At 57.9% G+C, this 56399-nt stretch carries 56 protein-coding genes, 1 other RNA gene and 2 pseudogenes (1 of these 59 running past the window's edge); 28 read left to right on the top strand and 31 right to left on the bottom strand.

Annotation, left to right across the window (positions count from 1 at the left end):
• Positions 1 to 330, bottom strand: the start of a protein-coding gene (locus tag GSQ94_RS04105) for a glycoside hydrolase family 1 protein (RefSeq protein WP_158942051.1). Its footprint begins 1209 nt before the window's first position; the window shows 330 of its 1539 coding nt (coding positions 1–330); its start codon is at positions 328 to 330; its stop codon lies off the left edge, out of view.
• A gap of 758 nt (positions 331 to 1088) precedes the next feature.
• Between GSQ94_RS04105 and glyA the strand changes: the two genes are divergently transcribed.
• The 4 genes from glyA to GSQ94_RS04085 all read left to right on the top strand — a co-directional run bounded on the left by glyA (position 1089) and on the right by GSQ94_RS04085 (position 3745).
• The gene (glyA, locus tag GSQ94_RS04100; protein ID WP_158942050.1) at positions 1089 to 2354 is read left to right on the top strand and encodes a serine hydroxymethyltransferase; all 1266 of its coding nucleotides are present in this window, start codon (positions 1089 to 1091) and stop codon (positions 2352 to 2354) included.
• Between the two features lie 174 nt (positions 2355 to 2528).
• Positions 2529 to 3017 (top strand): DUF4126 family protein, encoded by a 489-nt coding sequence (locus GSQ94_RS04095; RefSeq protein WP_158942049.1) that lies wholly within the window; start codon positions 2529 to 2531, stop codon positions 3015 to 3017.
• A 169-nt stretch (positions 3018 to 3186) separates the two neighbouring features.
• Positions 3187 to 3396, top strand: a complete 210-nt coding sequence (locus GSQ94_RS04090) for a hypothetical protein (protein WP_158942048.1) — start codon at positions 3187 to 3189, stop codon at positions 3394 to 3396.
• Between the two features lie 154 nt (positions 3397 to 3550).
• Positions 3551 to 3745 (top strand): Thivi_2564 family membrane protein, encoded by a 195-nt coding sequence (locus GSQ94_RS04085; RefSeq protein WP_174240881.1) that lies wholly within the window; start codon positions 3551 to 3553, stop codon positions 3743 to 3745.
• A gap of 20 nt (positions 3746 to 3765) precedes the next feature.
• Here the strand turns inward: GSQ94_RS04085 and trxA are convergent, their stop codons facing one another.
• From trxA to GSQ94_RS04070, 4 genes and pseudogenes are all read right to left on the bottom strand, one after another.
• The gene (gene trxA / locus GSQ94_RS04080) at positions 3766 to 4113 is read right to left on the bottom strand and encodes a thioredoxin (protein WP_254063642.1); all 348 of its coding nucleotides are present in this window, start codon (positions 4111 to 4113) and stop codon (positions 3766 to 3768) included.
• A gap of 15 nt (positions 4114 to 4128) precedes the next feature.
• Positions 4129 to 4212, bottom strand: a pseudogene (locus GSQ94_RS21770) (thiol reductase thioredoxin); the annotation flags it as partial.
• 119 nt (positions 4213 to 4331) lie between these two features.
• Entirely contained in the window at positions 4332 to 6416 is a 2085-nt protein-coding gene (locus GSQ94_RS04075; protein ID WP_158942047.1) for a hypothetical protein, read from the bottom strand.
• 64 nt (positions 6417 to 6480) lie between these two features.
• The gene (locus GSQ94_RS04070; protein ID WP_158942046.1) at positions 6481 to 7251 is read right to left on the bottom strand and encodes a hypothetical protein; all 771 of its coding nucleotides are present in this window, start codon (positions 7249 to 7251) and stop codon (positions 6481 to 6483) included.
• A gap of 19 nt (positions 7252 to 7270) precedes the next feature.
• Here GSQ94_RS04070 and GSQ94_RS04065 point away from each other — a divergent pair, with 19 nt between their 5' ends.
• Together GSQ94_RS04065 and GSQ94_RS04060 are read left to right on the top strand one after the other, a co-directional pair.
• Entirely contained in the window at positions 7271 to 7588 is a 318-nt protein-coding gene (locus GSQ94_RS04065) for a hypothetical protein (RefSeq protein WP_158942045.1), read from the top strand.
• Between the two features lie 113 nt (positions 7589 to 7701).
• Complete coding sequence (locus GSQ94_RS04060) at positions 7702 to 9480, top strand: M20/M25/M40 family metallo-hydrolase (RefSeq protein WP_158942044.1); 1779 nt, start codon at positions 7702 to 7704, stop codon at positions 9478 to 9480.
• A 78-nt stretch (positions 9481 to 9558) separates the two neighbouring features.
• Here GSQ94_RS04060 and GSQ94_RS04055 read toward each other — a convergent pair whose 3' ends face one another.
• The 7 genes from GSQ94_RS04055 to GSQ94_RS04025 form a co-directional block, all read right to left on the bottom strand.
• Positions 9559 to 10128, bottom strand: coding sequence for a DNA-3-methyladenine glycosylase I (locus tag GSQ94_RS04055; RefSeq protein ID WP_158942043.1), 570 nt, complete (start codon positions 10126 to 10128; stop codon positions 9559 to 9561).
• A gap of 91 nt (positions 10129 to 10219) precedes the next feature.
• Positions 10220 to 11077 (bottom strand): class I SAM-dependent methyltransferase, encoded by an 858-nt coding sequence (locus GSQ94_RS04050; RefSeq protein WP_158942042.1) that lies wholly within the window; start codon positions 11075 to 11077, stop codon positions 10220 to 10222.
• 71 nt (positions 11078 to 11148) lie between these two features.
• Positions 11149 to 11988, bottom strand: a complete 840-nt coding sequence (gene accD, locus GSQ94_RS04045; RefSeq protein WP_158942041.1) for an acetyl-CoA carboxylase, carboxyltransferase subunit beta — start codon at positions 11986 to 11988, stop codon at positions 11149 to 11151.
• Between the two features lie 81 nt (positions 11989 to 12069).
• The gene (locus tag GSQ94_RS04040) at positions 12070 to 12456 is read right to left on the bottom strand and encodes a hypothetical protein (RefSeq protein WP_158942040.1); all 387 of its coding nucleotides are present in this window, start codon (positions 12454 to 12456) and stop codon (positions 12070 to 12072) included.
• Between the two features lie 149 nt (positions 12457 to 12605).
• The gene (locus GSQ94_RS04035) at positions 12606 to 13382 is read right to left on the bottom strand and encodes a hypothetical protein (protein WP_158942039.1); all 777 of its coding nucleotides are present in this window, start codon (positions 13380 to 13382) and stop codon (positions 12606 to 12608) included.
• Positions 13383 to 13412: 30 nt separating this feature from the next.
• Positions 13413 to 13580, bottom strand: a complete 168-nt coding sequence (locus GSQ94_RS04030) for a hypothetical protein (protein WP_158942038.1) — start codon at positions 13578 to 13580, stop codon at positions 13413 to 13415.
• Between the two features lie 356 nt (positions 13581 to 13936).
• Entirely contained in the window at positions 13937 to 14104 is a 168-nt protein-coding gene (locus GSQ94_RS04025; protein WP_158942037.1) for a hypothetical protein, read from the bottom strand.
• Positions 14105 to 14282: 178 nt separating this feature from the next.
• Between GSQ94_RS04025 and GSQ94_RS04020 the strand changes: the two genes are divergently transcribed.
• On the top strand, positions 14283 to 14525 hold the full coding sequence (locus GSQ94_RS04020; protein ID WP_158942036.1) for a hypothetical protein: 243 nt from the start codon (positions 14283 to 14285) through the stop codon (positions 14523 to 14525).
• Positions 14526 to 14548: 23 nt separating this feature from the next.
• Here GSQ94_RS04020 and GSQ94_RS04015 read toward each other — a convergent pair whose 3' ends face one another.
• The 6 genes from GSQ94_RS04015 to coaBC all read right to left on the bottom strand — a co-directional run bounded on the left by GSQ94_RS04015 (position 14549) and on the right by coaBC (position 19976).
• On the bottom strand, positions 14549 to 15004 hold the full coding sequence (locus GSQ94_RS04015; RefSeq protein WP_158942035.1) for a 23S rRNA (pseudouridine(1915)-N(3))-methyltransferase RlmH: 456 nt from the start codon (positions 15002 to 15004) through the stop codon (positions 14549 to 14551).
• Between the two features lie 25 nt (positions 15005 to 15029).
• The gene (rsfS, locus tag GSQ94_RS04010; RefSeq protein WP_158942034.1) at positions 15030 to 15587 is read right to left on the bottom strand and encodes a ribosome silencing factor; all 558 of its coding nucleotides are present in this window, start codon (positions 15585 to 15587) and stop codon (positions 15030 to 15032) included.
• A gap of 149 nt (positions 15588 to 15736) precedes the next feature.
• On the bottom strand, positions 15737 to 17131 hold the full coding sequence (locus tag GSQ94_RS04005) for a bifunctional 2-polyprenyl-6-hydroxyphenol methylase/3-demethylubiquinol 3-O-methyltransferase UbiG (protein WP_158942033.1): 1395 nt from the start codon (positions 17129 to 17131) through the stop codon (positions 15737 to 15739).
• 140 nt (positions 17132 to 17271) lie between these two features.
• Positions 17272 to 17895, bottom strand: coding sequence for a nicotinate-nucleotide adenylyltransferase (nadD, locus tag GSQ94_RS04000; protein ID WP_158942032.1), 624 nt, complete (start codon positions 17893 to 17895; stop codon positions 17272 to 17274).
• 57 nt (positions 17896 to 17952) lie between these two features.
• Positions 17953 to 18600: a hypothetical protein gene (locus GSQ94_RS03995; RefSeq protein ID WP_158942031.1), complete on the bottom strand. Its 648-nt coding sequence runs from the start codon at positions 18598 to 18600 to the stop codon at positions 17953 to 17955.
• A 104-nt stretch (positions 18601 to 18704) separates the two neighbouring features.
• Entirely contained in the window at positions 18705 to 19976 is a 1272-nt protein-coding gene (gene coaBC, locus GSQ94_RS03990; RefSeq protein WP_158942030.1) for a bifunctional phosphopantothenoylcysteine decarboxylase/phosphopantothenate--cysteine ligase CoaBC, read from the bottom strand.
• A 160-nt stretch (positions 19977 to 20136) separates the two neighbouring features.
• On the opposite strand from coaBC, the gene GSQ94_RS03985 reads away from it, so the two are divergent.
• On the top strand, positions 20137 to 21159 hold the full coding sequence (locus GSQ94_RS03985) for a proline iminopeptidase-family hydrolase (RefSeq protein WP_158942029.1): 1023 nt from the start codon (positions 20137 to 20139) through the stop codon (positions 21157 to 21159).
• A gap of 145 nt (positions 21160 to 21304) precedes the next feature.
• Here GSQ94_RS03985 and GSQ94_RS03980 read toward each other — a convergent pair whose 3' ends face one another.
• Complete coding sequence (locus GSQ94_RS03980) at positions 21305 to 21886, bottom strand: ribonuclease T (protein ID WP_254063641.1); 582 nt, start codon at positions 21884 to 21886, stop codon at positions 21305 to 21307.
• A gap of 135 nt (positions 21887 to 22021) precedes the next feature.
• Here GSQ94_RS03980 and ruvA point away from each other — a divergent pair, with 135 nt between their 5' ends.
• Positions 22022 to 22621, top strand: a complete 600-nt coding sequence (ruvA, locus tag GSQ94_RS03975; RefSeq protein ID WP_158942027.1) for a Holliday junction branch migration protein RuvA — start codon at positions 22022 to 22024, stop codon at positions 22619 to 22621.
• A 221-nt stretch (positions 22622 to 22842) separates the two neighbouring features.
• Here ruvA and rnpB read toward each other — a convergent pair.
• An RNA gene (gene rnpB, locus GSQ94_RS03970) (RNase P RNA component class A) lies at positions 22843 to 23318 on the bottom strand.
• A 460-nt stretch (positions 23319 to 23778) separates the two neighbouring features.
• Between rnpB and GSQ94_RS03965 the strand changes: the two genes are divergently transcribed.
• The 4 genes from GSQ94_RS03965 (at position 23779) to hpnI (ending at position 29386) form a co-directional block, all read left to right on the top strand.
• Positions 23779 to 25185 (top strand): serine hydrolase, encoded by a 1407-nt coding sequence (locus GSQ94_RS03965; RefSeq protein WP_158942026.1) that lies wholly within the window; start codon positions 23779 to 23781, stop codon positions 25183 to 25185.
• Between the two features lie 418 nt (positions 25186 to 25603).
• Positions 25604 to 26830: an ABC transporter permease gene (locus GSQ94_RS03960; protein WP_158942025.1), complete on the top strand. Its 1227-nt coding sequence runs from the start codon at positions 25604 to 25606 to the stop codon at positions 26828 to 26830.
• 34 nt (positions 26831 to 26864) lie between these two features.
• A complete protein-coding gene (locus GSQ94_RS03955; RefSeq protein ID WP_158942024.1) occupies positions 26865 to 28112 on the top strand; it encodes an ABC transporter permease in 1248 nt (415 codons plus the stop codon).
• Between the two features lie 92 nt (positions 28113 to 28204).
• On the top strand, positions 28205 to 29386 hold the full coding sequence (gene hpnI / locus GSQ94_RS03950) for a bacteriohopanetetrol glucosamine biosynthesis glycosyltransferase HpnI (protein WP_158942023.1): 1182 nt from the start codon (positions 28205 to 28207) through the stop codon (positions 29384 to 29386).
• 52 nt (positions 29387 to 29438) lie between these two features.
• Here the strand turns inward: hpnI and GSQ94_RS03945 are convergent, their stop codons facing one another.
• Positions 29439 to 30497 (bottom strand): VWA domain-containing protein, encoded by a 1059-nt coding sequence (locus GSQ94_RS03945; protein WP_158942022.1) that lies wholly within the window; start codon positions 30495 to 30497, stop codon positions 29439 to 29441.
• Between the two features lie 88 nt (positions 30498 to 30585).
• A complete protein-coding gene (locus GSQ94_RS03940) occupies positions 30586 to 31929 on the bottom strand; it encodes an SGNH/GDSL hydrolase family protein (protein WP_158942021.1) in 1344 nt (447 codons plus the stop codon).
• A gap of 168 nt (positions 31930 to 32097) precedes the next feature.
• Between GSQ94_RS03940 and alr the strand changes: the two genes are divergently transcribed.
• Complete coding sequence (alr, locus tag GSQ94_RS03935; protein WP_158942020.1) at positions 32098 to 33297, top strand: alanine racemase; 1200 nt, start codon at positions 32098 to 32100, stop codon at positions 33295 to 33297.
• Here alr and GSQ94_RS03930 read toward each other — a convergent pair.
• Positions 33294 to 34109, bottom strand: coding sequence for an alpha/beta fold hydrolase (locus tag GSQ94_RS03930; RefSeq protein ID WP_158942019.1), 816 nt, complete (start codon positions 34107 to 34109; stop codon positions 33294 to 33296). The two genes, alr and GSQ94_RS03930, sit on opposite strands and share 4 nt — an antisense overlap.
• Before the next feature lie 44 nt (positions 34110 to 34153).
• Between GSQ94_RS03930 and GSQ94_RS03925 the strand changes: the two genes are divergently transcribed.
• From GSQ94_RS03925 to GSQ94_RS03915, 3 genes are read left to right on the top strand one after another with little or no spacing between them, the layout of a single operon-like run.
• A complete protein-coding gene (locus tag GSQ94_RS03925) occupies positions 34154 to 34321 on the top strand; it encodes a hypothetical protein (protein WP_158942018.1) in 168 nt (55 codons plus the stop codon).
• Between the two features lie 33 nt (positions 34322 to 34354).
• Entirely contained in the window at positions 34355 to 34567 is a 213-nt protein-coding gene (locus GSQ94_RS03920; protein ID WP_158942017.1) for a hypothetical protein, read from the top strand.
• Entirely contained in the window at positions 34567 to 35616 is a 1050-nt protein-coding gene (locus GSQ94_RS03915; protein WP_254063640.1) for a Gfo/Idh/MocA family protein, read from the top strand. Before GSQ94_RS03920 ends, GSQ94_RS03915 begins: the two co-directional genes overlap by 1 nt.
• A gap of 187 nt (positions 35617 to 35803) precedes the next feature.
• Here GSQ94_RS03915 and GSQ94_RS03910 read toward each other — a convergent pair whose 3' ends face one another.
• Positions 35804 to 36688, bottom strand: a complete 885-nt coding sequence (locus GSQ94_RS03910) for an outer membrane lipoprotein-sorting protein (RefSeq protein WP_254063639.1) — start codon at positions 36686 to 36688, stop codon at positions 35804 to 35806.
• A gap of 144 nt (positions 36689 to 36832) precedes the next feature.
• Entirely contained in the window at positions 36833 to 37840 is a 1008-nt protein-coding gene (gene mltG, locus GSQ94_RS03905; RefSeq protein WP_158942016.1) for an endolytic transglycosylase MltG, read from the bottom strand.
• A gap of 288 nt (positions 37841 to 38128) precedes the next feature.
• Here mltG and greA point away from each other — a divergent pair, with 288 nt between their 5' ends.
• Both greA and GSQ94_RS03895 read left to right on the top strand, forming a co-directional pair.
• Positions 38129 to 38608 carry a transcription elongation factor GreA gene (gene greA / locus GSQ94_RS03900; protein ID WP_158942015.1) on the top strand — a complete coding sequence of 160 codons (480 nt, stop codon included), beginning with the start codon at positions 38129 to 38131 and terminating at the stop codon, positions 38606 to 38608.
• A 107-nt stretch (positions 38609 to 38715) separates the two neighbouring features.
• On the top strand, positions 38716 to 39351 hold the full coding sequence (locus GSQ94_RS03895) for a CDP-alcohol phosphatidyltransferase family protein (RefSeq protein ID WP_158942014.1): 636 nt from the start codon (positions 38716 to 38718) through the stop codon (positions 39349 to 39351).
• A 23-nt stretch (positions 39352 to 39374) separates the two neighbouring features.
• Here the strand turns inward: GSQ94_RS03895 and poxB are convergent, their stop codons facing one another.
• Positions 39375 to 41111: a ubiquinone-dependent pyruvate dehydrogenase gene (gene poxB, locus GSQ94_RS03890; protein WP_158942013.1), complete on the bottom strand. Its 1737-nt coding sequence runs from the start codon at positions 41109 to 41111 to the stop codon at positions 39375 to 39377.
• 174 nt (positions 41112 to 41285) lie between these two features.
• On the opposite strand from poxB, the gene GSQ94_RS03885 reads away from it, so the two are divergent.
• The 4 genes from GSQ94_RS03885 to GSQ94_RS03870 all read left to right on the top strand — a co-directional run bounded on the left by GSQ94_RS03885 (position 41286) and on the right by GSQ94_RS03870 (position 48034).
• Positions 41286 to 42212, top strand: coding sequence for an isoaspartyl peptidase/L-asparaginase (locus GSQ94_RS03885; protein ID WP_158942012.1), 927 nt, complete (start codon positions 41286 to 41288; stop codon positions 42210 to 42212).
• Between the two features lie 35 nt (positions 42213 to 42247).
• On the top strand, positions 42248 to 43003 hold the full coding sequence (nth, locus tag GSQ94_RS03880; protein WP_254063638.1) for an endonuclease III: 756 nt from the start codon (positions 42248 to 42250) through the stop codon (positions 43001 to 43003).
• A 168-nt stretch (positions 43004 to 43171) separates the two neighbouring features.
• Positions 43172 to 46867, top strand: coding sequence for a TonB-dependent receptor (locus tag GSQ94_RS03875; RefSeq protein WP_158942011.1), 3696 nt, complete (start codon positions 43172 to 43174; stop codon positions 46865 to 46867).
• Positions 46868 to 47002: 135 nt separating this feature from the next.
• Positions 47003 to 48034 (top strand): hypothetical protein, encoded by a 1032-nt coding sequence (locus GSQ94_RS03870; protein WP_158942010.1) that lies wholly within the window; start codon positions 47003 to 47005, stop codon positions 48032 to 48034.
• Positions 48035 to 48046: 12 nt separating this feature from the next.
• Here GSQ94_RS03870 and GSQ94_RS03865 read toward each other — a convergent pair whose 3' ends face one another.
• A complete protein-coding gene (locus tag GSQ94_RS03865; protein WP_158942009.1) occupies positions 48047 to 48646 on the bottom strand; it encodes a hypothetical protein in 600 nt (199 codons plus the stop codon).
• An 87-nt stretch (positions 48647 to 48733) separates the two neighbouring features.
• Between GSQ94_RS03865 and GSQ94_RS03860 the strand changes: the two genes are divergently transcribed.
• The gene (locus GSQ94_RS03860; protein ID WP_254063637.1) at positions 48734 to 49834 is read left to right on the top strand and encodes a nucleoside hydrolase; all 1101 of its coding nucleotides are present in this window, start codon (positions 48734 to 48736) and stop codon (positions 49832 to 49834) included.
• Positions 49835 to 49965: 131 nt separating this feature from the next.
• Positions 49966 to 50730 carry an NIPSNAP family protein gene (locus GSQ94_RS03855; protein WP_254063636.1) on the top strand — a complete coding sequence of 255 codons (765 nt, stop codon included), beginning with the start codon at positions 49966 to 49968 and terminating at the stop codon, positions 50728 to 50730.
• A gap of 22 nt (positions 50731 to 50752) precedes the next feature.
• Here GSQ94_RS03855 and GSQ94_RS03850 read toward each other — a convergent pair whose 3' ends face one another.
• The 3 genes from GSQ94_RS03850 to GSQ94_RS03840 form a co-directional block, all read right to left on the bottom strand.
• Entirely contained in the window at positions 50753 to 51562 is an 810-nt protein-coding gene (locus GSQ94_RS03850) for a hypothetical protein (RefSeq protein ID WP_158942007.1), read from the bottom strand.
• A 47-nt stretch (positions 51563 to 51609) separates the two neighbouring features.
• Positions 51610 to 52461 (bottom strand): VOC family protein, encoded by an 852-nt coding sequence (locus GSQ94_RS03845; RefSeq protein ID WP_254063635.1) that lies wholly within the window; start codon positions 52459 to 52461, stop codon positions 51610 to 51612.
• A gap of 211 nt (positions 52462 to 52672) precedes the next feature.
• Positions 52673 to 53146, bottom strand: coding sequence for a hypothetical protein (locus GSQ94_RS03840; protein WP_158942006.1), 474 nt, complete (start codon positions 53144 to 53146; stop codon positions 52673 to 52675).
• 99 nt (positions 53147 to 53245) lie between these two features.
• Here GSQ94_RS03840 and GSQ94_RS03835 point away from each other — a divergent pair, with 99 nt between their 5' ends.
• The gene (locus GSQ94_RS03835) at positions 53246 to 53413 is read left to right on the top strand and encodes a hypothetical protein (RefSeq protein WP_158942005.1); all 168 of its coding nucleotides are present in this window, start codon (positions 53246 to 53248) and stop codon (positions 53411 to 53413) included.
• A gap of 21 nt (positions 53414 to 53434) precedes the next feature.
• Here GSQ94_RS03835 and prfA read toward each other — a convergent pair whose 3' ends face one another.
• Positions 53435 to 54511, bottom strand: coding sequence for a peptide chain release factor 1 (gene prfA / locus GSQ94_RS03830; RefSeq protein WP_158942004.1), 1077 nt, complete (start codon positions 54509 to 54511; stop codon positions 53435 to 53437).
• A 255-nt stretch (positions 54512 to 54766) separates the two neighbouring features.
• On the opposite strand from prfA, the gene GSQ94_RS03825 reads away from it, so the two are divergent.
• Both GSQ94_RS03825 and GSQ94_RS03820 read left to right on the top strand, forming a co-directional pair.
• Positions 54767 to 55663 carry an alpha/beta fold hydrolase gene (locus GSQ94_RS03825; RefSeq protein ID WP_158942003.1) on the top strand — a complete coding sequence of 299 codons (897 nt, stop codon included), beginning with the start codon at positions 54767 to 54769 and terminating at the stop codon, positions 55661 to 55663.
• 24 nt (positions 55664 to 55687) lie between these two features.
• Positions 55688 to 56399: pseudogene (locus GSQ94_RS03820) on the top strand (ATP-dependent DNA ligase); the annotation flags it as partial.

Here is a 56399-nt window from a genome sequence, read left to right as displayed (position 1 = left end):
CATTGCGATGTCTTGCGCATACAGGTGGTACTGATCGCAGGCAACGTCGCCCGTCACGCCGCCTCTTACCTTTCCAGGCGTATGGGTAAATCTGTCCCATATCGATTCGCCTTTGCCGTCCTCGTTCCATGCGCCTTCAACTTGGTAGGAAGCTGTGGCAGTGCCCCAGAGAAAGCCTTCGGGAAAACGGGCTTCGTTGACGAGCGAGTCTGGCACGCTGCCGGGAATCTGGGCGGTGGAAAAGGTATCAGCGGCGTAGCCAGAACGGGGAGAGAGAGCGACGCCCGCTGCGGCGGCTATAGAACAGGTTGCGAACTCTCGACGGTTCAAGTCTCTCTCCTTTATGCCGACTTGTATGCATGTTCTCTTCGCGGCGGTCGTTTGGATGTTCGATGTCCGATGTCCGGATGATTGTCGCACTAACCGGGCGAATCGCATTCAGTTCGTTGGCGCAGATCCCAACTCCTGAAAAACACACGCACAGAGAAAAGCCACGAACTGGAGACTCTCATCGTCTCCCATCCGTGGCTCTTCTAAAATCTAGATCCCGCTGAGCTCTCTACCGATCCTTGCTCGCGAAAGAGCTGAAATCATCTCGCTGCGTACCGCTCCACTTGGCGACAAGAAGCGGGAGAATCACCATCATCGAGAACGCAATTCCTACATAGAAGGTCTGCATGGGTGATCCTTTCCGTTGCTGCTTGTTCTGTGCTTGCTGATAGTAAGAACGCTAACGGCAAACGAATGGATGCCCGCCCGGAAACCTTATTTGTTCGAATTAGAAATCAAAGCCAGAATGCATCAAATATGGCATTTTATGGGGCAACCTTATCGTTCTAGGCCATCGTCGCTAACTGGCGATTCCCAAAATAAAGTGGAAAACTGTGGCGTACTTTTAGCCCCCAAAAGTACGTTGTTTCGCAACCACCTCAGCCACACACACCACCACAAACACACCATCAAAACACCATGCCGAAAACCCTCTTTTTCCCAAAGTACCCCTCAAAAACCCGGCAAATCCACAAAACCGTCACCGAACCACCATCCCGGAAAAAAACTGCAAAACCCGTGACATAAAATAGCGCCATATGCCCATCGACCTGAATGCCACGCTGGCCGCCTCCGACCCCGAAATAGCCGCCCAGATTGAAAACGAAGTAAAGCGCCAGCACGAAGGCCTCGAGATGATCGCCTCCGAAAACTTCGTTAGCCGCGCCGTCTTGGAGGCCGCAGGCACCGTATTCACCAACAAATACGCAGAGGGATACCCCGGCAAGCGCTACTACGGCGGCTGCGAGTACGCCGACGTCGTCGAAAACATAGCCCGCGACCGCGCCAAACAGCTCTTCGGCGCTGACCACGTCAATGTCCAGCCCCACTCTGGCTCGCAAGCCAACGCCGCCGCCTACATGTCCATCCTCAGCCCCGGCGACTGCATTCTCGGCCTCGATCTAGCCCACGGCGGTCACCTCACCCACGGCCACAAACTCAATTTTTCAGGAAAACTCTACAGAATCGTCGGCTACCAAGTCCGCAAAGATACTGAAGTCGTTGACTACGACGAACTCGAAGCCACCGCAATCCGCGAAAAACCCAAGGTAATCGTAGGTGGAGGCAGCGCCTACCCGCGCCAGTTCGACTTTCCCCGCATGCGCGCCATCGCCGACAAAGTAGGCGCCTACTTCATGGTCGATATGGCTCACTTCGCTGGCCTCGTCGCCGGTGGAGCCCATCCCTCGCCCGTCCCCCACGCCCACATCGTCACCACCACCACCCACAAAACCCTGCGTGGCCCGCGCGCCGGTATGATCCTTTGCAATCAGGAGTTTGCCGCAGGTGTCGATCGCAGCGTCTTCCCCGGCCAGCAGGGCGGCCCACTCATTCACATCGTCGCAGCCAAAGCAGTGGCCTTCAAAGAGGCTCTGGCACCGGAGTTTGCGACCTACGCAAAACAGGTAGTCACCAACGCAAAGGTCCTTGCGGAAGCGATAGCTGCAGAGGGTTATCGCATCATCTCCGGCGGTACCGACACCCACGTTATGCTCATCGATGTCTTCCAGAAAGGAATACTCGGCTCCGAAGCAGAACATGCGCTGGGAGAGGCAGGAATCACCGTCAACAAAAACGCCATCCCCTACGACACTAACCCTCCCATGAAGCCCAGCGGCATCCGCATCGGAACTCCCGCACTGACTACGCGAGGCATGAAAGAGCCCGAGATGCGCCTCATTGCAGGCTGGATCGCTCAATCCCTGGAGCATCGCGGAGATCCCATAAAGTTGAGCAACATTCGCTCGCAGGTACTCGAGATGGCGGAGAAGTTCCCTCTGTACAGTTGGCTGCGACTCGAATAAGCTTCCTTTCATCAACCGGCTAACGACATGGCCACTGTTCGCGGGGCCAGCAATTCGCAGTATAGTTTTTAAGGGGAAAGACAAACCCAAAGCCTTGCGACAGGGCGTCCAGACGAATCTATAAGCGCATGTCTCTGCGGACGTCTCCTGACCTTCGAAGGAAAGGGAAGTATCATGGCGATGCAAATGATGACTTGGCTGATCGCCATCCCCCTGCTGGGCCTCGTAACCGGCCTTCGGACGATGACTGCGATGGCAGTCCTCAGTTGGTTCGCCTACACGGGCCATCTTTCGGTCGACGATAGCTGGGCAGCCTGGAGCGGTAAACTCGTGACCGCAATCGTCTTCACCATCCTTGCGCTAGGTGAATACATTGGCGATAAGTTGCCGAACACACCCAGCCGAACTGCACCCTTTCCCTTGATTGCAAGGCTGATCTTCGCTGGTTTAGTTGGTGCAATTGTGGCTGCCGGCCTTGATGGATCAGGAGTAGAAGCCGTCATTCTTTGCGTTCTGGGAGCCTTGGTAGGTGCCTTCGCAGGCTTTCTTATTCGGCGGGAGATCGTTGTGTGGCTGGGTGGCAAAGACTGGCCAGTGGCGCTTGCCGAAGACTTGAGCGCGATCATCTGCGCTGTTCTGGCCTTGGGCATTATTACGGGATAGTGCCGTCGACTCGTTTCGTCAATACAGTTGCAGAGATTTGCGATCTCTCCAAAGAGCAAAAGATCTGGCGAAAGCTAATTTTGTCAGAGTAGGATATCGAGTACCGTCGCGTACGGGGGCTCAAACCTGCCGGTCATTCTATCTCTGACTAGCATCCCGAGGTAAAGGCATGAATAAGAACATCACACGAATTGTGCTGACGATTCTGATGTATGCAGGAGTTGCTGTCTTCCTCTTTCCCTACTTCACAGGAAGAATTACTACCGGAATCCTCTTCATGATCATAGGGGCCGGAGCTACGGTGCTCTTTGGAATTCTTCGCTGCTACCTTACGGAAGGTGACTGCGGACGGATTCCACATCACAGTCGCGACTGGTAATCATCCGAACGGCCATTGTCTTCCTGCGAACCGCCAGAGAAGACTCGGAGAGATTATCCGAAAGTAAATCTACTTTTCTCAGTGATCACCTCTTCAAAACAGGGCACTTCCGCATCACACTATTCAGCTCTGTTAGGGAAGAGGAAGAAGCTCTATGCTCACGCCTGTGCTTATCAGCGTCATCGTCACTTTGATCGTTGTTGGCCTACTGCTTTATTTGATCGGCCTCATTCCGATGGACGGAACCATAAAGCAGATCATCCGTGTCGTGGTGATCATCGCCGTCATCATCTGGCTTCTACAGACCTTCGGTCTGTTAGGTCCGCTCGGCTTTCACCACCACACATAGCACCTGCCTTTATCATTCCCTCAGGCAGAGGCCGCAAGTGCGGCTGAGCGCAGCCATGTCTCCATCACATCATGCCCAACGACGCCAGCCTGCTGCTTCACAAGCTTCCCTGCGGAAAAGACTGCGAAGTTAGGGATGCCGCGAACCTGGTATCGCGCAGCCAGTTGCTGCTCCTTGTCAGTATCAACCTTCAGCACTATGGCACTCCCGGCCATCTCCCTCGCGGTACGTTCGACCTCGGGAGCCGCAGCACGGCAAGGACCGCACCATTCGGCCCAGAAATCCACCAGCACGGGGACACGAGAACTTTGAATAATCTCGTCGAAGAGCGTGGCGTCCACCTGTAGGGGGCTGTCAACAGCTGGCAACGAGCTCTTGCACGCGCCACAACGGCCAGTATCAGAGAGGTGATTAGCGGCAATACGATTTTTTTGGCCACATTGCTTGCAGCTTCGAATGACAGGCATCGGCATCTCCGGCGTTACATTCTTTAGATGAGTCATCCCCCAATTCGGTCTCATGACGGGCCATCCAGAGAATACAAAAGAGTCTTCGCAACCTTGCAACGTGACTCCTGAACAAGGAGCTATGGAGTAGTCGCAGCCTGAATCGAGATAGCTCGGGATACCTTCAATTCCCTGCGAATCCCCGGACCATGCATCACGACGTCCAAGGTGTACATCCCTGGATCCATTCCCGGTGTGTCCAAAGACATCTCCACGTAAGCCAGATAACCCGAGCCTGAGTCCACTCGGAAGGATGTTTCCTTTTCAGCCGTGATTGGACTGACATTGGATCGAAGAATAAACTTCGCAGTCCAGCTATCCGGCCCATGTTTATCCAGTTTTTCAGAAGGATAGATTCGTACAAAGGCATGAAGCCGGTCGGTGGAGGCAAACCTGTCTGACGCCTCAGGCTTGATACGGCAATCTATCGCACGCATAGGATCAACAGTGGGGTGAAGTTGTGTATCGTCAGAGGTATCGGTATGCCTCCTTCGCAAACCATCTACCGAAGCAGGTTGTTCGCGGCAAGATTTCCCTATGATCAGGCTGCTGTATTCAATGGCCGTCTGCCGGGGAATATCCACGGCGATCTTTTCCTCGGCGGAGGCGAAGACTCTTCCGTTCCCATCGTGCACAGAGATCCGCCATAGGTACTGTCCTGGATTGAGATGACCGTCCCTCTCCCAGGAGAGGCGGTGCCCATCCCATCTCGCCTGGACCGCCCGCTCCATAACGGGGGTTGAGAGTGTGAGATCATCCACGGACTCGACAGTAAACAGCTTATCGGGGCCACGTCCCGGGCCGGTCCATTCAATGAGAGAAGTCATTGGCAGCACGGGCTTCAGTCCCGAGCGCACGGGGAAGTAGTCGACGTGCTGAGTGATGCGAAAGTCCGGCGAGGTGATACGCCGCTCAGTAGCCTTTCGCACCTTATCCACCAGTGCCTTCGACAGAGTCTCCTGGTCTCCCTCTGACGCGATACCTACCGGAATCACGTCCATAATGGCCACGCGGAAACTCTGGCTCGCCGGTTTGATCACAACGGATGGGATGCCGAGATCGCGATCATGCGGCGTCATATCGAAATCTAATGACCACGCACCATCAAGATCACGATGAATCTTTGCCGCTAGATCATTCAACGAATTAGCGAAGCCGCCTTGTGTGTCCTGTGCAGCCAGCATCATCGCGGAGTTGCTGGCTGCAGCGCCATTCAAGGCATTATTGAACGCGGGATCCACTCGCATGTTGCCGGAGGGCACGCTGCCGAGCCTGGGGCCGTTGGTGCCGGGAAGATTGATCTGTGCCGGTCGGTCCTCTGCGGCATCCCCAGACGGGGCAAAAGCATCGGGTCCTCCAACATTAGCAATGTAGATGTGCGCGCCGACATGTCTGGCAATCTCTTTCAAAGCGTCGGGTCCGCCATAAGCAAGGATTTGATCGTTCATGCCGTACATTGACCCTCGAACTGGGTTCATTGCAAGGATGACTTTCGGCCCGTCAAACCGCTGCATCATGGCGATAGCCTCGCCAGCCTTAGTCATCCAACTGCCATCCCATCGTTGGTTGGATGGAAGGATTTGATCGCCTGCATACTCAAATGGCTCAACTGTATTCGCCACAAGGTTGAGATTAAGCAACAGCTGAGATCTACCGTCGGTGAAGGCAGTTAGCTTTGCATTTGAGTCGAAGATCCCAACTCGCCACGGTAAAAGCTCCTCGGGTTGCTGTGTGAAGTATTTGATAGCTTCACGCACACCGATCGAATGAACGATGGGCTGATTAGGCGGAAAGACTAGAAGAACGAGAGGAAGGAGAATCTTCGCATCCGAATCGCCAGGAGCGTGCAGACGGCCTTTACGTGGCGTACCGTTCACGAGCAGCTCATACTCGGTGCGCTGCAGGTCGGCAGGCGTACCGTCTTTATTGACGATTTTGAGAGAGATGCTGGCTTTCTCTGCGGTAGAGAACCCGTCGCGTCGAAGCATGTCGAGATCGCGATAAAGCGGAGCTGATGGCGAAACCGGTTCAGCGGGCCGCATCGCAGGCGGCGGAGTTGTTGGATTCAGCGAGCCTGACGGCATTGGCAACACCGGTGCCGATTGCCCCCAGACAGCACTAGTGAGAATTATCCAGGCTGCAATCGAAAAGCGCATTGCACGCATCGTGTCTCCGCCAGCATCGTTCGAGCTTCGCGGACAAAATTATATGCCTCGCTCCATAGAAGACTCAGGCTCGTCGACGATAGCGAATCGAAAACTCATAACTGGGATTAGGAGGAAACAGTCGGGCTACAAGGCGGAGCCGGTCAGCAAGCGCCAACGGAGCGAGCAGCGGGTACTCCCGCTCCCGAAGTTCAGAGTAGTCGAAGTCTACTGAGAGCGAGAGCTGGTAGATCGCGACCGCGTCAGAGAAGGCGGCCTCAAGAAAGGCAGTTTTAGCCTTTTCGTCGATCACCGGTTTGCCGTCGATTCTTTCCGTCTTGCCCCCCAGAGCCAGACCGCGGTTCTCCCAGGCGTCCTGGCTCGTCTCCCCTCGGACATCGGCGAGAGCTTGTCCCCAGACAAGTTGGTCAAAGGTCTGTGGAACACCGATCGCATCAACAAAAGCATGGCCAACGTTGATAAAGAACTCGAAAGCGAGCGCAAAGCGATCTCCCAGCAAGCGGGTCGAGATAAAGACCGCCTCTGTCCCATCATGCGTTACGTTGCGATGGCAGATCGCCTGGTCGCCAAGTTCGGGCGTATAAGCCGGGGCAACCATGGTGGCTTCGCTTCCTCTTGTCTCGCTCAATGCCAACGGGACAAAGTAGTAAGTTTTGCGCGAAATCGCACCCGCTATGCCGATCGGCACGGCCTGAACCATGCGCTCAAGGTCTTGATCGTCGAGATTGTTATCGCCGAACGCGGCGTAACGAATCCCATTCGGAGCCTGCCGCGTCACTGCTTCGCGGATCACCTGTGCGGCCTGGACTAACTCGCTTTGAACACCTTCTGCCATAAAGCAGTATTCTACTGGTATGGAGCAAGCATCGCAGAACGGAAGCACGGCCTCGCCTCGAACTTTTGGCGCCGGCTATCTCTTTGGTATTCCTCTGGGTGACCTTGGTTGGTTCACCAGCCTGTTGATGAGCTTTGCATTGGGATTTGCGGCCTTCTTCGCGGCGACCTTCTGCGCCATCGTGGGCATCCTCTTCTACAACACCACAACGCGGCATGCAGTCGACTTCTCGCTCACTTACACGCGGGTCGGACTTCCGGTTGGTCTGCTCGTCCTATTGGTGACATTGTTCTATCTGGGGACTCTGTGGGTGCGCAGGCAGCTTCGCAAGAGCTGAAGTCCCTCTTGAAAGTGTGTAGTGCAGGGATAGAACGTTCTTTAAAGCATTCGTCTCGTATGTAATATCTGCTATTCTTCGCTCTCAAAACAATTTCGGGAGGACCACCAAGTATGTCATTCGCTCGTGTCTTTGTGCGTTGGAGCTTCTACACGGCAGCCGCTGCCAGCCTGGCTGTTTCTTCTCTAGCTGCCGATAAGAAAGTCAAAGAGGCCGCGACTGAGACACCCTCCTACTACGGCCCTCAGCCAACCACTGAGAACATCGATCTGACAATGTATGCCCGCATCCGGGAGGAAGGTTTTAAGCACTCTCATGTCATGGAGTTTGGAGGTGCCCTGGCCGACGGAATCGGACCGCGTCTTACCGGCTCGCCGAATATGGCAAAGGCCAACGCCTGGACTCGCGACACTCTGACGAAGATCGGCCTCGAGAATGCGCACTTGGAAGACTGGGGCGAGTTCGGCATGGGCTGGCAGCAGATCAACACCTGGGTGCGGATGGTCTCGCCCGATCCCGAACCTCTGTGGGCACAGGCTGCGCCGTGGTCACCGGCAACAAATGGTCCAGTCACCGGCGAAGTGGTCTACATGAATGTGCAGGAGATGGGCGATCTCGAAAAGTATAAGGGAACGCTGAAGGGAAAGATCGTTCTGCTGGGTGCCTCGCGGCCAACTCCAGACATCACGGAGCCTCTCTTCCGGCGCTACACCGACGCAGAACTTAAAGAGATGGAAACCTATGAGTCGCGTGGTGGTCGCTTTACCCCCGGCTCTCCTGAATTCGCAAAGTTTCTCGCCGATCGTATGAAGATCGCTGAGATTCGCAAGGCCGCGTTGAAGATGATGGCCGAAGAAGGATCCTTGGCTGTCCTCACCCCAAGCCGCGACGGCGGCAGTGGCGGCGGCACTGGAATCATCTTCGACGATAACGGAGCGAACCTCGCCCGTGATGCGCAAAAGAAAGAAAACGCAGTCACCATCCCCAACGCCGTCATGATGATTGAACACTACAATCGCCTTGCTCGCTTGGTTGAAAATCACGTTCTCGTCTCGCTTGAGCTGAACATCGAAACCAAATTCACCGGCGACCACGAGCATGGCTTCGATACCGTTGCGGAGATTCCCGGCACCGATCCCAAGTTAAAGGATCAGGTCGTCATGGTCGGGGGGCATCTTGATAGCTGGATCTCCGGCACCGGTGCAACCGACAACGGAGCAGGGTCCATCGTTGCGATGGAGGCCGTTCGCATCCTGAAATCACTGGGCATCAAGCCGAAACGCACTATTCGCATCGCGCTCTGGTCTGGCGAAGAGCAAGGTCTATTCGGCTCGCAGGGATACGTCAAACAGCACTTCGGCACCTTTGCCGAACCAAAAGTTCCCGAACCTGCGAGTACACCGTCCTTTTTGCGCCAGCACGGTGCTTTGTCCACCACCAGGGAGTGGGAGACTTTGGACGCCTACTACAACCTCGACAACGGAACCGGTAAGGTACGCGGCATCTACACCCAGGAGAATTGGCCGATCGCTTCGATCTTCAAACAGTGGATCGCACCGCTCGCCGACCTCGGTGTGACGACAATCTCCTATCGAAACACCGGCGGCACCGATCACCTCTCCTTCGATGCAGTAGGTCTACCCGGCTTCCAGTACATCCAGGATCCCATGGACTACGAGACGCGAACCCATCACTCCGACATGGACACTTACGACCGTCTCCACGCGCTCGACCTCGAGCAGGCTGCGGTTGTTGAGGCAATCTTCCTTTACAACACCAGCGAACGCGAAGCCATGATGCCGCGTAAGCCGTTCCCGCATCCGGAGCTGGAGAAGCAGATGACCGTGCCCATTCCGGGAATCTACCCTAACGCGACTGCTGCTGCGAAGTAGCCCGCAAAGCCGCCACGGCAAAAGACAACCCCCTCCGCCAGGAGGGGGTTGTCGCTTAAGATGTCTTTCGTCGTCAACTTAGTGAACAGCTTTTCGTCGAAAGCAATCGGGGCTGTGGTCATTGACCATACCGACAGCCTGCATCCACGCGTACACAATTACGGGACCGACGAACTTGAAACCACGCCTCTTCAAATCAGCAGAGATCTCCTCGGAAAGGGGAGTCTTTGCCGGAACCGGTCCGTGATTCTGAATCGGCTTATTACCAGCTATATTCCAAACGTAAGCAGAGAAGTCCTCTCCAGCATCGTCCATAGCCTGGTAGATACGTGCACCGTTGATCGTCGCCTCAATCTTCGCACGTGAGCGAATGATGCCCTCATTCTGCAGTAACCGTTCGATGTCTACCTCTTTCATGCGCGCCACCTTCTTCGGATCGAAGTTGTGGAAGGCCTTTCGAAATGCCTCTCGCTTACGCAGTACGGTGATCCATGAGAGCCCAGCCTGAAAACCGTCTAGCATCAGCGCCTCCCACAGCGCACGGCTGTCGTGCTCTGGAACTCCCCACTCCTCATCGTGATAAGCGCGCATCAACGGGTCATGATCCGCCCACAAACAGCGAGTGATAATGCCATTCGTTTTAGCCATAAATTGCCTACTCCGGAGATTTCAAAGTTCGCGAATCACGATCCGCAAAGCAAAGGTAGCATTCGTTTGAAGCACTGTACTTGCGTTGAGCTTAAATCCAGGCACTCAACAGCCGGCCCGCGCTGCCCAGAACCCTCAGCGAATCGGCGCGGTCAGTAAAGTAGCGGGTATTGATCTCAGTAGAACCCAAATCTTCAATTGCGCGAAAGTTCCTGAGCTCACCCGCAATCTCAGCGGGTGTGAAGAAGAGCTGAAATGGCTCCCCAGCCTGTTGAACTCGCGAAGCAAGCGAGTCGTGGGCCAGTTGTTCAAAGAACGGCAGAACAGAGCGAGGTTGAGCGTAGTCCAGAACCACGGCACTCCCGGCGGCCTGGCGGGAGACAAAGGCAATCGTGCCACGAAACGCCTCGAGCGTAAGATACGGGACTACTCCCAACCATGCGAAGACCGTGGGCACCAGCGAATCGAATCCGGCAGCCTGTAGTTGGGTAGAGAGTGACTGCTCTTCGAAGTTCACCGGAACATAGGCCACCTTCTCCGGGGTAGCCAGGCTGGCACCTTCCATAAGCTCCTGCTTCCACTGCTGCGTTGCGGGATGATCCACCTCGAAGACGTGAAGCTGAGGATAGGGATTGCGATGGGCGAACGTGTCCAGGCCCGCGCCAAGCAAAACATACTGTCGAACACCAGCGGCCACAGCGCCAGCGAGAATGTCTTCGGCGTAGCGACTGCGTGCCACAAGAAAGGCGCGCAAGCCAATAGAAAACGGCCGCTCCTTTCCACCGAGACTGCGGCCCGGCGTACGGCTCAGATCCTCCGCGTAGTCCTTCCCTAGAATAGGAACAGCGATAGGGTCTTCAAAGACGAGAGGCTTAGCGTCATAGAGCTGGTGTGCCGCGCGTCGAAGGGCTACACGAAGTGCGGTACGTGATGGACTCGCTGATTGCACCCCTAAAGTTTAATGGCATCAACTGTCGCTGAGCGAACGATCTTGTTCGCATCTTCTTACGGGTGAAGCTTCTAAGCACCCATCCAGCTAAGCGCCTGAGAAAGGTACTGCTTCATCTCTTTGCGCGGGACGATAGCATCGAGAAACCCATGCTCCAGCAGAAACTCAGAGCGCTGAAAGCCCTCCGGAAGCTTCTGCCGTATCGTCTGTTCAATCACCCGAGGACCGGCAAAGCCAATCAGTGCACCGGGCTCCGCTATATTCAGGTCTCCCAGCATCGCAAAACTCGCGGTGACGCCACCCGTCGTGGGATCCGTCATCACGGAGATATAAGGAATTTTTGCGTCATCCATCCTCGCCAGGCCTGCCGAAACCTTCGCCAGCTGCATCAGCGAAGCGATGCCCTCCATCATGCGCGCTCCCCCGGAGGCCGCAACGATAATCAGCGGATGCCGCGTGGCCAGCGACCGATCCACCGCGCGTGCGATCGTCTCCCCCACAACCGCGCCCATACTTCCCCCGATAAACCCATACTCCATCACGCTCAACACGACGTTATGCGTCCCAAGCTGCCCCACAGCATTGATGATCGCGTCGTTCAGGCCAGTCTTTTTCTGGGCCTCGGCAAGTCGGCGTTTGTAGGGCTTCAGATCGGTAAAGTTCAGCGGATCGGTTGAGCGAAGCTCCAGGTCCACCAGTTCGTAGCCCGGTTCAAGAAGGTTATCGATTCGGGTGCGGGCGTCGATTCGAAAGTGGTGGCCACAATGCCAGCACACCCGCTGGTTAGCCTCAAGCTCAGCCTTGAATAGGATCTTGCCGCAGTCAGGGCAGCGTATCCACAGGCCTTCGGTTCGAACCGTCTTCTCCGAGTCGTTTACGATCTCGTTATCTTCGCGCTTGAACCAACTCATCCTTGCATACCCTTTCGGCCACGGCCCTATTCATTGTAACGACTGAACAGGATGCGTGGTGGGTTGGTGATTGAGTTCGACTCAGAGCGCTTCGGCGAGACGAGAGTAGAGGCCGGCATGATTGGTCTCATACAGAACCAACAGCCGCTGACGCATCAGGTAATACGACGAGGCCACTTCTTGCAGGTAGAACGGAACACGCATCCGCTGTCTGCCCAGGAAAGTCGCCAGCATAATGCGGGTCACGGCGCGGCGCAGTTGCATTCCATCGCGACGCATACGCTCGGCGATGATGATGCCTTCATCGAAGTTCCACCGTTCAACGTAGGAGGCAAGCGCGACAAGGATCCGGCCGTTCTCGCGCATCCGCTGCACGCCTTCAAGACCGCCCATCAGAATCCACATCTTCTGCGGTTCCAGGTTGAGAGCATCTCTCTCTGGAACAAGGTGGTTCAGTGCCACGGTCATCACGCCATTGGACTCAACAGGATGGAGCTTTGCTACCAGCTCATCCCAGGTGCATGCGGCCAGACGTTTCGCCGTTATATAGGAATGCAGAAGGGCACAACCTAACAGAATAGTAACCAGTGCGGTAATGACTATAGGTAACATAGGGGTTACGCTTGATCTCGGCTGCGAGTGACCTGCTGAAGATCGTACTGCACTCGGCTATGAAGCGCAACGAGATAATTCTTCATCTCATCGGAAAGTGGCGCACGAGCCCGTTCCGGCTTCCAAAACGCATAAATCCAATACAGCAACACCGCAACATACAGAAAAGACGGGAAAAGCTGAACGACTCGATACTGCTGTGTCCAGCCGAGGAAAATACTGGCTAAGTCGCTCACTGCTGAAACGAACGCCCAAACCGTCAATCCTTGCGCCAGCGCCATAACATGATTACGCCACTCCAAGCCTAACCTGTTCGAAGCAAAGAGCATCGCAAAAAAAAGCTCGCAATCCAATAGAGCCGTAAACAGATCTCCGCGAATCTCCCAGATCCCCGCAGTTGAACCCGGTGGGGCCTTGATTGCTAGACAGAGTCCTACAGCTACTGCTGTTCCTACTATCCCGGCAAGCACAAACGAACTGCGCGCATCGCGAACCCAAGTGCCAGTGGGTCGCAAGACATTTCGGGCAATCTCAAATATCAGGCCGAGTTGGAAAAGAACATCCCCGTAGTAGATGAACCAATATCCAAATCGATAAACTCTCGCTGAACTGTAATGCGTGATTAGAAACATTCCGATAGAAGTAAAGGTCATGAACGCCACAAAACAGGTGAAAATCGAGAAACCGATCCACCGTCGTCGCCATAGCAGCACGATCAGTAGGGCGACAAACCCGATAAAGTTTGCCGCCCATATGATTTTGTCTAACGTCGTGAAATTCATTCCTGCCTCGAAGGCGTATTCGGAACGATCTTACAGCCCTAAGACGGATAGCACGATACTTGCGTAATCACCCAAGGAAAGAGAAACGGAAAGTACCGTAGGATGTGGGAGACCGCCAGACATATTGGCGAACATGGGGGTAACGGTAGAGAAGAGGACAGCGGCGGTGAGCGCGAGATTACGGATCGACTTGTTCATGGGGAGGCTCCTATGGGCGCAAAGGTGCGCTCTCACAGCGTAGGCCTTTTGCTCCCTTTTCGAGTAAAAAACACGCACGAAAATGCCACAAAAGCTCTATCTATTGTGGGATGGACGACAATCGCATGTTCCCTTATATCGGCGTCCGGCAAGGTAAATTCAGTGTGCTCAAGAGTAGAACGGAAGATCCTCATCGAGAGGAGCATCAAGCACTCGCCTTATAAGAAAAGACCTGGGCGCTTTCGATGGAGACACCGGCCATCTGAAAAAGGCGGCGAAGCACAAAGGCTCGCCGCCACAAGTTTTCTAATACTGGAGTGCTTTTGTGTCTCTCTTCTCTTTGGCCGTAGTGATTTTTACAGGCCGAAGACGGACATAACGATGCCAGCATAATCGCCAAACGAAAGAGCAGCCGACGAAATCTGAGGATGTGGATTCCCGCCCGTCATGTTCGCAAACAATGGAGCGGTTGTAGAGAAGAGGACGGCGACTGAGAGCGCGAGGTTACGGATCGACCTGTTCAAAGTAAAACTCCTTATGCGCAAAGATGCGCTCTCGCAGGTTATGTCATCCTGTAGATTTTTCAAGACAAAACCTCTCCTTCATCCCATGTCAGGCACAACAGCCAGAGCGGCTGAACCTGCCCCCGCCGTGTCCTCTCCGCACCCATGTATCGTGAGACACAAGGCCGCGGAGGAAAATTTGCCGTATATCTACATCGACAGGATCTTCCACGAACTCAGGTCGGAGCTTCTCTCCGCCATGCACTCCGCGCTCGAGGCGCAGGGACGCAAAGGGCAAGTGGACGTGGATCGGCTCTACCGTGCGTTCACCCGCGCCGCGGCAGGCAAGTGCGCGAACCCGCAGCGCGTCAGCGACAAGTGCGTCGCCGAAACCATGACCTCCAAGCCGCGTAAAGCCAAAGACGCTCGAATCGACGACTGACCCGGCCGCAAATTCCTAATAGTTTAGTGGCCGGAGTGGTAGGGATGGCCCGCCAGGATAGTACAAGCTCGATAAACCTGCTCTGCCAGCACCACCCGTGCCAGTTGATGAGGCAGCGTCATACGCCCCAGGGAGAGAAGCAGATTCGCGCGCTTCCGTGCCCCGTCCGACCACCCATCCGCGGGACCGATGGCGAACACAATCCGCTGCGTCCCCTCGTCCCGAAGCCGTCCAATGCGTCCGGCAAACTCCTCCGAGTCCAGCTGTAGCCCACGGCTATCCAGCAGCACCACATAAGCCGGAGTCCGGCCCGTCTGCCGCTCCAGCCAGTCCAGAAAGCCGCGCTCTGAGTCGAAGAGCTCGGAATCGAAGGGATAGTAGTGAGAGATGCGGGAGGTGTAGTTCTCCAGAATCGAAGACCATCCATCCCGGATCGACTTTGATTGTCGCGCTGCAATCGAAGTAAGAGAGACTTTCATTTTGGCTACAGGTACTTTCTGTTGCCTATTTCTTCTTCGTTTTCGGAGCCGGTGTCTTTGCTGCTTTTTTCACCACACTCTTTTTCACGCTTGCCTTCTTGGGTGATGCTACTTTTGCTGCCACCTTCTTTGTCACAGCCTTCTTTGCCGCTGCCTTGGCAGGCGTTTTCTTCGGAGCCTTCTTTGCGCGGCTCTCCTTGATCCTTGCACTCACTTCTGCATTCAGGTCTGCCACGCTGATCGTCGTCGCAGACTTTCTCAGCCGCTCCAGTCCATAAAACGCCCGCTTCTCGGCAGAAAACACATGGACGATGAAGTCGACATAGTCCATCAAGATCCACTCTCCCTGCCGCCGTCCCTCGACGGAGTTGGGATAGACCCCAAACTCACGCTTCAGGCGGATCTCAACCTCATCGGTGATGGCGACATTCTGCCGGTCATTCGTTCCGTTGCAGATCAGGAAATAGTCTGTCAGCCCGCTCTCCGCGGGATCCAGTGCCAGGATGCGAATGTCCTCAGCTTTTTTGTCTTCGCAGGCTGCTGCTGCGGCAAGCAGTAGCTGGTTACTTTCAATTGAGGGCATGGGACTCCTTGGACTTCCATGGTAACGGGTTGCGGCCTTGGAAGCCAGCGTCTACAGAGCAAGTAGCCCACTTCTTGGCCTCTTGTTCCGCCGCACCCGATCCACGAAGAGACTCATCCTCGCGGGCTCCCTACATCTTGGATGCGCGGCTAGGCGTCTAGTCTTTTCTGCAGGTAGAACATTGTGCGCCCATTCTCCAGTGTCAGTTCGTCCGAGATGGTGAAGTAGGCGCCGAAGGCCTCGCGAAAGGCAGCCTCAGTGATGTGCTCGTAGAGCGCCTCGCGCCCTCGCAGCAGCTCCTGAAACTTCGGATCTGTCGACGGCACCCACTCCACGATCAGGTCGCGCGTCGTCAACCCGCTGCATAAGGCCGCAATCCGATCCATCGGGATTTGGTTGCGGAGCAGCAGGTGATGCAGCACTGCGAGCATCATGACCATATCGAAGTGGCTGGCGCACCGGCTCAGGAAGGAGGCACTCTCGCGATTCTCCCATCCCGTCGCGGGGCTGGGATACGCCAGATCCACAAAAAGGGGAAGGATATTCTTTTCCTTTCCTTTCAGATTCGTACTCAGGCGGTCGACGGCTTGCAGATCAGTATCGATCGAAACTACCTCTGCACCTGCGTCGGCGGCTAGGTTCGAGTACACCCCGGTATTGCACCCTACATCAAGTACCTTCGAAGGCCGCGCTTTACCTAGCGTCTCCATCACAAACTTCCGTTTGCGGGTGTGGTCTTCATCGCTGTAGTGAGTCGCGGTCTCAGCGTAGTCCGACCAGGTAGAGGCGCTATGAGCAGGTGTCACCTTACGCATCTGAGACAGCAAGGACTTCAGCGTCTTCAGCAAGATGTGTTTCGCAAGATCGGTATCTTTGATCGCTCGCGTTGTAACGCTGCGGGTCTTTGCCCTCTTGGACAGCAGCGAAGGAAGCGTCACAGAGGATAGAGCCGGCTGCTGCACTCGTGAGCTCCAGGAGAGCTTAGGGTAAATCTCCTCCGGCTCATATCCATCGCGGCGCGTCAGAGAGAGCTGCAGCGGCCATCCCAGCCGGGAGTAGGCCAGCATTGGCAACAGAAAGGTTCTGACGAACTGGCCGTAGGCAAGCCAGATGGGTTGGTGAAGGTCTCTACGCTCGATAGAGAGCACATCGACGAATACCGGCCGACCACCTTGGAAGAGTACGTTCAGCGGCGTTGCGTCCTTCAGCTGCCAACCCTGTTCCACCAGATCACTGCATAAGGTCAAGGTAAGCTCCGCCGCCGCGAGCCACATCGCGGGACTCCACTCCCAGGGGTAAGACTGAAACGAGACCCGAGGGTGGCGTAGCACGAGCGTCTCGCCTGACGCGGGCGAAACCACCTCGCTGGCCACGAGTCGTCCCTGTGAAACCAGCTCCGAGGCAAGCGGCGTCGCCAGGAACTCAAGAATCTCCGCATCGAAGGGAGCGCGAAGGCTCCGGTAAGCGCCGTCAGCGCGAACCTCGAGGCTTCCGGCGGGATCGCGGAAGGTCGGAAGTGCAGAGGGTGGTAAAAGTTCTGTCATAAAAATAAAGTCCCAGCTATTGCAGGGTTAAATGAGATTCGGTTCACCAAAGTAGGGAACCAGATAGACGCAATACCTGTACAGACAGCCTCGCAAATGGGAAAGTTTCGAATCGGACGAAAGTTTCGCGAGAGGCAAGATTAGGAAAACTGTGAAGGTCCGGCTTGCCTGTAGAGATGATGGTTCTGTATGTAGTCCAGCACTGGCAGCGCAATTAAGTCAGCACAAGGGTCACCCGCCTCTAAGCGCTCACGAAGTCCGGTAGCGGCGATATCTTCATGGACGTTATCAAGCAAGTGGATGCGGCTCTGCTGAGCGGCATTGAGTCCCAGCGAAGAGAGGCTCGCAATCGGTGATCCGGGCCGGCTAACAACAATCCACTCGGCGAGTTCCAGCAGACGCTCAGGCTCACGCCAATGCGGCAGGTTCAGGAAGCTGTCCGCTCCTGCGAGATTGAACAGCTCTGCCTGCGGCATCTTCAGCTTCAACTCGTTCAGCGTCTCGACGGTGTAGTTCGGCGTGCCGTCTGAGCGCGGCGCATCCACCTCCGAGGCAATAAACCTGGGGTCCTCCAGACATGCCAGCCTCACCATCGCGAGCCGGTCTTCAAACTTGGTGGACGTGTTCTTAAGCTTCAGAGGCTGGCGGCCAGCTGGCGCGAACAGGACTGTATCCATGCGAAATGCATCGGCAGCAGCCGCGGCAATGGCGAGATGACCGTGATGCGGCGGGTCGAAGCTACCACCGAAGAGTGCAACGCGCATGGTTATCCCTCACGAGCCATTGCTCTGGAATGGAGGTTCAGGAGCGGAGAGCTACTCCTAGAACGGAAGGTGAAAGACGAACCCCATGCTTACCTGTTTGATCGGGTAGTTATGACTGTTTGTGCCGAACGGATCCAGCCCGCCGTATCCCAGCTCAACCACCCGATAGTCAAGGATCGGCAGCAGTTTGATATCCAGCCCGGCAATCCCCTCGTACTCGAAATTATTCCGCAGGATCGGACTGTTTCCTACGATACCGTTATCCGTCACTCCAGCCTCGGTATACAGCAAGCCATAATCAGAGCGGCCAAGTCCAACCGACCCCTGAACGTAAGGCTTCAAAGGGGCAAAAGGAGTTTTAAACACCGCCCGGACTCCGCCCAGCGTTGAATAGATCCGCGCGCCCCCGCCGTTGAAGCTCTCGTAGCCTCCCCGCTTGGTTGTCAGGATGCTGCCTCGCAGGTCGGCTCCCAGCTTGATCGGTCCGAGCTTTAAAAAGTCGTAGTAAATACCGCCCGTACCTCCCAGCGGATCCACCGAGTTGGTGCGAGTGCTGGTCACATTCGGGTTCTGTTCCGGAGAAGAGGCAATGTTGCTAAGCCTGTTCACGGTGAACATGCCATAGACGCCAACCTGGGCGCGGGCGGAGACGGTAGTGGCTACGGCAAGGGTGGCTAGAAGGAGAACTGTTTTGCGGAAACTCATGTGCCGTTAGTTTACTAGTTCAGCCGTCTTGGTGCAGTCACAGCCGCGAATTGTGCCGCAAAGAGCGTCATGCCCTCCGAAAAACTCGCACCATCGCTTCATCCTTAGCGTAAAGCCCCAACCCGCAGCTTCAGCACCTCATCCAGAATTCGCTCAGACATCTTTGCCTTGCTCTGTACCGGAAGCTCGATCGCAGTATCCTTCGTCAAAAAACTCCCCGCATTCCGCTCCGAATCGAAGCCAATGCCATCCTTCGACACATCGTTCACCACCACCGCATCCACGCCCTTCCGCTGCAGCTTGGCGCGCCCGTTCGCGACAACATCTTCGGTCTCCGCCGCAAAACCCACCACTAGAGTTCCAGCCGCACGCCGCGCCACCACCTCGCGCAGAATATCTGCAGTAGACTCCAGCTCCAGCGACACAGCCGGTGAGCCCTCACGCTTCATCTTCTGTGTCGCGACGGTCTTGACGCGGTAGTCACTCACCGCCGCTGCCATCACCACCACGCTCGCCTCTCCGAGCCGAGCCAGCACAGCCGTGCGCATCTCCTCCGCGCTTACTACGTCCACCCTCTCAACCCCCGCAGGGCAGGCCAGCCCGGTAGGCGCACTAATCAGCACCACTCGTGCACCACGTCGCCTCGCTGCCTCGGCCACGGCATACCCCATCCGCCCGCTCGACCGGTTCCCGATATACCGCACCGGGTCGATGGCCTCCCGCGTCCCTCCGGCAGTCACCATCACGGTTTCGCCGCCAAAATCCCGGCCTTCTCCTTGCTCATCGCTCGAGGTTTCAGCCAGGATCTCGGTCACCGCAGCCACAATGGCGGTAGGCTCAGCCAGCCGGCCACCCCCCACCATCCCGCACGCCAGATATCCACTCCCTGGCTCAATCACCTTCACTCCACGCGCCCGCAGAGTGGCCACATTCGCCTGCATCGCCGGATGCTCCCACATCTTTACATTCATCGCCGGAGCCACAATCACCGGAGCCGTCGTCGCCAGGTACATCGTCGAAAGAAAGTCATCAGCCAGTCCATGAGCAAACTTCGCCAGCATATTTGCTGTCGCCGGAGCCACCACCAGCAGCCTCGTCGACTGCGCTGCCTGTATATGCTCCACGCTGCTGTGCTCCCCCGTTGGGTCTTCCTCTACCGAACCCGTCCCCGCCTCCTCGCTCCACAGCGAAGTGATCACCTTATGACCCGAGATCGCTGCAAACGTCAACGGCCTCACAAACTCCTCCGCCGCTGCCGTCATCACCACATGCGGGTCATACCCCGCATCCTGCAGCAGCCGCACCAGCTCCACAGACTTGTAAGCCGCAATCCCCCCGCAAACCCCAATCGTAACCTTGCTACGTTCTGCCTTCATATCTTCTTTTCTCTCACCATCTCGAGCACACAACTCTATCGTACCGAAACCACCTCCGAGAACAGAGCCCGTCTAACCCACTCTTACTTTCGATATCATCTCAAACAAGAACCGTTGAATCGCACCAAATCAACCCGCGACATCAACTCAAGGGGCGTTCGTGAATCGTCGTAGTTTCCTGGCTTCAACCGCTGCATCGGTACTCGCCACCGCGACTGGCAATAAAGCCCTTGCATCTGTCTCCAATCCGCAGTTGTCTCGCTACACCGCCCCGCCTAGAGATACTCTGAATCCGCAGGGCATTCGCACTGCAGGAATCCGTATGCTGCCTGTCGTCCAGGGCAAGTACAAGGTTTGGACCAAGCGGCTCGGCAGCGGCTCCACCAAGGTCTTGCTCCTCCACGGCGGCCCCGGCTTCAGTCACGAGTATCTCGAAGCGATGGAGTCCTTCCTGCCCGACGCGGGCATCGAGATCTACTACTACGACCAACTCGGCTGCAACAACTCCGACCAGCCCGACGACCCCTCCCTCTGGACACTCGCCCGCTACACCGAAGAGGTCGAAGAGGTGCGTCGCGGCCTCGGGCTCGATCAATTCGTCCTCTATGGCCACTCCTGGGGCGGCATCCTCGCCATCGAATACGCCCTCAACTATCAGCAGCACCTCAAAGGCCTCGTCATCTCAAACATGACCGCCGGCACGCAGTCTTATCTCAAACGCACCGCCAGACTGAAGCACCAGCTTCTCTCCCCCGCTTCTCTCAGGACCTTGGAAGCACTCGAAGCAAAGAACGCCTACGACTCCCCCGAATACGAAAAGATCATGATGACGGAGCTCTACCCCCAGATGATCTGCCGAACCAAGCCCTGGCCCGAGCCCGTCGACCGCGCCTTCCGCCACTCCAATCAAAAGATCTACAACCAGATGCAGGGTGTCAGCGAGTTCGTCGTCACCGGCAACCTCAAAGACTGGGAACGCTGGGACCGCCTGCACGAGATCAAGACCAAGGCCCTCACCATCGGCGCACGCTACGACGAGATGGACCCCAAGGACATGACGAAGATGGCCACCCTCATGCCCAACGCATCCTCCTTCATCTGCCCCGACGGCAGCCACCTCTGCATGTGGGACGACCAGGCCTTCTACTTCAAAAACCTCCTAAACTACCTGCAAACCCTATAGCCTCTCAAAACAACGGCAACCGCGGTCTTGCTGCACTGTTGTTTGTTCTTTTGTTGTCATCCCGTAGGGATCTGCGTTTGCAGTCATGTAGTGAGAAGAGAAAACATTTCGTCAACGAACTAGTCAGACTCCTACAGCCTGTTCACTATCTCGTCAGAGCTGGAGAAATTTGGATCGCCTCTGCATCACACCCCCGTAGACCCTGGCAAGAGATCGGCAACAGCCCATCCTTCGCTAGACAAACCTCAACCGCCGTCAACCGCTCCTTCTCACAGCTCACAACAATGCTCCCCTGCGGAAACGAAGGATTCGCCTTCGCAAACAAGTGGAGGATATCTTTCGGCCTTAACGGCTCCTCATGCTTCAGGTCACGCAGCTTCTTCGGAATCCTCACCGAATGAAATGCCTGATGCTCCAACCCGAAGAATTCCTCCGGCGACATCGTTGTGCAAGTCCCATGCTTCTTCCACTCATGATCCAGCAGCGGAAGGTCAGGAGTGATATCTAAATTCAGCTCGGGTCGCGCCGGCCCTGGTCTCTCACCACAGTTCACCGGATAAGAGCCGTCGTAGTTCTGCGGCCACAACCCATGCAGCACAAATCCTCGAGGCGCTTTACACTCTGCCCCCGCTCCCGGAACCGAACAAAACTCAGGCCCCCACGCAAGATTCATTAGATAGAAGTCGAACTTCCCCGGCTCCCCTTTCTCCTGAGCATCGCTACGCAAACGACAAACCACCAAAACCAACAATGGTAGACAGACCATCGCGAAACGCCGCACAGAGGAAGTCTTCATAAGCCAACATGCTAATGCAGCGCCAACAAACAACTCCAAAACCAACACGCTACAATCACCAACAGCATGATCGCCCACCTTCGCGGACGCCTCCTCTCAAAGTCTCCCAATCAAGCCATCCTCGAGTGCGCCGGCGTGGGCTACGACGTCACCATCAGCGTCGCCACGTTCTCCGCCCTGCCCAGCGAAGGCACTGAAGCCACGCTTCACATCCACACCCACGTCCGCGAAGACCAGATCGCCCTCTTCGGCTTCTCCGAAACCCAGGAGAAGCGCCTCTTCGAAAAGCTCCTCACCATCTCCGGCATCGGCCCCAAGCTCGCCATCACGGTCCTCAGCGGCATCGACGCCAGTCGCCTCATCACCGCCATCCGCTCCGGCGACCACGCCACCCTCACCCGCATCCCCGGCATCGGCAAAAAGACCGCCGAGCGCGTAGTCCTCGAACTGAAAGACAAACTCGACGACCTCGCCACGGCCATCCCCACAACCACCGGAGGCCCACACCACGGCCCAGCAGGCGACGACGCCCTCTCCGCCCTGGTCAACCTCGGCTACCCCCGCCCCATCGCCCAGAAAGCAATCGAAACCGCCATCACCAAGGACCCCAACGCCGCCCAGGACTTCGAAACTCTCTTCCGCGCCGCCATGGCCGCCATCCGCTAAAAAATAAACTTCAAAAGTTGGCGTATTTTTCGTCGCCCAAAAAGCGTGCTCTTCCAGCCACGCAAAACACCACAACGTCACCACGTTTCACCATCCAAAACACCACGTTACGCAACCATAATTCGCGAAAACCCCAGCAAAAACACCCCTTCACCACAGCCAAAAAATACACAAAAAAGTGAGACGGCCCCGAAACCGTTTGAGCGATTTCGAGGCCATAGGTTTGCAGACGGCCCGTAAGCCGAATTCTGTTTTAGACGATCATTCCTCTACGCGACGCATTACTGCGGCGCTTTAGCAACCTACCCGCAAGTTTCGGCTCCCTTGCTGGCAAACTCGCCAGATTCGGGTCTCTCCGCCTGGGCGCATCGGGCCGATACGCTCCTGCCGCCTGAAGAGAAGCGGCAAGATCCCTGCCTATTTGGTCTTGCTCCGTGTGGGGTTTACCCTGCCGCGTCCATTACTGGCCGCGCGGTGCGCTCTTACCGCACCTTTTCACCCTTACCTCAAACCGCTTGCGGACTCACCGAAGTGAGTCACCAGTTTGAGGCGGTTCGTTCTCTGTTGCACTTGCCGTCCAGAGGCCTTGAAGCCTCCGTCCCGGACGTTATCCGGCACACTGCCCTGCGGAGTTCGGACTTTCCTCCCCCGCTCAACGCCTTGCGGCCCGAGCGGCAGCGATCATCCAGCCGCCTGCAGTTTCAAGTGTATCGCAGCGGTTGTTTGGGTGTGGGTCAGCTTTTAGGTAACTTCCTCAGGCACTGGAGGGCTTAGGGGGAGGGCAAGTTGAGCTGCTTGGCGGACACAACGACCGTCCTGACTGGCCGCCGGTAAGCCGAAGCCGGGCAGATCAAATCTCGTTCCTCTTGGCAAATCAGGAACAACTCCCGACGGGCAGAATGTCGGGGTCAGCCTGAAGGAAAGAGTGCCTCGGGTTCCCGAAATCCGACGATGCGTCGAGCTTTGGCCATCCAATTCGTGATCGAAAGAGCGGCGAGGCATCCAATTGCCATGAATCCTCGTAATCGTAAAAGTGATATCGCCCTCTTGCTATTCGCGCGGACTGGTTACCAAATTGCAATAATGATAGGGTTCGCGAGCCGCGAAAAACGCTTACAATCGCACCACCATCTGTCAGGCACGCAACGATTGTTCAAGTGAATGTACAAGTTCCGACCGGCTGCCAGGAAACGAAGTTTTTCCTGCAGCATCCTTCGATCTGCATTAAAGATCATCAGCGGCAAAACCCGCAATTGGGGAGAGTTGACATGCGCCATAAGACAATGAGTATCGGTGTGCTCTTGATTGCCGGCAGCATTTGCTGCGCGCCGGCATGGGCATCAGATGAGCCGGTGACCACGCAGTTGCAACAGATCATCGACGATTACCTCGCACAGCAAGGCCAAACGGAAAAGATTACCGGAATTCAGATGCAGGTCAGCTTGGATAATGGTCGGCAGGTCATCTCAGTGTCCGCCGGGAACGATGGCTTGCCGCATCCACGGCCGATGACGCCCGACTCGCTGTTCCAGATCGGCAGCAACACCAAGAGTTTCACGGCTGCACTCATCCTCAAATTGGAAGCTGAGGGCAAGCTCAACATTGATCAAACGGTGGGCGATTGGCTTCCGGAATACACGGCATGGAAGTCCATCACTATCCGGCAGTTGCTGAATATGACGAGTCACATTCCGGATTACGACTCAACGGTGACAGTCGCGGAGAAGCTGCTCGATCTGCACTATCAGTTCACGCCCAGAGAACTGATCGCTTCCGTGAATCCGGACGATGGGGTGCAGCTGCCCAACTATGTGCCGATCACCGGCTGGTCTTACACCAACACGGGCTATTTTCTCGCCGACCTGATCATTGAGAAGGCGTCAGGGGTGCCGTATAAGGAGGCGCTGGAAAAGATGATACTGAAACCTCTGAACCTGACGAACACCTACTATTACTACGGGGAAACGCCGCGCTTCGTGCTTGAACGCATGCCGGCGGGATTTTTTAATGACCCAAGTTGTCTTACCTATCAAACAGGGTGTAGGCCGCCGGACTACACGCCGCCCCCAACTAGCCCGCTTGCCCCACATATTGGGAAAGATGTGCGCGCAGAAAACATGTCGTGGGCTGGCCCTGCGGGAGGCATCATCTCGAACATGGGCGATCTCGCACTATGGTATCGAGCATTGTTTGCGGGACGCGTGATGCCGCAGGCCCAGCTAGAGGAAATGCAGAGTTTGGTATCGACCGCGACCGGGCTTCCGATTCCGGTCACGAACGCCGCCTGTCCCCAGGGCTTTGGGCTCGGCCTGGACCAGAATTATTCATTGAGCCAGTTCAAGGGTTTGATTTGGTACTACGAAGGCGAGACGTACGCGGATCGGGTGGTGTTTACCTACTGGCCGCAATATGACGTTGTGCTCACGATGGTGGCCAACAGCAACGTTCACCAAAGCACTTTCCCGTTGACGGTGTTGCCGAAAACCATCGATGCCCTGGTGAGTACAGGCACGGTTACGCGTGCTTCTAGAGAAGCGCCGGGAGACTGCGGATCGTCCCGCTGAAGGATGGGCCGTAAAGTATCACGCGTTGACGGGTGTGAAAAGTCTGCGCCTTGGCTCACCATGCAGGTGCCGCGCGAGCATCAGGTAATTGCCTTGACTAGGTAAGCCTCTTTTAGGAGAGCCGCTTCATCGAATTCTTTCCATGTGCAACGTATGATCTGCCGAAGAATATAAGCAAGGGCTATCCCGTCCTTTCCTTCATTGGCGGTATTCTGGCGATTGATTCCCCACGCCAAAATGTCAGCGGCCTGAAGTCCGGGAGTTAATCTGCTAGAGCCTTCGACGGTTGCGATCTCGTCGGGTCGTGTGAACAAATCTTCTCTGGAATGCGTATCGAAGACTAGCCTGGACCAGCTTGAGTCTCGCTTTGCGGCCGTTCCGCTGGTACTCTCAAGCGTACCTAAGGTAGGCAAGGCCGATGGAGTTCAAGGAAGCGATCAAGATTGCGCTGCAGTCGTTATGGGCGAACAAGCTGCGTTCGATTCTGACGCTGCTCGGCGTGGTGATTGGCGTGGCCAGCGTGATTGCGGTGGTAACGCTGGTGAACGGCGCGAACGTGTATGTTGCGAGCAAAGTGAACAAGTACGGCGCCGATGTGTTCACCATCAGCAAGCAGCCTCAGATCATCACCAGCTACGACGAGTACCGCCAGTTTCAGAAGCGCAAGAACATCCTGCTGCCCGATTACGAGAATATCGCTGCCAATTGCAAGCACTGCTCCGATGTCGGGGCGCAACAGACCTCGACCGGCAAGATTGTCTATGGGACGCAGTCGAGTACGGATACGGTGATTCGGGGCAACACGTGGTCGATGCCCGAGATGCAGAACCTGAACATCGTGCAGGGGCGCGGCTTTACCCCTACCGACGATGACCACGCCTCGCATGTTGCGCTGATCGGCTCCGATATCCAGGAGAACCTGCTGGGCGGCGACGATCCGATTGGGAAAGAGATTCGGGTGGACGGTGTGCCGTACACGATCATCGGGCTGGGTGAAAAGCAGGGAAAGACGCTGGGGCAGAGCCAGGACAACTGGGTTGCGGTGCCGCTGTCGACGTTCCAGAAGACCTATGGCACGGCGAAGACGCTGACGATCTATGCGAAGGCGGGCGCCGGCGCGCAGGCTCTGGAGACGGCCAGCGACGAGGCGCGCCAGTTGATGCGTTCGGGCCGGCATGACAGGCCGGGTGAGGATGACAGCTTTACGCTGGAGACGAGCGATACGTTTGTCGGGTTGTGGAAGAGCATCAGCTCGGGGTTCGAGGCGGTGGCGGTTGCGATCGCGGGGATCTCGCTGGTGGTGGGCGGCATTGTGATTATGAACATCATGCTGGTGAGCGTGACGGAGCGGACGCGCGAGATTGGGGTGCGGAAGGCGCTGGGGGCAAAGCGCGGAGATATCCTGACACAGTTCCTGATCGAGTCCGCGTCGATGGCGCTGGTGGGCGGACTGATTGGTGTCATCGGGGGAATGGCCGTGGCGCAGGTGGTGACGCTGCTGCTTGGATTTCCCTCGTCGATTGCAATCTGGAGCATCTTTGCCGGGCTGCTGGTCGCGACCAGTACAGGGATTTTCTTTGGGGTGTATCCGGCGCGCAAGGCTGCGGAGCTGGATCCGATCGTCGCGCTGCGCGCAGATACATAGGTAGAAACTTCGGCCCGATGCTTAGGAGGCTTCGATGAACATCAGCGATCAGAAAGAAGCGGTAAGGATGGCGCTGGATACACTGCGCGCGAACAAGCTGCGCTCGGGCCTGACGATTCTCGGCATCGTGATCGGCGTGATGACGGTGATCACGATCTCTTCGGTGATTAACGGATTGAACAGCCAGGTCTCCGGCATGGTGGAGGCGATGGGCACCAATGTTCTGTGGGTGTTTCGCTTTCCCGTGATCGGGGTTCGTCCTACCACCGAGATGCTGACGCGGAAGCAGTTGACGATGGAGGACGCGGATGCGCTGGCGCAGCTACCGCACGTGCTGGGCGTTTCGCCTTCGCTGCGGTATCAGAACTTTCAGTTCAACGCCGGAAGTGTGACCGCGAAGTGGGGGACGCACAAGGTGGAGAGCGTCTCGCTGGAGGGGGACACGGCTTCGTCGAAGGATGTGTATGACTGGGACATTCACCAGGGGCGCTACTTCAACCAGGGAGACCAGGATCGTACCGCAGACGTGACGGTGCTGGGGCATGACACGGCGGAGGATCTCTTTGGCGAACAGGATCCGATCGGCAAAGAGGTTCAGATCGAGGGCCTGACCTTCACGGTGGTGGGGACGCTCGAGAAGCAGAAGGCTGCGTTCGGCGGGGGGAAGAACCCCCAGGATAACTTCGCCTACTTTCCGATCACGACGTTTCATAAGCTGCATCCCGAGGTGCTGGACTACTGGGTGAGTGTGAAGTTCGACGACCAGAAGAACAAGGCGCTGGTGATCGATGAGATGACGGACCTGTTGCGGCGGCGGCGGAAGGTGCATAACGAGGCGGACGACAACTTCGCGATCTTTGGAGCGGACTCGATTACGCGGCTGTGGAATCAGATTACGGGAAGCCTGTTTTTGCTGATGTTCGGACTGTCCGCGGTGGGCCTGATGGTGGGCGGCGTGGGCGTGATGAACATCATGCTGGTGAGCGTGACGGAGCGGACGCGCGAGATCGGCGTGCGCAAGGCGATAGGGGCGACCAAGCGGATTATCCTGATGCAGTTCACCCTGGAAGCGATCACGCTGTGCGCGCTGGGCGGGTTGATCGGGATCATGCTGGGGAGCATTCTGGCGTTTGGCTTGAAGTACATTTTGTCGTCGTCGGTGTCGGCGGGATGGGTGCTGACGGCGTTTCTCTGCTCCTGTGGAATTGGGCTGGTGTTCGGGATTTATCCGGCGTGGAAGGCTGCGAATCTGAACCCGATTGAAGCGCTGCGCTATGAGTAGGTCACTTCGTGACGGGTATATCCCTTCGGTCGGCGCTCCCGCTGGTCGCGAGGAAGATGATTTCGACCAACGAGTGCCGATAGACTAGTGTGATGGCCACAACCATTGAGGCGATCACAACACTGCTGACCCTTGCGGGGCTCGCCTATTCGCTGCTGGCGCTGTGGGGAGCGCGGGACTTTGCGCACTACTGGCGGCGAAAGAGCGTGGAGGTGGGGTACACGCCGGATGTGACGATTCTGAAGCCGGTGAAGGGCGTGGACCAGCGCATGTATGCGGGGCTTGTGAGCCACTGCCGTCAGCAATACTCCGGCAAGTTCGAGATTATCTTCGGCGTGGGCAGCTTGAACGATCCGGCGGTGGGCGAGATCGAGCGGCTAAAGGCGGAGTTTCCAGGGTGCGCGATCCGATTGATGGAGTGTCCGGAGCGGCTGGGTACGTCCGGCAAGGTGAGCAACCTGGTGCAGATGCTGCGCGAGGCTCGCTATGAGTATGTGGTGATTAATGACAGCGATATTCGGGTGTCTCCGCTGTACCTGGCGCGGGTGATGCAGTGTTTTTCGGATGCGAAGGTGGGGATGGTGACGGCTCCTTACATTGGGCGCACGACGGAAGGCGGAGCGGGGAGGACGGTGTGGTCGCGGCTGGAGGCGCTGGGGATCTCGACGGACTTTCTGCCGGGAGTGCTGACGGCGAGGAAGCTGGAGGGCGGGATTCGGTTCGGGCTGGGTTCGACGCTGGCGACCAGCAAGAGCGTGTTGGCGAAGGTGGGAGGGCTGGAGCCGTTGACGGAGTATCTGGCCGATGACTACGAGATGGGCGCGCGAATTGCTGCGGCGGGATATCGCGTGGAGCTTTCGAACGAGGTGGTGGAGACGACGGTGCCGGAGTATCACTACGGCGGCTTCAAGGATCATCAGCTGCGGTGGTCGCGGTCGACGCGGGACTCGCGCAAGCTGGGATACCTGGGGCTGGGCGTGACGTATGCGGTGCCGTGGGCAGTGATGACGTGTGTCGCGAGCGGGTTCGCGCTGTGGAGCTTTTCGCTGTTGAGCGTGGTGCTGCTGGCGCGGGTGGCGGTAGCGCTTTCGGTAGGTGTGGGTGTGCTGCGCGATGAGCAGGTGCTGCGCGACCTGTGGCTGCTGCCTGTGCGGGACTTCTTCGGACTGGGATTCTGGGCGTGGAGCTTCGCGGGAGATACGGTGGTGTGGCGGGGTGAGCTGTTTGCTCTGCGGGATGGACGGATTACTCCGGTCCATCCAGTGCGGCCTTAATCGTCCCGTGTGCGGCGGTAGTCTTCGAGCTTTCTGTGGCGACGATGGTTTGTCATCTCTGAGTCGACGGCCCAGAAGCCCAATAGTTGCTCCGTGCCGACACCAGCAGCTTCGGATGATGAGCCAGCCGAACCTTGATCGTATGCAACCCAGGTTCCGAAGAGGTCGGCGTAAAACTCAACACATAGCTGTTGTGAAGATGATTCGTCAGAACGCCAAGATCCTGCGTCAACTCCTGCGCGTTATCGAAGCTGCTCCACTCGCCACCGGACAACGTCGCAACCTCTGCCGACGTGTTCTTGCTCATCGCACCGAGGATCAAACGCAGAGGCTCGCTCAGGTTGAAGTACGCCTTCAACTCCGCGGGGCTTCCCGTGTCTCCGCCTTTCGGGTAAGTTCCAACTGTAGGTGGCGTTACATTTCCAACAATAATCGGTCTATTTGAAGGCCCCGGATTCTTGAAGGCCTCTCGCGCCGCAGTCTTCTCCGCCGAAAACGTCACGCTGTAGATCGCAGTGTTGGTTTCACCCAGCTCCCGCACAATTTCCTTTAGGCTCGTCTTGCTCCCCACATCGTGCTCCTGGCTGACCAGAAGAATCGCACGACGATTCCCCGCAGGCCGCTTCTGAAGTAGGTCGATCCCATACGCCAGGCCGTCGAAGATCGCCGCCCCTCGATCCCCCGCATCAGGATGATCGATCGCATCGGCCCATTCCGCAACGTTTGTCGTAAAAGGAGAGGCGGCCTCCGGCTGGCTGTCGAAGTTCACGATCGACACCTCGTTCGGAGCCTCGCCAAGCAGCTCAGCAATCATGGTGTCGAGATGGGCATAACTCGGGAACTGCCCGCGCGCATCCCCACCCGTCTGGATCAGCACCACCAGTGACAGAGGCCGTTTTGCCTCCTCTTCCAGCGTCACCTTCTGAGGCACTCCCTCGTCGGTCAGCACAAAATCCTCGGCCTGAAGCGAGAACACCAGATCTTTGTCCGGGGTCTGCACCAGCGTCGGCACAACCACAAGGGTCGTCGTGGTATGCAGCGTCGTCTGCGCAAACGCAGCGCAACTCCAAACACCGACGAGAGCAATGGATTTGCGGATCGTGGACTTCATCGCGTCTAAGTTAGACGATTCAGCGGCCTATTGGCACGAGAGTGCCAGCAAAAAGGTACGAGCCAGCAGCAGATCACTGCAGCCGGGTTTAGTTCTTTGGGCGTAACAGAGAGGCGATGTGGTTTCCTGCGTTGGAGGGCATGATTCTGGGGCGGGCGGTGGGGGCGAACTGCGCGGCGAGGTTTGGCGGCCAGAACGGGTCGGCAGCTGCGATGGGTCCTAGTGGGATGTCGGCGATCTTGGTGGTGGTGGTTCCGGCGTTTATGGCGTCGATGAAGGTGTTGGCGACGACTGCATAACCGGTGTTGGTGGGGTGGATGCCGTCGAGTGCGAAGAAGCCGCCGAGGAAGCTTGAGGTGCCGGTGAATCCGTTGATGGTGAGACCGTTGGTGGTGACCTGGTTGAAGAGGGCGTTGATGTCGACGAGGGTGGCGTTGGCGGCCTTGGCCTGCGCGGCGATGACGCCGTTGAAAGCGGTGACCTGGGCCTGGACGGCGACGACTTCGGCGGCGGAGAGGACGCCTGCGTCGTCGATTGGACCCTTCTGGATGCCTCCCAGGATGAGGGGAATTTCGGCGGTGCCGGTGGGGTTGACGAGGTCGCCGGGTACTATGCCGAGGATGGCGCTGAGTTCGGCGGCGGGGAGGCCGGTTTCGGCGGAGACCTCGCCGAGGACGAGAGCTGCGGGGGTGAGATAGGGGACCTTGGTGACGTCGGGGATGTTGGCGATGATCAGGTGCGCGGGGGTCATGGTGGTGAGTTGGGTGATGAGGGCCTGGTACTGCGAGGTGAAGTTGGCGACCGAGGTCATGCTGCTAGGCATGCCGGTCTCGTCGGCGACGAGGGCGTCGTTGTTTCCGATCCAGAGGAAGATGGTGGTGGGCTGGGCCTTCACGGCGAAGGTGGCCTGGCTGTAGGCCTGTCCGTAGCCTAGACCGGGGAAGCCGAGGACGAGCTGGTTGAGCTGCTGCTGGCCGGGGGCGGGATTGACCAATGGGACAGTGTTCATCACGTCGTTGAGCAGCGCTCCGGGGACGGCAAGGTCGGTGACCTGGGTGGCAAAGTTGTCGCGGCCGGTGGTGGTGCCGGGGGCGGTAGTGATGACCGGCGGAGGCCCGGGCGAGACCAGCTGCAGGACGTTGGGTGCGCCGGGGAAGGCGATCAGCGGCTGCACGATGTTGAAGCCAGCCTGAGTGGCGAGGACTGGCGCCCACCCGTGTACCTGGGTGGTATCGAGGAGGGAGCCGCTCTGGAAGCCGGCGGTGAGGGAGTCGCCGAGAAAGACAGTGTTCGAGAAGTTGCCGACGTTCTTGGCCTGCGCGGCCTGCAGGTCTGCGAGCGGGTTGGAGCTGCTACCGCTGGAGCAGCCTGCGACGAGGAGGCCGAGGGCGGCGACGAGGCTGGAGTGGAGCAGGACTGAACGAGTATTCATTTTCATGGCGACGGACGAACCCCTTGGTAACGACGCGCACCCCGGGTGGAGTCGCGGCACGTGTGCTTTCTTCAGACGTGGCTTTGTATCACACTCGGGGTGCGATGGGGAATAAGAGGTATTTGCGGAGCTATCTGCGTGGCGTGCCTGCGCGGATAGGATAGTGATGTGAAGAGCTGGGTGGAGGTTTCCGAAGAGCGGCTGACGGGCAACTACAGGCTGCTGCAGAGTGCGGCTGGAGGCGGGGTTGCTGTGCTCGCGGTGGTGAAGGCCAATGCTTACGGGCATGGGGCGGCGATTTGCGCTCCGGTGCTGGCGCGCGCGGGTGCAGAGTGGCTGGGCGTCACGGATGTCACTGAGGGGGTCGCGGTACGCGAGGCGTTGGCTGCGGCTGGGATTGTGCACGAGCGCCAGCCCAGGATTCTGGTGATGTCCGGTCTTCTGCGGGAGGACTGCGAGGATATGATTCGCTGCGGCCTGACGCCGGTGGTGTGGCAGCGGGAGCAGATGGAGTGGCTCGCCGACGCGGCGGCCCGTTATGGGGATGAGGCGATGCCGGTCCACCTGGAGGTTGATACGGGGATGGCGCGGCAGGGAGTGACGCCCGGCCCGGAGTTGGACGCGCTTCTGGCGTGGGCGAAGGATCAGGCCGGAGTGCGGATCGAGGGCGTGATGACGCACTTTGCCTCGTCGGAGGTTGCGGCCTCAGTGCAGACTGCGATGCAACGGAAGAGGTTCGAGCAGGCGATGACTGCGATTGCAGGAGCGGGACTGCATCCCGAGTGGGTCCATGCCGGGAACTCGTCGACCGTCGACAATCCTTCGAATGAGGGGAACGTGGCGTGGTTGCGTGCGCTGGCGGAGGGCGTGGGTGCGAAGCCGATGGTGAGGACCGGGATTGCGCTCTATGGCTACTGCCTGCCGATTGAGGGCAACGGAAGGAACGCGGTGCGGCAGACGTTGCAGCCGGTGATGACATGGAAGACGCGGGTGATCGGGCTGCGCGAGATCGAGGCGGGCGACACCGTGGGTTATAACGGGATCTTTACTGCGGACCGAAAGATGCGGCTTGCGCTGCTTTCGGTGGGATATGCAGATGGTTTGCGGAGGGAGCTCTCTGCCTCCAATGCGCGGCAGGGGGGGTGGGCGATGGTCAAAGGGCAGCGCGCGGCGATTGTGGGTCGCGTGTCGATGAATCTGACGATCGTAGATGTGACGGGAGTTGGAGAGGTGGCGCTGGGTGACGAGGCTGTGGTGCTGGGCGACGGAGTGACGGCGGACGATCATGCTCGGCTTGCAGGCACGATTGCGTATGAGATTCTCTGCGGCGTGCAGGCGGGGCATCGCTGTGGAGTGCGAGCGGGTTAGTCTTCGGGAAGAACCTCGTCGATGAAGGCGAGTGCGGCTGCGTTGAAGATACGTGGCCGCTGCAATGGCGCGAAGTGGCTGACGTCTTTCAGCAGGAGGAGCTTTGCGTCCGGGATGTTTTCAGCCAGATATTCAGCGTGTTCTAGCTTGATGAGTTCGTCGTGCTCGGCCTGCACGATGAGGACGGGGACGCTGACGCGGGAGAGGTCGTGCGCGGAGTAGTTGGGCTGCGTGGTCATCATAATGCGAACGGCGGCCACGAAGGCGTGGAAGTCATCTGGCGTGGCTGAGAGCTGCTCGTAGTCTTTGGCGTGTCGAGAGAAGCAGCGTATGAGGATTGGAGTGGGCTGTGCCAGATGCTTCAGACCGCTGGGGTCCATGTTGCAGCCGAAGAAGAATGCGCCGGCGACGCGGTGTGGGTGCTGGGCTGCGAGGATGAGGGCGATGCATGCGCCATCGCTCCAGCCGATCATCACGGCCTTTTCGACGTAGAGCGTATCCATGACTGCGAGGACGTCGGAGGCCATGAGCTCGTACGTGTAGGGGCGTGCGTCGCGTGTGCTGCGGCCGTGTCCACGGCTGTCGATGAGGATGACACGATGGCCTGCGCTGACGAGTTCGGGAACCTGGTATCCCCAGTTGCCGCTGTGGCCGAAGCCGCCGTGAAGCAGGATGACAGGCGTGCCGGAGCCATAGGTGGAGAACCAGATGAGAGCTCCTTCATTGTCGACGTAACCCTGATCATCGGGGGTTGGCAGAGGCGCGGCGCCTTCTGCTTCGAACTGGGTTAGATCGTCATCACAGACTGCCACTCGGGTCTCCGTCGGTTCGTAGTTGTGAGAGCAGTCTAACCCTGTTGCAGAGTTCGACGGTTAGCGAAGCTCTCGCGTCGGAGCCCGAAGGCCGTCTTTACGAAGGCGAAGACGGCACCGCCCGAAGTGAGGTGTTGGGTGGCTGGTGTTTCGATGGGGAGGTGTTGAAGCGGATGGGGCGGCATTTGCGTGCATGGCCTGCGGGCCGTTAACATCAGGCTAAGAGAAACGAGAGGAATCACTTCATGGAATCCAATACCGCAGCGCGCCGTACGGAAGACATCGCGCTCGATCTACTCAAGTTCGTTGCTTCACAGGCCAATGTCGGAAGCAAATCTACCGGTTCCACCGGGTTCGGCCTGCCGACTTCGCCGAAGGCTGAGGACCAGGTAACGCATCTGCTGGAGCTGTATGCCCGCTGCCGTGAGGCGGTCGAGGCTCCGGTCGCAAAGAAGTAGTGGCACAGGAAGAGGCACGGACGCAGTCGCTGCGCGTGGCGGTGGTGGGGGCCGGCGCCTTTGGACGGAATCATCTGCGCGTGCTGAAGGAGCTTGAGCAGGCTGGGCAGGCGGTCGAGCTTGTTGGGGTTGTCGATCGCGATGCTGCTGCTGTAGCTGCGGCTGCTGAAAAGTTCAGTGTGCCGGGGTTCGAGACGATCGAGGCTTGCCTGTCTGCGGTTGGACAACTGGATGCGGCGTCGGTCTGCGTGCCTACGGTGCATCATGCCTCTGCGGCGGCGGCGTTGCTTGCGGCCGGGGTCGATGTGTTGATCGAGAAGCCGCTGGCTGCAAGTCTTGCGGATGCTGACTTGATTCTTGAGCTTGCCCGGAAGCACGAGCGCATCGTGCAGGTGGGCCACCTGGAACGGTTCAACCCTGCGGTCACCGCGGCGCGGCAGCATCTGAATAAGCCGATGTTCTTTGAGGCGCACCGGCTCAGCATCTTTACGGCGCGTTCGCTGGATGTGGATGTGGTGCTGGATCTGATGATCCATGACCTCGATATTGTGTTGAGCCTCGTGGCTTCGCCGGTGCGCGAGGTGCGGGCGGTGGGCCTGCCGGTGCTCTCGCGCAAGGTGGATATTGCGAATGTAAGGGTGGAGTTCGAGAACGGCTGCATCGCCAACTTCACGGCCAGCCGCGTGAGTACCGAACGGGTGAGGAAGCTGCGATTCTTTCAGCCGTATCAGTATCTTTCGCTCGACTTTGCGCGTCAGGATCTGTTGATGATCGACGTGACGGCGGCTGCGGGGATGGATCCTGCGATGCTCGCTGCGATGGCCGAGAGGGCGCAGCAGGCGGGCGGACATCCGTCGGCGGGCTTGTCGTTGAAGAAGGTCGCGGTGGAGCTGGGTGAGCCTCTGCGGCTGGAGATCGAGGCGTTTCTGCAGGCTGTGCGCACGCGCACGCGGCCTGTGGTCTCGGGTGAGGATGGAAGGGATGCACTGGCGCTCGCGCTTGAGATCAACGAGGCGATCGCGGTGCACGCCGAGCGCGCCGGACTCTAGCCGCACGAAAAAAAATAGTTGAAAAGCGTGGCGTATCTTTCGTCGTCCAAAAAGTGGTTGCTAAGACACCACATCTACCACGCATTCCACCACATCTACACCACCAAAACACCATGTCAAAACACGTGTTTTCTGCAAAAACCCCTGTAAAAACCTCTACCGGCCACGCCCGAAAAAAAGTACAACTCTAATCCATCTTTTTGATGGGGACGGTGTCGGGGATCTTGAGTTCGAACTGATCGTCTTCGAGCTTCTGGTTGAGGGTGAGCTTGGTGATGGTGAGGGTCAGGATGTACTGGTCCTGGGGGCGGCGAATCTCGATCTTCATGGGGAACGGCGTATCGCCGAACTTCTGGTAGTTGCTGTAGAAGGCGCGGGTGACGACGGTACCGTCGGGGCCGTAGATGTCCTGCTGATAGGGCAGCAGATTGCCGCGACTGATGTGGATGACGCGAACAGTATGGGCGGTCTGGCCCTGCGGCTGGGCTAGGAACTCGAGGTCGTAGTCCGGCTCTTCGATGAGGTCTTTGCTGTTTTTCTCGTTCGCTATGACCCGTGTGTCCTGGGTGAGGGAGACAATCTGGTCGGGACCTAAACCATGGATGAGGAGAGAGTCGAAGAAGACGATGGGGCGGAGATTCTCAAGCCCATTGGCGGAGGGTTTCGTGACCTCGTTGGTGCCGGTCATTGCAAGGTTTTTTCTGGGGACCCAGAGCTTCCAGGTCTTGCCGTCGCTGACCATATCGAGCGCGACAGAGCCCAGAAAGGGGACGCGGAGGAGAACGCGGAGATCCTGCGGCTTTCTGAGGAAGATGTAGCCGCTGAAGCTGGGGTACTGGGTCTCTTTGCCCTGCCTGCCGCCACCAGTGGTGGCGACGATCTCTACGCTCGCATTCATGGTTTGAACGGCATCGAAGCGAGTATCGACGTCCTTGAGGAGTTGGGTCAGTTCGGCGTTAAGGACGACGTCGGCGGGCCGCGTCTTGGGAACGATGCGGGTGTGGGTCAGGCAGCCGGTCAATGCCGGAGCCAGCCCAATGATTCCTACCGCCACCGCCTGTCGTATCCTCATGAACACAAACTTCAAGTATATCTTTCCCGGCTCGGTTCCTTGTACTCAGGCCGTAACGCGGCAACTTTCAACTATTTCGTATACGTGTTGGATGTTGGCAGGTTCCGATGCGCTTCTGAAAATCGATGGCTAAACGGCAGTTGCCTAAGGGGTAACCGCGGCTGCGGGATGCTGGGTCTTCTGTGCCTGGCGGTAGGCCTGGACCTGCTGGGCGTGCTCCTGGAGGGTGGCAGAGAAGCGGGTATGGCCGGAGGCGTCGCTGACGAAGTAGAGGTAGTCAGTGCGAGCGGGGCGCATGGCGGCTCGCAGAGCCGCGAGGCCGGGGTTGGCGATGGGGCCCGGCGGCAAACCAGCGTGTTTGTAGGTGTTGTAGGGTGAGGGCGACTGGAGGTCCGAGGCATAGATGGTGCCGCGCCAGCGTCCGTCGAGCAGAGCCGCGTAGATGACGGTGGGGTCGGTCGCAAGGGGGATGTTTTTGGCCAGCCGATTGACGAAGACGCCCGCTACGAGGGGCCGTTCGGCGTCCTGACTCACCTCTTTCTCGACGAGCGAGGCCATGATGAGGGTTTGGGGCACATCGCTGGTGAGGCCAATCTGAGAGGCCACCTGGTGGAAGCGGCGGGTCATCGCGGAGAGGATCTGGACCGGGGTGGCGTGGCGGGAGAAGTGGTAGGTGTCGGGGAACAGGTAGCCCTCAAGCGACGCGGGGGGCGGGCCTTCGGTGTTCCAGGCGGCGATGAGTTCGGTGTGCTGGCGTTCGGCGGCGAGGAAGGCGTCGTGTGGGCCGAAGCCGGCGGCCTCGACTGCCTGGGCGATATCGAAGATGTTGAAGCCTTCGGGGATGGTGAGGGCGCGGGTGAAGACATCGCCGTGGACCAGGCGCTCGTAGACCTCGGTCATGGGGGCCTTGTGGTCGAAGCGGTACTCGCCGGCCTTGAGGATACCGCCTCGCTTGAGACGGAGGAGATAGAAGCCATAACGGCTGCTGATGAGGCCGCTATGCTCCAACTGGGTGGCGATGGATTCAGTTCCGGTGCCTGGGGCGATGTCGAGGAAGGTCTCGGTGGAGGGGCCGTAGGGGAGGTAGAGGAAGCCGGCCGCTATGGCTGCGGCGAGGAGCAGAAGCAGCAGAAGGGTACCGAGAAACTTCAATGCGTGCCTCCGTTTGGGCTTAGGGCTCAGGATTTCAGGGGTGGCCAGGCTTGCTTCAGCGCACGGCGTCCGCTCTCATTTTACGGCGGCGCGGCGGCCTTTCGACTGGCGGACTCAAGTTCGTGACTAGACGTCATCGCTCGAAAGATAAGGTTACCGGTGTCTCGACCTGGGTGAGTGGACTCTCCCAGGTGGTTTTGCTCGGGCGGCATCGTATAATCGAGTTTTGACCACAATGCGTTGCCGCGCGAAGGGTTGCGCGCTCGCCAGTATCATCCGGAAGGCCCCATGCCAGAACAAGTAAAAAAGAGGCTCGCAGAAGAGATCAAGTTGTTGGAGCACGAACTGACCACCGAACTCCCTGCGGAGATCAAGAAAGCCGTCGCACTGGGCGACTTGAGTGAAAACGCCGAGTACCACATGGCCAAACAGCGGCAGGTCTTCGTCAACGCCCGTCTGGGCCAGTTGAAGAAGCGGATGGGCGAGCTGGCCATGGTGAACCTGGTCAATATTCCCAATGACAAGGTTGGGTTTGGCTCGCGCGTGACGGTCTTCGACTCCAGCAAGGATGAAGAGATCAAGTATCAGCTGGTGACGAGCGAAGAGTCCGATGTGTCCAAAGGGCTTATCTCGACGACCTCACCGATCGGTCGAGCGTTGCTGGGCAAACAGGTTGGCGATAGCGCTACGGTGGTTACGCCGAACGGCAAGCGCGAACTTGAGATTCTCAAGCTGCTGACGATTCACGATGCCCCTGCGGAAGAGTAGATTTTCCCATGCGGAGCACACGTCGTGCCATGCTGGCGATGTGATAACAAGGAACGGTAAAAACGGGAAGCGGTAAAAAACGGGCTTTTCCCCGGAGGATGAGTTTTTTGACCTGGACAAGCGCATTCGGCAAAGGCAGCGGGTGGTTGCTGCAGAAGATCGTGAACGGCCTTGCGCTGACCCGTATCTCCCCTAATGCCTTGACCTTCATTGGATTGGTAATCAACATTATTGCCGCCTGCTTTTTTGGATTTGCGCGGCCTAGTAACGCGAACCGCATGTTTATGTACGCGGGGTTGATCATTATTGGGGCGGGCGTCTTCGATATGGTCGATGGGCGCGTGGCGCGGAAGACGAACCAGGTGTCGGTGTTCGGCGCGTTCTTCGATTCGGTGATGGACCGCTACTCGGATGTCGCGATCTTCTTTGGATTGCTGATCTACTACGCGCGCGGCAACCGGCTGTTTTATGTGGGGCTGGTGGCGTTCGTGATGACAGCGTGTGTGATGGTGAGCTATACCCGCGCACGGGCCGAGGCGCTGATTGGAACGTGCAAAGTTGGTTTCATGGAGCGGCCGGAGCGTATTGTTTGCGTGATCCTGGGTGCGCTGTGCAACCGATGGGGCGTGATGGCTCCGGCGCTGTGGGTGCTGGCGCTGTTTGCGACGCTGACGGTGATCCACCGGATACGGTATACGTACCTTGAGACCGAGCGCAGGAAGCTGATCGCACAGGCGAAGTAGCCGCTGGCGAGTGGGCTGAGATCTTATGACAAGATGCGCTGAAGGACGTTGGTCTTCGCGAGGTCGATGATCTCGTCGCCGCGTCCACTGAGGATGCTCTTTGCTGCCCAGAGTGAGAAGCCTTTGGCTTGCGCAAAGCTGATGTGCGGCGGCATGGAGAGCTCCTGGCGATTCACCATCACCTCAACGAGTGCGGGGCCTGGTGTTGCGAAGGCGGTTCGCATGGCGGACTCGAGATCGTTGGGCTGCTCGATGCGAATGCCGTGGATGCCGATGGCGTTGGCGACGGCGGCGAAGTTAGGGTTGTCGAGGTCGGTGGCGTAGGTGACGATGCCGAGGGATTTCATCTCCAGTTCGACGAAGGCGAGGGCGCCATTGTTGAAGACGACGATCTTGACCGGCAGCTTGAGCTGGCGAAGGGTGAGAAGATCGCCGAGCATCATGGCGAGGCCGCCGTCGCCGGAGAGTGTGACGACCTGGCGATCGGGAAAGGCGCACTGCGCACCGATGGACTGGGGGACGGCGCAGGCCATGGATCCGTGGTTGAAGGAGCCGAGGAGACGGCGGCTGCCGTTCATGGTGAGATAACGCGCAGCCCAGACGGTGGGTGTGCCGACGTCGCAGGTGAAGATGGCGTCGTCTGCGGCGAGCTCATCGATGAGGCGCGCGACGTACTGGGGATGGATGGGAGTCTTGTTGTTATCTGCTCCGGCGAGTTCTTCCAGGCCCTCGCGTACCTTCTTGTAGTCCTTTGTTCGGGCGTCGAGGTGGGTGTGGTCGGCTTTGGTTTCGAGGAGGGGAAGCAGCGCGGAGAGCGTGTCTTTGATGGAGCCGACGAGGCCGAGGTCAACCTTGGTGCGGCGTCCGATGTTGTTGCCGCGGAGGTCGACCTGGATGACCTTGGCATGGCTGGGGAAGAACTGGGTGTAAGGAAAGTCGGTGCCGAGCATCAACAGGACATCGCAGTCTTCCATGGCATGGTAGCCGGAGCTGAAGCCGATGAGGCCGGTAAGGCCGACGTCGAAGGGATTGTCGAACTCGAGGAACTCCTTGCCACGGAGAGCGTGGACGATGGGGGACTTGAGAGCGTCGGCGGTGGAGAGGATCTCAGCGTGCGCGTCTTTGCAGCCGGCCCCTCCGAGGATGGTGATTTTTTTTCCGGCGTTCAGGATTGCGGCTGCTTCGCGCAGCTCATCGTCGTTGGGGCGGATGATGGGCTGGGCTTTTTTGACCGGGAGGACACTGCGATCATCGGGCGCGTTGTGAAGGAGCACGTCGCCCGGCATGACGAGGACGGCGACGCCGGAGAGGTTGATGGCGGTGCGCATGGCGATTTCGAGCAGGCGCGGCATCTGTTCGGGGATTCCGACCATCTCGCAGTAGTCGCTGCACTCTTTGAAGAGGTTCTGGGGGTGGGTCTCCTGGAAGTAGTTGGAGCCGATCTCGACGCTGGGGATGTGCGCTGCGATGGCGAGGACGGGAACCCGGCTTCGATGGCAGTCGAAGAGGCCGTTGATGAGGTGCAGGTTGCCGGGGCCGCAGCTCGCAGCGCAGACGGCGAGGGTGCCGGTGAGGTGTGCGTCGGCCCCGGCGGCGAAGGCGGCAGCCTCCTCATTGCGGACGTGGACCCACTCGATGGTGCCATCTTTGCGTAGGGCGTCGGTAAAGCCGTTGAGAGTGTCGCCCGGCAGGCCGTAGACCCGCTTGACTCCAGCGTTTTTAAGACTCTCGACCATAAGTTCCGCGATGGTCTTTGACATTTGTTTCCTCGGATCTACCCACGCTGATGGGCTTGTCTAGAAGTTTGCTGCATAAGACGAACTCAAGCAGAGGTGAGATGCAGTGAGCGTGCGAATAGTTTTGTTAATTCATGGCGGTGCAGCGTTGGTAGTGCGGTTGGTGGAAGCCAGAGGTTCCCGTAGACTCGATAGGGAATGAAGATGCAACCTGTTCTCCTGATTCACGGTGGTGCGTGGGCGATGCCCGACGATGCCATCGCCGCCCATGAAGCCGGCATCGCGAATGCGCTGGCTGCAGGATATGCGCTGCTGGAACGAGGGGCCAGCGCGGTGGATGCGGTTGAGGCTGCGGTTGCAGTGATGGAAGATGACGAGACCTTCGACGCCGGGCGCGGATCCTTTTTGACGCAGGATGGGCGGGTGCAGATGGATGCCCTGCTGATGAACGGGGAGAATCTGCGTACGGGGGGAGTGGCGTGCGTGGAGCGGCTGCGAAATCCGATTCGCGCGGCGCGGCTGGTGCTGGACAAGTCGCCGCATGTGTACTTTGTCGGGACGGGAGCGGAGAGGTTTGCGCGCCAGCATGGCATGGAGCTGTGCGACAACATGGAGTTGGTGGTGCGGCGCGAGCAGGAGAGGCTCTACAAGGCGCAGGCGGATGAGCTTGCCGGGCTACCCGATGAGACTTTCTCCGGAAGCCTTGAGTCGCATGACACGGTGGGGGCGGTGGCGCTCGATGTACATGGAAATATTGCCGCGGGAACCAGTACGGGCGGGACGTTGAACAAGGCTCCGGGGAGGGTTGGCGACTCGTCGCTGATCGGCTGCGGCTGCTATGCGGATAATCTTTCGGCTGCGGTGTCTTTGACGGGGTGGGGCGAGCCGATTATGAAGTTGGTGCTGGGAAAGTGGGCCGTGGATCGGGTTGCGGCTGGGGCTAGCCCCGACGAGGCTGCGCACGAAGCCATTGCTTATCTGTTTAATCGGCTGGGCGGACACGGCGGGATCATCCTATTGGGGCCGGATGGCCGCGTGGGGATGGCGCACAATACGCCGCGCATGGCGTGGGGTCTGCAGACGCCTGCAGGGAGACAGGTGGGCGTCACTCGCAACGAGGCCTGAATCTATAAAATTGACTGGTGATGCTGGCCGCGCCTTTGTTTCCCGATACTCGTCTTGAGGAGATTCATCGCCGGCTGCTGGCCTACTACGGCCAGTCTCCGGAGCGTGAGGTGTGGGATCCGCTGAAGCAGTTCATCTACTCGCTGCTCTCGTCGCGCACAAAGACGGAGATCTCGGTGGCGGTAACACGGCACCTCGAGGATCGCTTTAGAGGCTGGGAGAACGTTCGTGATGCTTCAATTGCTGAGATCGAAGATGCGATTCGCGCCGTAACCTTTCCTGAGCCTAAGGCGGTAAACCTGAAACGGGCGCTGGAGCAGATTACGCAGCGCTGCGGCTCGCTTTCGCTGGATTTTCTGAAGGCCTATCGCACGGACAAGATTCGTTCGTGGCTGGAGCGCTTCGACGGAGTTGGCGTGAAGACCAGCGCAGCGGTGGTGAACTTCAGCACGCTGCGACGGCGTGCCATCTGTGTCGACAGCCACCATCTTCGCGTGACCCAGCGGCTGGGCCTGGTGGGGCGGAGCGCGGATGCCCGGGAGACGGAGAACCGGTTGATGGAGATGGCGCCGGTGAAATGGTCTGCCGAGATGCTGGATGAACATCATTCGCTGATCAAGATTCACGGCCAGCAGCTATGTCCGAAGAACAATCCCAGGTGTCGCGAGTGCCCTCTGCTGGATCTCTGCCTTACTGGGACGGAAATGCTCTCCAATTCGAGCAGGGGCAAAGCCGGGCGGTTAGTAATGACGGCGAAGAAGAGCGCGGCGCGCCTAAAACCCACAAAATAAGAGGCCATCGGGCGGCGGCTACAAGGGAATTGCTGAATCAAATTCTCCGCTTCCGGTTTACTCTTGCGTACTGAATGGTCATTCATGTAGAACATCGCGTCATCAAAGTTGTCGGTTGGGCCGTCGCCAAGAGGCTCGGAGTCCGCTGACATCACGGGAGCAACACGCATGTTCAACGTCAAGTCGCGGCTTTTCTGGTTTAACGCTCTGGCCGCTGTTCCTCTCCTGGTGTGCGTCTCCACCGGCGTTCGGGCTCAGAACATCTCTACGGCTCAGCTCAATGGGACAGTTCACGATCAAACCGGGGCGGTGATTCCGAATGCCGCGGTGGCGATCACGGATGAGTCCAAGGGCTTCTCCCGAGCGACGACCTCGGATGCGCAGGGAAACTATCGTCTGCTGCTGCTGCCTCCGGGGACCTATACCGTGAAGGCTACGGCTACGGGATTCAACACGTACGTCAGCAGGAATGTGATTCTGACGACGGGCGAACAGGGTGAGCTTCCGCTCTCACTGTCGGTCGGGACGACGCAGATCGTGACGGTGAGTTCGGGCGCCGATATCATCGAGACGCAGCGGAGTTCGCAGTCGACCACGGTCGATCAGCTGCGCATCGATAACCTGCCGACGAACGGCCGCAACTACATCAACTTCACGCTTACCAACTCGCAGATTGCGCGGGACGCTGCGCCTTCGGTGGGGGCGATTCCTACTTCGGGGTTGAACTTCGGGGGCGTTCGGGCGCGGTCTAACTCGATCAACGTGGATGGCGCGGATGCCGGGGACTACATCTCGGGGGGAACGCGGTCGACGGTTTCGCAGGACGCGGTGCAGGAGTTCCAGATCATCACGAATGGCTTTGCGGCGGAGTACGGCAGGGCGTCTGGCGGCGTGGTGAATATCGTAACGAAATCAGGAACAAATAAGACCCACGCAAGCGCCTTTGGGTTTTTGCGTAACCGCTACATCCAGGCTACGAACCCCTTTTCTACGGTCGATCAGCCTGCGTATACGCGCGTGCAGGCCGGGTTTACCATCGGCGGCGCGATCGTTCCGGATAAGACGTTCTACTTCTTCTCGACCGAGATTACGCGGCGCCAGGAGACTGGCTTTTCAGACATTGGGGCGAATAACTTTGGACTGACGAACATCGACGTCAGCCGGTTCTATGGAGTTCCGGGAGGCGCTCTGACGATTCAAGGCACCCCGGAGCAACAGGCGTTTCTGCAGAATGCCGCTGTTCCGGCCAACACGCCTGGAATTCAGCAGTACATCGCGCTGGTGGGCTCTGGCTCGTCGCTGGCGACCACGGGACAGAATCCTGCGTTCCTGCAGACGGCGATTGGGCCGAAGAACTTCGCCACCTCAGGCCAGCTGACGCCCGCGTCTTTTACCGCACTCAACAGCCTGATCGGAAACTTTCCCATCTCGGAGAAGACCGAGGTGTACTCGCTGCGGATCGATCATAAGCTGACGAGTAATCAGCAGCTGGCCCTGCATGCCAGCGTCAGCCCCAGTTACATCACGGGGATCGAAGAGAGCGCGGCGAATCAGAATATCGGGGAGAACTCCTTCTCGCGCACTGCCACGCAGAGGCTGCACGATGTCGCCATCGCGGGGCAGTATACGGTCCTGATCGGGAACAACAAGGTGAACGACCTGCGCTTTCAGTACGCGCGGCATCCAGTTCGTTTTGCCAATACCGACGCACCTGGTGGCAGCAATACTGCAGTCAATATTCCGGGCTATGCTTACTTCGGCAAGACTCCCTTTTCAGTCGTAGACCGGATTGAGAACCAGAACCAACTGCAGGACAACTTCACAATCACACGCGGCGGCCACACCGTCAAGGTGGGTGTCGATCTACGTTACATTCCGATCAACCTGCTTCAAGGGCAGCTCTATGGTGGCGGCGACTATACGTTCGCGGCGCTGAACGCTACCGATGTCTCTTCCCAACTTGAGGGCCTGCCAGGATTCTCGGCCGTACAGGCTTATGGGCTTGGAATTCCGCAGTCGTTCGCGCAGGGAATTGGACAGACGACCTACAAATACGATCTGAAGACGCTCGGAGGGTTCTTGCAGGACAGCTGGCGCGCGACCAGCAGGCTGACCTTGAACCTTGGGATTCGCTATGACATCGAGGCCTTTCCGACACAGCTTGGTCTGAACGCGAATACGACCGAGGCTGAGAGAATATACGGGATTCGCGAGGGGATTCGTCTGCAGGATACCAACTTTGCTCCGCGTATAGGGATTGCGTATGACGTTCGGGGCGATGCGAAGACGGTGATTCGCGCAAACTACGGACTCTTCTATGATCGCGCGCCCGGCAACCTGGAGTCGCAGTCGACCAGCTTCAACTCGACCAAGGTTCCGCTTGTCATCCTTGGCGGTGGCTCTCCATGCAGTGTGCTAAGTCCGAATGCCGCAGCGAGCCCTCTAAATCTTAATGCTACGAATGCATTTCAGGGATCGCTGGGCAACGCGAACTGTCTGGGAGCGAGTGCTGCCGGGGTGAACTACATTGCGAGTCAGCAGCGATTCGATCCCGACAACTCGAACTCGGTCTTCGTCAATCAAAACTTTCTGACTGCTGGATTCCCGCTGGCGATTCTTCCTTCGGGACTACCTGCGGACCTGCACTACGTCACGCCTTATGTGCAGCAGATGTCTTTCGGAGTCGAGAAGGATCTTGGCCGCGATATGTCGTTGAACGTCGCGTTCAACTCGACAGGAGGACGGCATCTGAATCGTCCCATCAATGTGAACCCGGTCAATCCGCAGCTGCTGACCGCCAACTGGAGGAACGCGGTAAACGCGGTAAAGGCTGGTACGGCAGCGCCTGGGACTGCAAGCCCAACGTCGAATCCGCTTACGGTGGGCACGGCGGCTGGGGTCAATCCTTGCGGAGTTGGTCCGACTGGCCCTTTCGTCACGCCGGCGCTTCTGAACTTTTTCAGGAAGTCCGGCCTGAATACGTCACTGGCGAGTTTCCTAGCGAATCCAGCTGTGGGCGGTGGTCAGTGCGTCGCGCTGGCGAGCGAGATTGCGGCGTCGGACGGCCTGGGCGTGGGGATTCCTATTCCTTTTGGCGATATGACGCCTAACCTGACAACGGGAACCTCGAGCTACAACGCTTTGAGCGTCAATCTGAAGAAGCGATTTACGACGAACTACGAGTTCCTGGTGAGCTACACCTGGTCGCATGCGATCGACGATTCGACGGATGTTGTCTCCACGTCGGATGCGCCTCAGAGTAACTTTGCGCCGAATGCTGAGCGGAGTACGTCGAGCTTCGACCAGCGCCATCGGCTGGTGCTCTCCGGCGTCTATAACTCCGGACGCCTCGGTGGGTCGGGCTTCTTTCCTACCGCGTTCTCCGGTTTTACCGTGGCACCGATCTTTGAGATCTCTTCAGGACGGCCGTTCAATATCCTGACCGGCAGCGATACGAACTTCGACTTCGATCCGCTTACGGATCGTCCCAACGCGGTTGCACCCGGCAGCGGAACTACAAGCTGTGGCACGGCTCCGGTGCTATCAAAGTACTCTCCGACCGGCGCATTTAATCTGCCCTGCTACGCTGACGCGCCTGCCGATGCTGGGCCGGCGAGCAGCTACTACGCCGGCAATCTTGGGCGCAATGTTGGGGTCAAGCCTTATACGGTCTTTACGGATCTGCGTTTTGCGAAGGCATTTACGTTCTCTCACGAGGTCGCCCTGCAGGTGACGGCGGATATCTTCAACTTGATCAATAAAAACAACACCCTGGATGTGAACCTGCTTTATACCGCGGCGGGTACGCCGACAGCTTCGTCCGATCCGCGGCAGTTCCAGTTTGGAGCTCGCGTGTCTTTCTAGACTAGATGCAACTCTTCAGCGTGTTTGGACCTAAAGTCTTCGCCGCCAAAATGCGAGAAGGGGCGCAACCTATCTGCGAAAATAGGTGTCAGCATATCCAGGAATCGGTGTGCATCTTCCGCGGAGAGGTTTGGAATGAGAAAGAGTTGTGTCGCAGCGACAGCGCTGGTGATCCTGGCCTCGGCACTGGGCTGCGCGAGGGCTCGGGCTGACGCTGCTCTGTTGATGGAGGAGCCCTATGGCGAGTTCGGGGCGTTTAATCCCACGGGACATGCGGCGATCTACCTGAATCACATCTGCGCTGACTCGCCTACGCATCTACGGCCTTGTCGTCCAGGAGAGCCCGGCGCGGTCATCAGCCGTTATCACAAGATAGATGGTTACGACTGGCTGGCGATCCCGCTGGTACCGTATCTCTACGCGGTGGAGCGCGTGGAAGATATTCCGAAGACTGCGGATGCAGCGGTGGAGGCGACTCTGCGCGATCAGTACAGGCGAGATCATCTGCTTGCGTTCGCACCTGATGTTGCTCAGGGAAAGAAGGCTGGTGAAGCTCCCGGCGGGGAGTGGACGCAGCTTGTGGGTGCGTCGTATGACCGCAGAATCTACGGCTTTCAGGTCGCTACGACGGCGGATGAAGACGAGCAGTTTATGAACCGGTTTAACGACAACCGAAACAACGGGCACTTCAATCTGCTGTTTCACAACTGCGCTGACTTCTCGCGAACCTTGATCAATGTGTACTATCCGCACAGCGTGCACCGAAACTTCTTTGTCGACCTGGGAATCACGACACCGAAGCAGGTTGCACGCTCATTGACCAAGTATGCGGATCGGCATCCTGACCTGGAGTTTTCTACCTTTATGATTCCGCAGGTGCCGGGGAGCATCAAGCGGAGCCATCCCATCGATGGAGTCCTGGAATCCGTCGTGAAGTCAAAGAAGTATGTTGTGCCGCTGGCAGTCTTGAGTCCGGAGGTTGCAGCGGGCTTCGTGGTGGCTTACCTCACAGATGGTCGCTTCAAGGCTCCCAAGGATGCTGCGGTTGAGGTGATACCTGGAGAACCCACGACGATGACGGGCGCCACTCCCGTTCCGGGAGCGGTCGAGGTTCGCCATCCGATGCCTCCACCTGCAGCGGAACCTATTCCGGCTACCCCACAGTAGCTGGCTGAAAGGCTAGTTAACCTTGAGGTTTGCGTCGGCGTCCATCACGAGAGACTCCCCTTCGACGAGGAGCGAGTGCAGCTTCAGTGAGTCGAGCGAGAGGGAGTAACCGGTAGTTTCGGTGGAGCGGCTCAGAAGCTGCCGCATAAGGATTGCAGCGTTGACCTTCATCTGCGCTGGGACTTTGTGGCTGAGGAAGGGCGCGAGGATAAAGTTCAGCTCACGGGACTCACTGAGCCGTTCGATCCGCGCGTCACGAAAACCGATGCTCTCCTCTTCGGCTTCGGGAATCAGTGAGACGTCTGTGTCCGTGGTCAGCGAGACGCCGAGGCAGGTGCCCCGAACGGAGGTGCCGAGCTTCGATTTTGCATGAACGTGGACGACGATGCGGTCCTGCACGAAGGTGACGTGCGGCGATTCAGCGTAGACAAAGCAGGGCGAGTTGGCATCGCCACGGATGTAGTAGCGCCCCTCGGGGCCGTTGAAAAGCTGCGCGCGGAGAGTTTGTTCCAGCGCCTGTGCGGAGACCTTTACCTCGATCGCAGAGGCTGCCTGAGTCGCAGAGAAGAGAAGTATAAGGGGAAGCAGCAGGCAAAGCTGGAGTTGGCGCATGTTGGTTTAAGCATAACGGCAGTCGCGCGTGCCAGCATCTTGTTTTGACGATCCTGGATCAGGGGTGGCTGGTAATCTGTGCTGACGATGCGAAAATCTGCTCCGCTCCTCTTCGTGCTTCTCTGCGCTTTGATGACACTCCCTTTAGCCGCTCAGGGTAAACGTATGGTCGTCATCGATCAGGATGGCTCCGGTCCTGGCGGCTCCAACCAGATGGCGATGATGGTGCTGCTACAGTCTCCGGAGGTAGAGGTGCTGGGAATCACGATGGTGAGCGGCAATGCCTGGGAGCCGGAGGAGGTGCAGCACACGCTGCGGATGCTTGAGCTGATTCATCGGCCGGATGTTTCCGTCGTGCCGGGAGCGGTCTTTCCTCTGGTTCGAACGGAGGAAGAGTCGAAGATCCAGGAGCAGCTCTATGGCACCTTTCCCTGGTATGGCGCGTGGGGCGATCTCGCTGCGAAGACGAGCCGCCAGCCTTATCACGGGCCATACGTCATTCCTAAGCTTGATGAGGGTGAGCCGGTGCTGAAGCCGTCATTAGAGGATGCAGCGCATTTTCTGATCCGGCAGGTGCATGCGCATCCGCACCAGGTCACCATCTATGCCGCAGGCCCGCTCACGAACATCGCGTTGGCGCTCTCGATCGACTCGCACTTCGCGGAGTTTGCACAGGGCATCGTGATCATGGGAGGCAGCCTGAGCCCGCAGACCGGCGACCCTGAGTTCGTCAACAATCCACGCCATGAGTTCAACTTCTGGTTCGATCCTGAGGCCGCACACATTACGCTTCGCGCCCACTGGCCTCGCATCGATCTGACTACGGTCGATATCTCGGTCAAGACCAGGTTTACGAAGTTGATGCTTGATGAGATTGCACGGTCTCCTTATCCGGCTGCGAAGTATCTTGCCGCCTATACGGGCGAGTTCTACTATCTATGGGACGAGCTTGCGGCCGCAGCGTGGCTTGATCCTGCAATCATCACCAAGGAAGAAAAGTTGTACCTCGATGTGGATCTTAGCCGCGGCCCGTTCTATGGAGATACGCTTTCGTGGACTGCGGAGAGCAAGCCTGCGCTGGATGTGCAGTTGGTCCACGTCCAGAAGGATCTGGATCTTCCACGGTTCTATAAGCTCTTCGTCGAGCTGATGAAAGCTCCACCACAACCTTTTCCCTCGGCCAAGTAAGAGAGATTCCCGCTGTCATAAGGCCATGCGACGAAAGCTGTATCCTCTTTGTAGATTCGATCCTGTATCAGCAGGACGGCTTGTTCGTACCGGGAGGATTTATGGAAAGGCGTGACTTCTTGAGCGCATCGATGGCAACCTCCGTATTGGCTTTAGCAAATCAGTCGCAGGCTCAATCTTCTGCGGGCCGCCCACGTGAGTACTACGAGATTCGCAGGTATCACCTGCAGACCGGACCACAGGTCAAGCTCACAGAAGATTATCTGGCGAATGCGTTGATTCCTGCGCTCAACCGGATGGGTATTGCGCCGGTCGGGGCTTTTCATCTCGACATCGGACCGGATACGCCGACGTTATATCTTTTGCTGCCGTGCGCGAAACTCGACACGCTTGTCTCTGCGGAGCTACAGCTTGCGCATGATGAGCAGTTCCAGAAAGCTGCTGCAGCCTTCTGGAGTGCTCCTGCAACGGCCCCTGCCTTTCAACGCATCGATAGCTCGCTCCATGTGGCGTTCGAGGGTTGGCCGAAGTTGACGCTGCCAGCCGCAACGGCAGAGCATGGCAAGAGAATCTTCCAGCTGCGGACCTACGAGAGCCCCAGCAGCCAGGCGCATGTTCGCAAGGTGGAGATGTTTCATCACGGTGAGTTTGACATCTTTCAGCGGGCGGGTTTCAGCCAGATCTTCTATAGCGATACTCTGATCGGTCCACGCATGCCGAACCTCACCTACATGCTGGGCTTTGCCGATCTGACGGACCTCAACGCGAAGTGGGACAAGTTCCGTGCGGATCCTGAGTGGATCAAGCTGAAGAGCTCGCCGCGATATGGCTACGAAGAGATTGTGAGTAACATTTCGAATCTGATCTTGAGCCCAACGGCTTACTCGCAGGTTTGATCCCAGGGATGAGATTGCTCTTCTACGGCGGAGTGGGGTCTGCTGCGTTTGGGACGATGCTCGAAGTGGCGGCGAAGCGATGATAGTTGGCGTATGTCGCCGTGAAGCGAAAGGCATTCGTCCTGGACGTCTCGGTGGTGAAGGCTGTCACAGTCAATGGGAGCCAGAATGTTTTTCCATTGAGAGTGACGGGGGCAAAGTCGACCGAGGCAGTCCCACGAACGGCGCTGTCCTTGCCAATGGGGTGAGGGACGGTGCGTTCGATGTGCGTAACCTGCCAGGTTGACGAGTCGATGACGAATTTGCCTGTGGTGCCGGCCTGGATGGAAGAGCAGCCAGGCTGTCCGGAAGCGCCTTCGTTTGCGGTGAAGGTAAATGCTTCGGTACCCGGAGGTAAGGACGAAGGATCGGGATCGTAGTTGAAACACTGACGGTGTTCTGCGGAGAGGAACTTTGTGAGTGCTCTGCTAAAACCTCCGCTGAACGAGATCGGCATGTCTAGTTTTTTACCGCCCGACGGTCTGCCATTGATCGTGCTGACCTCGCGCGACTCTTCAAGGGTTTGGAGAGGAGACGAGGATCGCGTGACACGGAAGAGCGCCTCGATCGTGGTCTCGTGCTTCACGCTGCCATCGTGGAGTTCCTGCGAGACGATGTGTTCGTCGCAGAAAAAACTGGGTACGGAGGCCTTGTACCGGTCGGTGTTCGCTTCCACGCGCGTAAGAATCTGTTCAAGCGCCGGGTCTGGGTGCTGGCCTTGCACAGTTACCGTAGCAAAACCTCCCAGAAGGCATAAGAATGAGGTGCGTCTTAGGTGTGAAGCGAGGCTCATGAACGACTCTACGTTCGGCGCTGCAGATTAGTTCGCTAGCAAGTTTCCTAGCGGGTCTCAAGGAGGAGCAGGTTGCCGTCTGGGTCGATGATGCTGAGGGTATTGCCATTCTTGAGGGCGAAGATGCCCTCTTTGTGGAGGTGGCGCGCGGCTTTGCTAAGGCTGTTTGACTCAAGGGTGATGCGGGCGTGACTGCCTGGGGTCCCAGGAAGAATCTCAATCTCCTGGCCGCTCTCGCCGGGCATATGGAGACTCATCGGGTCGTTGGCGATGGGCTTGAAGTTGAGCTGGTTGATATAAAAGTCGCGGGCCGCAGCAGGGTCGGCCATCGGCAGCGACATCCCAATCAACTTCTCGGCGATGCGGTCGGGGCCAAGATGTTTCCCCTCGTCTTCGCGGTGCAGCGAGCCGGGCATGTACTGGGTGTATTCGATGATCTGGGCGCCTGAGGATTGGGCTGGACCGGCTATGAAGAAGTGAAGGTTGCCCGGCTCGGTCTTTCCGGTGGGAGTTGGGGTGAGGCCGTGGCTCGAGTAGTTATCATTGAGCGCCTGCAGATCAACGGCCTCGAAGCAGAGGCGCGAGGAGCCGGTGTCGGTATCGGTGGCAACTGCGGGGGTAAGTTCGATGAACTGGACGTCGTTGATCTTGAAGAATGATCTATAGGGAACATTGTCTTTACGAAGATCGAAGGCTCGTTCGAAGCCGAGCTTCTCGTAGAAGGCGACAGAGGCGTCAAGACTGTGGACGCGAAGAGAGACGTGGGCGATGCCGTTGAGGGGTGGAGTTCTGATGTCGGGCTGGGCGTGCAGGAGAGGCGTGAAGAGGATGTTCAGAAGGGCGGTGAGAAGAGAACACTTGTGTAGCAGACGGATACGGAAGGCCGGACTCGAGGTCATTTACTGCTCCATTGGTTCTGAGTACGAATTGTCGCCTATGGATGAGATTGGTGACAATTCACAGGTCAGGACAGGGGAGCGCGAGTTATAGAAGCGGAACCTGGTATCGGAGAGTTCGCCGAACGCCGTTCGAAAAAGAAAGCCCATCTTCACGTAGATTCACGTGGAATAGATGTGTGTGAAGATGGGTGTATTGAGATACGGCGGCGGATCAGGCGTTTACGTTTACAGCAGAGCCCGAGGTTTGCCCGCTGTTGACGAGAAAGTTGGTGAGATCTGATAGAGCATCCGTGGTGTTGCCGGAGTTTAGATCGGAGCCGAGCTGGTTGAGCAACTTATCGAGCGGGTTGGAGGACTGCGAGTCGGAGGTGCTCCCGGTCGATGAGGAAGACGGGGAAGAAGAGTTCTGGGCCTTCAAATCGTTCTCTACCTTAGTGAGTGCTGCCTTGGCGCTGTTTACATCGTTGGAGCCCAGAGCCTTGAGCAGCGCGGCCAGGTCGGTCGAAAGTGCATTGCCGGAAGAGCTGCTGCTGGTGCTATTGGGGTTGGAGTTGTCGGAAGCCTGGGTTGTTGAGGCCTGTGTTGTGGGGTTGGTAGTGGTTTTGGAGTTCTTGAGTTGGGCGAGCTCGTTGAAAAGATCGTTGCTGGAGCTCTGCGGAACAGGCGTTAGGACTGACAAGCTCATGTGGTTCCCTTTCGTAGATGTCTGCGGATACTTCGCGTGACAGTTGCTTCTTGCATCGTCATCCCGCAAAAAAGCTTTAGATGAAAACGGATCTTTCGTTTGAACATCAACACGGAAAAGGATGACGGTTCCAAATTGGGCGGCTTTGCTATGGCGCTTTTACTTCGACAGCAGAGGGAAGGAGTTGAAGCGCATGGCCGCATCAATATTGCGATCGTCGAGGCCACAGTGCAAGAAACACTGACGGCCCTAGAGTCGAGTTTTTAGGGGAATATATGGGCAAGCGCGTTAGGCAGCTTCTGCTTCAGCCTTGAGTTTTTCGGCGGTGTAGTGGGCGATGAGGGCGTCGATCGTCGGCTGAATCTGGCCTTCCATCACCATCGCGAGTTGGTGATTGGTGAGTCCGATGCGATGGTCGGTCAGACGGTTCTGCGGGAAGTTGTAGGTGCGGATCTTCTCGCTACGATCGCCGGAGCCAATCTGCTGCTTGCGGTCTTTTGCTTGAATCTGGTGAATGCGTTCTGCTTCCACCTCGTAGAGGCGAGCGCGTAGAACACGCATTCCCTTCTCGCGGTTTTTGATCTGCGACTTCTCGTCCTGGCAACTGACGACCGTGTTGGTAGGCAGATGCGTGATGCGGACCGCGGAGTAGGTGGTGTTGACTGACTGGCCGCCGGGACCGGAGGAGCAGAAGGTGTCGATGCGAAGATCCTTGGCTTCAATCTTGATGTCAACCTCTTCGGCCTCAGGCAGTACGGCGACGGTGATCGCCGAGGTGTGAACGCGGCCCTGAGTTTCGGTTGCCGGTACACGCTGCACGCGATGAACCCCGGACTCATATTTGAGCTGCGAGTAGACGTGGTCGCCTTCGATGATGGCGGTGACGTCCTTCAAACCATGGCCGATGCCGGACTCGGTCTGCGAGAGGATCTCGACCTTCCACTTGTGCTGTTCGGCAAAGCGCATGTACATGCGGAAGACCTCGGCGACGAAGAGTGCAGCTTCATCGCCGCCGGTACCTGCGCGAAGTTCGAGGATGACGTTCTTCTCGTCATTAGGATCCTTCGGCAGCAGCAGAGCCTTGAGCTGCTCTTCGACAGGAGCGAGACGTGGTTCGAGTTCGTCGAGTTCGGCCTGGGCCATCTCTTTAACGTCTGGATCGGGGTCAGCGAGCATGGCCTTGGCCTCGGCGATGCCGTCGCGGATCTTGCGGTACTCACGGAACTTCTCGACGGTCGGTTCCATGTCGCGGTGCTGCTTGGCCACTGATTGGAACTTCTTCTGGTCGGTGACCAGCGTGGGGTCTGACATCTGCTTGCCGAGGTCTTCATAGCGGGCTTCGAGTTGGTCGAGGCGGTCGAACATAGCTACTCCATTGAGAGAAAAGGGATTATAGGGATAAGGAAAAGGAACCGAGAAGGCGCAGCTAGGCAAAGTCGTGACGGTCGGGCGACTCGATCACGCGGGGGGAAGACACCGGCTTTGCGACTGCATTCATATCTAGTTAGATGTTACTCCTTCCGGGTTAGGTGCAGCGAGCCTCTTTTTTGCATCTTTACTGGGGAGGAATCAGCGGCATATTAGTTGGCCGAATCAGACGTGGGACGAGGATAAGGGTTCATGCTAAAGAAGATCAGGACAGAGTTACTGGAGATCGCCTTCGAGGACGGTGGTTCTATTCATAGTCCCGCGGTGCTTCTGCTTCATGGGTGGCCGGACGCCCCGCGCGGCTGGGAACACCTCGCAGCCAGGCTGCAGACGGAGGGTTGGCGGACGGTGATTCCATATATCCGAGGCTCTGGACAGACCAGGTTCTTGTCTGAAGAGACGCCGCGAGTCGGTGCAGGGGTGGCGCTGGCGCAGGATGCGCTCGATCTCGCCGATGGACTTGGGATCGACCGTTTCGCTGTAGTGGGACATGACTGGGGCGCAAGAGCGGCGTATACGATGGCGGCGCTTTTTCCGGAGCGGATTACGACGATATCTGCTTTAGCGCTGGCATATCAGCCTGGCGGTCGCTTTCATGTGCCGTCGTTCGAGCAATCACGGCGCTTCTGGTATCAGTGGTTTCAGTGCATCGAGGGGGGAGCGGAAAAGGTACAGGAGGATCCGTGCGGGTTTGCGCGCATTCAATGGGACACGTGGAGCCCGTCTGGATGGTTCGATGAGGCTGAGTTTTCGAGAACGGCCCAAAGCTTTTTGAATCCTGACTGGGTCCCCATCACGTTGAACTCTTACCGCTCGCGCTGGATGAAAGGCGAGGCTTGGGATGCGCGTTACGACGACCACCAACGAAAGCTCGAAGCGATAGAACGTGTGTCTATCCCAACCTTGATGATCCAGGGAGCGGACGATCGGTGCGATGCCCCCAGCCAATCGGAGGGAAAGGAGCGGTACTTCATGGCTGGGTATCGTCGCATGTTGCTGGATGGTGTGGGCCATTTTCCCCATCGCGAATCACCGGATCGGGTGGCGGATGCCATCGTTCTTCACCTGCAGGAGAAAGCATCGCGATAAGTTTTGGCGCAAGGAGTTCAGGGTATGGCACTATTTGCCGCGGTCGCAGAGTTGGCCGAGGAGCTTGCCGGGGAGACAGGGAAGCTGAAGAAGCGCGCGGCGATTGCGAAGGCCATCTCTGCGGTGTACGCGGCTACCCCTGAGAGCGAAGACGCAGGGTGGTTCGCGCTTTATGTCGCGGGAACGCCATTTGCGGAGTCCGATTCGCGAAAGTTGAATGCGGGTGGAGCGTTGTTATCGAAGGCTCTGTTGGCAGTCAGCGGAGCCAGCGACCAGGCAATGACACTGGCCTATCGACGGCATGGTGACATGGGCGCCGCAGCCTACGATCTCTTGATTACAGCGGGGGCTGGGAGGATGTCGGAGCTGACGCTGGCAGAAGTAACAGAGGCGTTTGCTGCGATGGCAGTGGCAAAGACAACTGCGATTCGTGCGGGTTTGGTGGAAGGCCTGCTGCGAAGAGCAACGCCGCTCGAGGCGAAGTACCTGCTGAAGCTGATGCTTGGCGATATGAGGATCGGGGTGAAGCAGAGTCTGGTGGAAGAGGCGATTGCTGTCGCTGCTGCCGCTCCCGTGGAGATGGTGCGACTAGCCGTGATGCTGGAGGCGGACCTTGGCGGTGCGGTGCGCAGGGCATTTGCAGGCACGCTGGCTCAGGCGAAGATGCGGCTGTTTCATCCGCTGGGATTCATGTTGGCATCGCCGGTGGAGACGCCGGAAGAGGCGGTGGAACGAT

This window comes from Granulicella sp. S190 (genome assembly GCF_009766095.1).
Classification (GTDB): domain Bacteria; phylum Acidobacteriota; class Terriglobia; order Terriglobales; family Acidobacteriaceae; genus Edaphobacter.
Note: the sequence above shows the minus strand (reverse complement) of the source record. Positions and strands in the feature narration are given on the sequence as shown.

Coding starts and splice junctions, on each gene's coding strand:
- GSQ94_RS04070 (WP_158942046.1), bottom strand. CDS start 7,251: ATGGCAGAAGGTGTTCAAAGCGAGTTAGTCCAGGCCGCACAGGTGATC.
- GSQ94_RS03870 (WP_158942010.1), top strand. CDS start 47,003: ATGAGAAAGAGTTGTGTCGCAGCGACAGCGCTGGTGATCCTGGCCTCG.
- GSQ94_RS03995 (WP_158942031.1), bottom strand. CDS start 18,600: ATGAGTTTCCGCAAAACAGTTCTCCTTCTAGCCACCCTTGCCGTAGCC.
- GSQ94_RS04055 (WP_158942043.1), bottom strand. CDS start 10,128: ATGGCTAAAACGAATGGCATTATCACTCGCTGTTTGTGGGCGGATCAT.
- GSQ94_RS03945 (WP_158942022.1), bottom strand. CDS start 30,497: ATGAAGTCCACGATCCGCAAATCCATTGCTCTCGTCGGTGTTTGGAGT.
- poxB (WP_158942013.1), bottom strand. CDS start 41,111: ATGTCAAAGACCATCGCGGAACTTATGGTCGAGAGTCTTAAAAACGCT.
- GSQ94_RS03885 (WP_158942012.1), top strand. CDS start 41,286: ATGAAGATGCAACCTGTTCTCCTGATTCACGGTGGTGCGTGGGCGATG.
- GSQ94_RS04090 (WP_158942048.1), top strand. CDS start 3,187: ATGAATAAGAACATCACACGAATTGTGCTGACGATTCTGATGTATGCA.
- GSQ94_RS03910 (WP_254063639.1), bottom strand. CDS start 36,688: ATGAGGATACGACAGGCGGTGGCGGTAGGAATCATTGGGCTGGCTCCG.
- GSQ94_RS03860 (WP_254063637.1), top strand. CDS start 48,734: ATGCGAAAATCTGCTCCGCTCCTCTTCGTGCTTCTCTGCGCTTTGATG.
- GSQ94_RS04065 (WP_158942045.1), top strand. CDS start 7,271: ATGGAGCAAGCATCGCAGAACGGAAGCACGGCCTCGCCTCGAACTTTT.
- hpnI (WP_158942023.1), top strand. CDS start 28,205: ATGGCCACAACCATTGAGGCGATCACAACACTGCTGACCCTTGCGGGG.
- GSQ94_RS03920 (WP_158942017.1), top strand. CDS start 34,355: ATGGAATCCAATACCGCAGCGCGCCGTACGGAAGACATCGCGCTCGAT.
- GSQ94_RS03865 (WP_158942009.1), bottom strand. CDS start 48,646: ATGCGCCAACTCCAGCTTTGCCTGCTGCTTCCCCTTATACTTCTCTTC.
- GSQ94_RS04015 (WP_158942035.1), bottom strand. CDS start 15,004: ATGAAAGTCTCTCTTACTTCGATTGCAGCGCGACAATCAAAGTCGATC.
- glyA (WP_158942050.1), top strand. CDS start 1,089: ATGCCCATCGACCTGAATGCCACGCTGGCCGCCTCCGACCCCGAAATA.
- GSQ94_RS03875 (WP_158942011.1), top strand. CDS start 43,172: ATGTTCAACGTCAAGTCGCGGCTTTTCTGGTTTAACGCTCTGGCCGCT.
- GSQ94_RS03840 (WP_158942006.1), bottom strand. CDS start 53,146: ATGAGCTTGTCAGTCCTAACGCCTGTTCCGCAGAGCTCCAGCAACGAT.
- GSQ94_RS04060 (WP_158942044.1), top strand. CDS start 7,702: ATGTCATTCGCTCGTGTCTTTGTGCGTTGGAGCTTCTACACGGCAGCC.
- GSQ94_RS03825 (WP_158942003.1), top strand. CDS start 54,767: ATGCTAAAGAAGATCAGGACAGAGTTACTGGAGATCGCCTTCGAGGAC.
- GSQ94_RS04085 (WP_174240881.1), top strand. CDS start 3,551: ATGCTCACGCCTGTGCTTATCAGCGTCATCGTCACTTTGATCGTTGTT.
- GSQ94_RS03955 (WP_158942024.1), top strand. CDS start 26,865: ATGAACATCAGCGATCAGAAAGAAGCGGTAAGGATGGCGCTGGATACA.
- GSQ94_RS04095 (WP_158942049.1), top strand. CDS start 2,529: ATGGCGATGCAAATGATGACTTGGCTGATCGCCATCCCCCTGCTGGGC.
- coaBC (WP_158942030.1), bottom strand. CDS start 19,976: ATGAAGGCAGAACGTAGCAAGGTTACGATTGGGGTTTGCGGGGGGATT.
- prfA (WP_158942004.1), bottom strand. CDS start 54,511: ATGTTCGACCGCCTCGACCAACTCGAAGCCCGCTATGAAGACCTCGGC.
- nadD (WP_158942032.1), bottom strand. CDS start 17,895: ATGCGCGTTGCACTCTTCGGTGGTAGCTTCGACCCGCCGCATCACGGT.
- GSQ94_RS03940 (WP_158942021.1), bottom strand. CDS start 31,929: ATGAATACTCGTTCAGTCCTGCTCCACTCCAGCCTCGTCGCCGCCCTC.
- ruvA (WP_158942027.1), top strand. CDS start 22,022: ATGATCGCCCACCTTCGCGGACGCCTCCTCTCAAAGTCTCCCAATCAA.
- GSQ94_RS04035 (WP_158942039.1), bottom strand. CDS start 13,382: ATGAATTTCACGACGTTAGACAAAATCATATGGGCGGCAAACTTTATC.
- GSQ94_RS03960 (WP_158942025.1), top strand. CDS start 25,604: ATGGAGTTCAAGGAAGCGATCAAGATTGCGCTGCAGTCGTTATGGGCG.
- rsfS (WP_158942034.1), bottom strand. CDS start 15,587: ATGCCCTCAATTGAAAGTAACCAGCTACTGCTTGCCGCAGCAGCAGCC.
- GSQ94_RS04075 (WP_158942047.1), bottom strand. CDS start 6,416: ATGCGTGCAATGCGCTTTTCGATTGCAGCCTGGATAATTCTCACTAGT.
- GSQ94_RS03855 (WP_254063636.1), top strand. CDS start 49,966: ATGGCAACCTCCGTATTGGCTTTAGCAAATCAGTCGCAGGCTCAATCT.
- GSQ94_RS04005 (WP_158942033.1), bottom strand. CDS start 17,131: ATGACAGAACTTTTACCACCCTCTGCACTTCCGACCTTCCGCGATCCC.
- GSQ94_RS03850 (WP_158942007.1), bottom strand. CDS start 51,562: ATGAGCCTCGCTTCACACCTAAGACGCACCTCATTCTTATGCCTTCTG.
- GSQ94_RS03845 (WP_254063635.1), bottom strand. CDS start 52,461: ATGACCTCGAGTCCGGCCTTCCGTATCCGTCTGCTACACAAGTGTTCT.
- greA (WP_158942015.1), top strand. CDS start 38,129: ATGCCAGAACAAGTAAAAAAGAGGCTCGCAGAAGAGATCAAGTTGTTG.
- GSQ94_RS04030 (WP_158942038.1), bottom strand. CDS start 13,580: ATGAACAAGTCGATCCGTAATCTCGCGCTCACCGCCGCTGTCCTCTTC.
- GSQ94_RS04040 (WP_158942040.1), bottom strand. CDS start 12,456: ATGACCGTGGCACTGAACCACCTTGTTCCAGAGAGAGATGCTCTCAAC.
- accD (WP_158942041.1), bottom strand. CDS start 11,988: ATGAGTTGGTTCAAGCGCGAAGATAACGAGATCGTAAACGACTCGGAG.